The following is a 57,249-nucleotide window of genomic DNA, read 5'->3' as shown; positions in this document are numbered from 1 at the left end:
ACGCGCCCGGCGGCGTCTCCTTCCGCGCAGAGCCAGCCCGCCGCCAACGACCCGGCGCCGGCGGCCGCGCAAAAGACCGGCTCCTGACGCTTTTCCGGCCCGCCGCTCCCCCCTACCAAATTCGGTAGGGGGGAAGTCATCTCCCTGCTGACAGCAGCCCCGCTCTGCGGCGCGCGGGAAACACCTGTCCCACTCCATCGCCCTGGACCGTTCACCTTTTCGCTTGATCACATAAATGCAAACAATAATAATTCGCATTACTTTTTAACGAATAATGACAGATTCGTTTTTCACGCGGCGGCGTACAGGAGTACCAGACCGCGTTGGTTCAGGATGATCTTATGAACGTGGCTATTTCCCGAAAACGCCCGAGGCTGCTGTACGCCCTCGTGGTCGCCCTACCCTTCACCGCGCAAGCCGAAGAGACGGTGGTGGTCACTGCCAGCCCGCCGGCGTCTGCCAGCGCGCCGACTGAAGGCTACAGCGCCAGCACTTCGCTCGGGGCGACGAAAACTGACCAGCCGTTAATCACCACCGCCCAGTCGGTGTCGGTGGTCACCCGCCAGCAGATGGCGGACCAGGGGGCGAATACCATCAGCCAGGCGCTGGAATATACCCCGGGGGTTTACTCCAGCTTCGGCGGCGGCGCGACCCGGTTCGACGCCATCTCCCTGCGCGGCTACCACGGCGGCGACGTCGATAACCTGTTCCTTGACGGCATGCGCCTGATGAGCGACGGCGGCAGCCATAACGTTGTGCAAATCGACCCATGGTTTATCGAACGCGTGGATGTGATCCGCGGCCCCTCCTCCGCGCTCTACGGGCAGAGCGTGCCGGGCGGCGTGGTCAACCTGACCTTCAAACGCCCGCAGTTCAGCCAGCAGGGCCACGTCCGTCTGACCGGCGGTACGCAAAATACCAAAGGCGCAGCCTTCGATTACACCGACGCCATCAACGAGCAGTGGGCATGGCGGCTGATCGGGATGACCCGCAGCAGCGACACGCAGTATGACCATACCCGCGAAGAGCGCTACGCGATTTCGCCTTCCCTGCTGTGGCAGCCGGACAGCGACACCTCGCTGCTGCTGCGCGCCTATCTGCAAAAAGATCCTTCCGGCGGCTACCACGGCTCTTTGCCGCTGGATGGCACCCGCTACGCCCACAATGGCCGTAAGCTCTCCCCCAGCACCAACGAGGGCGATCCGGGAGATGGCTATCAGCGGCGCCAGCAGATCTACAGCTATGAGTTTGACCACCAGTTCACCGATGTCTGGTCGGTCTATTCCGCCGGGAGCTACACCCATACCAACGTCTCCCTCGATCAGGTCTACCAGGTCGGCTGGATAGATGACAGCGACATGCTGGCCCGCGGCTACAGTGGTTCGCGCGGTTCGCTGGACGGCTGGTCAACCGATAACCGCCTGCGCGCCGATTTCAATACTGGCGACCTGGCGCATACCCTGATCCTCGGCGCCGAATATCATCGCTTCCGTAACGACCTGTGGACCGGCGCCGGCGGGGCGGCGCCGCTAAACCCGTTTAGCGGCTATACCGCGCAGACCGGCCATACCGTTACCTACAGCGATAACAATAATCGCCGCTACTACCAGACCGGGCTGTACCTGCAGGATGAGATGGCCTGGAACCGCTGGCATGTGGATGTTTCCGCGCGCTACGACCGCATCGTTTCCCGGCAGGTCAGTGATACCTTAGGCACCTCAAACCGCCGTTCAGACGACCATATCAGCGGCCGCGCCTCGCTGTTGTACGCCCTGGACAACGGCCTTTCCCCCTACCTGAGCTACAGCCAGGCGATTACCCCGGCGATGCTGCCGGGCGCGGACGGCAAACCATTGAAGCCGACCACCGCCGAGCAGGTTGAAGCCGGCCTGAAGTTCCAGCCGCCGGGCAGCCGCGACCTCTATAGCATTGCGATTTACGACCTGACGCAAAAGGATGTCGCCACCCGCGACCCGAACATCGCCACCGCCACCTATATTCCGGCGGGTAAGGTCCATTCCCAGGGCGTTGAGCTGGAAGCGCACCACCAGATCACCCCGCAGCTGAGTACTATCGCCTCGTATACCTGGAATCGTCTGCGCTTTCAGGACACCAAAGACGGGACCGACAACAACACGCCGCAGCTGACCCCGGATCAAATGGCCTCCTTCTGGGCTCGCTATCAGTTCCCGGCGGGGATCTCCCTTGGCGCTGGCGTCCGCTACATCGGTAAACAGTGGGCAGATGATGCGAATACCGAACGGCTACCGTCGGTCACGCTGATGGATGCCATGATACGGGCCGACCTCGGCGTCTGGTCGCCGGGGCTGAAAGGCGCTTATGTGCAGGTTAACGCCAACAATATCGGCGATCGCGAGTATATTTCCGGCTGCTATGGCACCGGCAACTGCTACTGGGGGGCAGAGCGCAGCGTTATGGCCACCGTCGGTTACGACTTTTAACTGACCGCAGCAATATCAGCCTCCGGCCATGACGGCGGAGGCTTTCGTGAAGACTTTCCGTCTCGCTTTTATTGCTGATATTAAATTAAAGATGCCGCCCATTATTTCACTTGCCCCCCTCGAATGAGAAAGCTTACTATGCTGGCGCAAACCGGTTATAGCGCTCACAAGGAATAAAAGTGAACCCAGTCATTAGCTATATCGTTGATTTACATCCGTTATCATTTATGGGTTATCATGTATTATTCACCACTGTTATATATATTCTGGTGAATATTATTATTGCGAAGACCCGCCCGACTGAAAATACCACCGCCGTTCCGGCGCCCTATTCTATCTCCCCTTCTTTTTTAGCCTGGCTACGTAATAGCGCCACCAGCGTCATTCAGCTGGCCATGTTCCGGCTGTTAAGAAAAAACTATGTTACTCTCATCCATTCTGCGGAAAATATTCAGCTCTGTGCCAATCAGCAGTATGCAGAATGCAAAATGACCTGTGTGGAAAAAATACTGTTTGACCATTTCGCGACGCCAAAATCCAGTCACCAGGATCTCCCGCTTTCTCTGCATGTTGCTGAACGGAACCACTGGACCACCGATCCCCAGTGCAACGGGCTGCGGCTAAGTCCGACACAGCAAACGTGGAATATGATACTGGTGGTCGCGCCATCACTGGTGTTAATTGCCGCGCTCGCCTGGAAAACACTTTTTGATAATCAGGCGATGATTCACTCCAGCGTAATGAGCTGGCTGGCGATGTTTATGGTATCCGGCCTGTGGTGGCTGTGGCTGTTATGCATCACCTTAAACGCCACCCGGCTCGACCGGGAGGGGATCGCTATTAATATCCTTCACCACTATATTGATACCCTGAAAGAGACGCTTATTGCTGACGCCGATATCCTGACCGATGAAAACGCCGATTATTGCGTGGCGATTGGTTCAACCACCCTGCTTCCCGAAAGATTTGGTGAATATGTAAAAGTCATCAAACTTATTCAGTATCCCTTTTGTCTGCAACGGCTGGATTAACGAGGGGAGAGTATGTGGAATTTTCTGATGCATCTGCATCCACTGCTGTTTCTCGCCGGATTTATGTTTATCGTCCCGGGTATCTTTATTGCTATCGGAACGACGATCGTCCTGACACGGACAGCAGCTCAGCCCCAACCGCACGCGACGGAGGTCAGTCCATGGCTGCTGGCCTGGCTGACCGGAGAAGGGACCTGGGTGATCCAGCTGGCGATGTTCAGCTTACTCAGTAAAAAGTATCTGTGGATCCCGGAGGCCGGGCAGGTTTTGGCCAACGGACGCTATGCAAACGAGGAAATGAACGTCATTGAAAGACTCCTGTTTGACCATTTTGAGGAGCGAAAGCCGTGTCATGAAGATCTGCCCTGCAGCCTGAGTATTGCCAGACGTAACCTCTGGCAGGAACAGATAGCGAGCGCGAGCTTAGCCTTAAGTCCGCTGCGCCGCGGGTGTAATATGCTGGCCATCGGCATCCCTTCGATCGCCCTCGGCGTTATCGTTGTCAGTAAGACCTTTATCTGGCTCGACTTCACCGCTTACAGCATCTTCAGTTGTCTGCTCATGCCCGCGGGTTGTGTGCTATGGGGCGGGTTATGGATAGAGGCCATTAGCAAAACCATACGTCTCGATATTTGCGGCATCTCACACCATGACGCCCATGCCTGCATCGATGCGTTAAGAGAAGCGTTAGCGCTGAAAGGCGATCAGGGGGATGACGCGACAGCCATGCTCTGCGTGGCGGTAAACGGCCCAGGATCCCTTCCCGAGCGCTATCGCGACTATACCACGCTAATTGCGCCGATAAGCGATATCACCTCGCTGCGCACAGAGGATTAGGCGAGTGGGAAGCGCTCACCCCGCCAGGCCTGCGGGGTGAGCATAGGCCTACATGGCGTCCAGCGCTTTCTGTAGTTTCCAGATATAGCGCGGCGCCTGCGGCGCCGGGTGTTTTTTCACCACATGCTCGAAGAACTCATCGGCGTCGAGATCGTTAATCTCATCGATGGCGTCCTGGCGGTCCGACGAGAAGGTGCGCAGCAGCGCGCCGGCGCCGTTGGCATAGGAGACCACCACCGCGTAGCGCATCACCTGCGGGTCTTTGATCCCCGCCAGCGGACCGTTCTCCAGAATGCTCAGATAGGCGGCCCCCATCGAGATATTACGTTCCGGGTTTTTCAGCTCGCTGACCGACGGTTCGCCGCGCCAGCCCATCCGCCGATAGACATCGCGTCCGGAGGTCGACGGCTTGAGCTGCATCAGTCCGACGGCGCCGGATTTACTCACCACCACAGGATTACCGCCCGACTCAATGGCGATGATCGCCGTGATCAACTGCGGGTCTACACCCCAGGCGGCGCCAGCTTTTTCACTGATCGGCATCCACTGCATCGCCCGCTTCACCGGGACTTCAGGGTTCCACGGCGGATTGGTGTAATCATGTTTCGAACTACAACCGGCCAGAAAAACGACTAAAATAAGCAACCATCTCAATTTCACACATCTATCCTTATCTACCCAAACGCCATCATGCTGCAGATCGACGGCAGCGGTACGTCCCCCGCCTGCCGACAACCTGAAGGATGACGGGTGCGGACTGAAGTTAGCCACCTGGAGATGACAATCGCCATTCCAGGCGGCATCATAACCCTTTCATTCATAGCAAGGAATTATCATGTCTCAGTTTTATCTGGTCGCGCCATCGGGTTATTGCATCAACCAGCAGGCGGCAGCCCGCGGCGTCGAGCGTCTGCAGCAGGCCGGACACGAGGTGGCCCACCAGCAGGTCATCCCCCGCCGACAGCAGCGTTTCGCCGGGACTGAACATGAACGCCTGTCCGATATTAACCAGCTTGCCCAGCTGCCCGGGCGCAACCGTATCGTCCTCGCGGTGCGCGGCGGCTACGGCGCCAGCCGTCTGCTGCCGCATATCGACTGGCAGGCGCTGGTTGCCCGCCAGCAGCGCGATCCACTGCTGATTTGCGGCCATAGCGATTTCACCGCCATCCAGTCGGGCCTGCTGGCTGCGGGCAACGTTATCACCTTCAGCGGGCCAATGCTTGCCGGCAACTTCGGCGCGGAGACCCTCGATCCGTTTACCGAACACCATTTCTGGCAGGCGCTGCACCAGCCGGAATTCACCCTCGAATGGCCGGGTGAAGGGCCGAACTGCCGGGTGGAAGGCACCCTGTGGGGCGGAAATCTGGCGATGTTGACCTCGCTTATCGGCACGCCGTGGCTGCCGGCGATCCGCGACGGTATCCTGGTGGTGGAGGATATCAACGAGCACCCGTTCCGCGTCGAGCGCATGCTGCTTCAGCTGTTGCACAGCGGTGTGCTGGCGGCGCAGAAAGCAGTGATCTTCGGCAGCTTCACCGGCAGCGCGCCAAACGACTATGACGCGGGATACGATTTGCCGCAGGTCTTTGATTACCTGCGCCAGCAGCTCTCCCTGCCGCTGATTAGCGGACTGGAGTTTGGCCACGAGCCGCGCACGGTGACCCTGCCGCTGGGCGCCCACGCGCGGCTGGCGAATCAGGCGGCAGCCACCACCCTGACGATCGGCGGTCACCCGGTACTGGAAGAATAAATTTCCCGGACGCATAGGCGGATCCCCTGCGAATTGTTAAAATAGTGTCACTTTTAGCCATTTTTTCACGCCAGTCAGGGAGTACGTGAACATTGGACGCCGCTGCGGTCATTAGTCTGTTTATTCTGGGTTCTGTTTTAGTAACCTGCAGTATCTTATTGAGCTCCTTTTCTTCGCGCCTTGGCATCCCGATTCTGGTCATCTTTCTGGCCATCGGGATGCTGGCAGGCATTGACGGCATCGGTGGCATCCCTTTCGACAACTACCCCTTCGCCTATATGGTGAGTAACCTGGCGCTGGCGGTCATCCTGCTCGACGGCGGGATGCGCACCCAGGCCAGCTCCTTTCGCGTCGCACTGTGGCCCGCGCTGTCGCTGGCGACGGTCGGGGTACTGATCACCTCGGCGCTGACCGGGATGATGGCGGCCTGGCTGTTCAAGCTGGATCTGATCGAAGGCCTGCTGATCGGCGCCATTGTCGGCTCCACCGACGCCGCGGCGGTCTTCTCGCTGCTCGGCGGCAAGGGGCTCAACGAGCGCGTTGGCTCAACGCTGGAGATCGAGTCAGGCAGTAACGACCCGATGGCGGTCTTCCTGACCATCACCCTTATCGAAATGATCCAGCAGCACCAGACCGGCCTCAGCTGGATGTTTGCGGTGCATATCATTCAGCAGTTCGGCCTTGGGATCGCCATCGGCCTCGGCGGCGGCTACCTGCTGCTGCAAATGATTAACCGCATCGTGCTGCCCGCCGGGCTCTATCCACTGCTGGCGCTGAGCGGCGGGATCATGATTTTTGCCGTCACCACCACCCTCGACGGCAGCGGTATCCTCGCCGTCTATCTGTGCGGTTTTCTGCTGGGCAACCGGCCGATCCGCAACCGACACGGCATCCTGCAGAACTTTGACGGCCTGGCGTGGCTGGCGCAGATCGCCATGTTCCTGGTGCTGGGCCTGCTGGTGACGCCATCCGACCTGCTGCCGATCGCCATCCCGGCGCTGCTGTTGTCGATGTGGATGATATTCATTGCCCGGCCGCTGTCGGTGTTTGCCGGTCTGCTGCCGTTTCGCGGCTTTAACCTGCGCGAGCGGGTGTTTATCAGCTGGGTCGGCCTGCGCGGCGCGGTGCCCATTATCCTCGCGGTATTCCCGATGATGGCCGGGCTGGACAACGCCCGTCTGTTCTTCAATGTCGCCTTCTTCGTGGTGCTGGTGTCGCTGCTGCTGCAGGGCACTTCGCTGTCGTGGGCGGCGAAAAAAGCCAAAGTGGTGGTGCCGCCGATCAGCTGGCCCATCTCCCGCGTTGGGCTGGATATACACCCGGAAAACCCGTGGGAGCAGTTTGTCTATCAGCTGGGAGCCGATAAATGGTGCATCGGCGCGGCGCTGCGCGATCTGCATATGCCGCCGGAGACGCGGATTGCCGCGCTGTTTCGCAACAATGCCCTGCTGCACCCCACCGGCAGCACCCGCCTGCGGGAAGGCGATATCCTGTGCGTCATCGGCCGGGAGCATGACCTGCCGGCGCTGGGTAAAATGTTCAGCCAGTCGCCGCCGGTGGCGCTCGACCAGCGCTTTTTCGGCGACTTTATTCTTGATGCCGAGGCCCGCTTCGCCGATGTGGCGCAAATCTACGGTCTCGACGGCGGAGAGGAGTTCCGCGAGCATCAGCAGTCGCTCGGGGAAGTGGTGCAACAGTTACTGGGCGCCGCGCCGGTGGTGGGCGATCAGGTGGAGTTCGCCGGGATGGTGTGGACGGTGGCGGAGAAAGAGAACGATCACGTGCTGAAGGTCGGGGTGCGGGTCGCGGAAGACGAGGCGGAGTGATCCGCCCCGGAATACGTTACAGGGTCACAACCGGCACCCGCGGTGCCAGGGCGCACATCAGCTCATAGCCGACGGTGCCGCTGCTGGCCGCCACGTCGTCGATTTTAATCTCTTTGCCCCACAGCTCAACCGGCGCGCCGATCCCGGCCTGCGGACAGGGCGTTAAATCGACCGCCAGCATATCCATCGACACACGTCCCACGGTGGTGGTGCGTACGCCGTCCACCAGCACCGGCGTGCCGCTCGGCGCCACCCGCGGATAGCCATCGGCATAGCCGCAGGCAACGATACCAATCCGCTGCTCCTGGGTGGTGCGGTACAGGCCGCCATAGCCAATCGCCTCGCCGGCGCGCAGATTCTGCACGCCGATGATTTCGCTGCGCAGCGTCATCACCGGCTTCAGCCCGGTGTTCGCGATGTCCTGCCACTGCCCGGAAGGCGACGCGCCATACAGCACGATGCCCGGACGCACCCAGTCAAAATGCGCTTCCGGATGCCAGAGGGTCGCCGCCGAGTTGGCCAGCGAGCGCGGGCACTCCAGCCCCTCCGCCGCCTGTTCGATACGGCGCATCGGCTCGACAATGCCCTGCGGGTTCTCCGCCTCCGCGAAGTGCGACATCAGCGTCATCTCGCCGACGTTACTTATCGCCCGCAGCTGCTGCCAGACGGTGTGCACCCGCTCAGGCATAAAGCCCAGCCGGTTCATGCCGCTGTTCACCTTGAGATAGATATCCAGCGGCGCGCGCAGCTTCGCCTGCTGCAGAGCCTTAATTTGCCAGTTGCTGTGGACGCTGGTGGTTAAACGATATTGATCCAGCACCGCCAGCTCATCGGCATGGAAGAAACCCTCCAGCAGCAGGATCGGGCCTTTCCAGCCCTGCTCGCGCAGCAGGATCGCCTCTTCCAGATTGAGCAAGGCGAAACCATCCGCCGCGCTTAACGCACTCCATACCCGCGCCACGCCATGGCCATAGGCATTGGCTTTGACCACTGCCCACAGGCGCGACCCGGGGGCCGCGCGACGCACTATCTGTAAATTCTGCCGCAAGGCCAGCAGGTCGATGCTGGCCACTACCGGACGGGTCATGCAAGCTCCTTAGTTGTGTGCGCCGTGCAGGTGCTGCGGGCGCGCCGGGGTAAAACCGGGGCGGTAACGGGCAACCGCCAGATCGTCGTAAGGGATCGCCGGCGTGCGCCCGGAGATCAGATCGCTGATAAGCTGCCCGGAACCGCAGGCCATGGTCCAGCCGAGGGTGCCGTGGCCGGTGTTGAGCCACAGGTTTTTAAACGCCGTGCGCCCAACTACCGGGGTGCCGTCCGGCGTCATCGGCCGCAGGCCGGTCCAGAACGTCGCCTGCTCCACGTGGCCGCCGCGCGGGAACAGGTCGCGCACCACCATCTCCAGGGTTTCGCGACGCGGCTGCAGCAGCGCTTTGTTAAAACCGACGATCTCGGCCATACCGCCGACGCGAATGCGCTGATCGAAGCGGGTAATGGCGATTTTGTAAGTCTCATCAAGGATAGTTGAAACTGGCGCACCGTCCTCCTGAGCGATCGGAATGGTCAATGAGTAGCCTTTCAGCGGGTAGACGGGAATATCCACCAGCCCCTTGAGCATCGCGGTTGAGTAGGAGCCAAAAGCCATCACATAGGCGTCGCCCTTGATAATCTCATCGCCGCATTTCACCCCGGCGATGCGATCGCCCTCCTGCAGCAGGGCGTCCACTGCGGTGTTGAAGCGGAAGGTCACGCCGGCCTGTTCCGCCATCGCCGCCAGCCGGGTGGTAAACAGCTGGCAGTCGCCGGTTTCATCATTGGGCAGGCGCAGGCCGCCGGTCAGTTTGTGGCTGACTTCCGCCAGCGCCGGCTCCACTCCCGCCAGCCGCTTCGCTTCCAGCAGCTGATACGGCACGCCGGCATCTTCCAGCACCGCGATATCGCGGGTGGCGTTTTCATACTGTTTGGCGGTCCGGAACAGCTGCAGCGTCCCGCCCTGACGGCCTTCATACTGAATGCCGGTGGTGTCACGCAGCGCCTTCAGGCAGTCGCGGCTGTACTCCGCCAGGCGCACCATCCGGCCTTTATTCTCCATATAGTGGCGGGTGTCGCAGTTGCGCAGCATCTGCCACATCCACTTCAGCTGGAACGAGGTGCCGTCAAGGCCGATCGCCAGCGGCGCATGGCGCTGAAACATCCATTTGATCGCCTTCAGCGGCACCCCCGGCGCCGCCCAGGGCGCCGCATAGCCGGGGGAGATCTGCCCGGCGTTGGCCGCGCTGGTCTCCTCTGCCGGACCGGGCTGACGGTCGATGACCGTCACTTCATGACCCGCCTGACTCAAATACCACGCGCTGGCTACCCCAACCACCCCACTTCCCAGTATGACGACACGCATAGCGACTCCGTAACAGTTAAAGAACAATCATCTAATTACAAATTGATAACTCAGTTGAAAATATTATTCAACATACGCTTTATTTATGGTGACTTAACTCACAGCAAACCGCACCAGCCCTGCGCTGCGAGATTTACGATCTCATGCTGCGCTTTATTTTTACCCAGCATTAAATTCTGTAAATAAGCAAAAAATACGGCTTTGAGATGGGGAAATCGCGAAGAAAAGAGATTGGCAGATAACACAGTTTGCTGTGCCGTGTTCTATGCTTGTTTAGAGGTTTTCCGTTCAGAGAAAACCAACAACAACGAGGGCGCGCTAATGGCTACGATTGACTCCATGAACAGGGACACCACCCGTTTAAGCGATGGACCCGACTGGACGTTCGAGTTACTGGAGACCTACCTGGCCGAAGTGGACCGGGTCGCCAAGCTCTATCGTCTTGACACCTACCCGCACCAGATCGAAGTCATTACTTCCGAGCAGATGATGGACGCCTACTCCAGCGTCGGCATGCCCATCAACTATCCGCACTGGTCGTTCGGCAAAAAATTTATTGAGACCGAACAGGCCTACAAGCACGGCCAACAGGGTCTGGCGTATGAGATAGTCATCAACTCCAACCCCTGTATCGCCTACCTGATGGAAGAAAATACCATCACCATGCAGGCGCTGGTGATGGCCCATGCCTGCTACGGGCATAACTCGTTCTTTAAAAATAACTATCTGTTTCGCAGCTGGACCGACGCCAGCTCGATCATCGACTACCTGATCTTCGCCCGCAAATACATTACCGAGTGCGAAGAGCGCTATGGCGTCGACGAAGTGGAGAAACTGCTCGACTCCTGCCACGCGCTGATGAACTACGGCGTCGACCGCTATAAACGTCCGCAAAAAATCTCCTTGCAGGAGGAGAAAGCGCGGCAGAAAAGCCGGGAAGAGTATCTGCAAAGCCAGGTGAATATGCTGTGGCGCACCCTGCCGAAGCGCGAGGAAGAAAAAGCGATTGAGTCCGCCCGTCGCTACCCTTCCGAACCGCAGGAGAACCTGCTGTACTTTATGGAGAAGAACGCCCCGCTGCTCGAATCGTGGCAGCGCGAGATCCTGCGCATCGTGCGTAAAGTCAGCCAGTATTTCTACCCGCAGAAACAGACCCAGGTGATGAACGAGGGGTGGGCCACCTTCTGGCACTACACCATCCTCAACCATCTCTATGATGAAGGGAAAGTGACGGAGCGCTTTATGCTGGAGTTTCTCCATAGTCACACTAACGTGGTGTTCCAGCCGCCGTACAACAGTCCGTGGTATAGCGGTATTAACCCCTACGCGCTGGGCTTCGCCATGTTCCAGGACATCAAGCGCATCTGTCAGTCGCCCACCGAAGAGGACAAGTACTGGTTCCCGGATATCGCCGGTTCTGACTGGCTGGAAACATTGCATTTCGCGATGCGTGATTTCAAGGACGAGAGCTTTATCAGCCAGTTCCTGTCGCCGAAGATCATGCGCGATTTCCGCTTCTTTACCGTGCTCGACGACGATCACAACAATTATCTCGAGATCTCGGCGATCCACAACGAAGAGGGCTATCGCGAGATCCGCAACAAGCTCTCGGCGCAGTATAACCTCAGCAATCTTGAGCCGAACATCCAGGTATGGAACGTTGACCTGCGCGGCGACCGCTCGCTGACCTTGCGCTATGTGCCACACAACCGCGTCCCGCTGGACAAAGGCCGGCGCGAAGTGCTGAAACATGTGCATCGTCTGTGGGGATTCGATGTGCTGCTGGAGCAGCAGAACGCCGACGGCAGCATTGAGCTGCTGGACCGCTGCCCGGCGCGCCCGAACGCGCTATAACATTGCGGGACGATGAAAACGACGAAGGGGGCCACTGGCCCCCTTATTGTGTTTATCGATCGCCAATATCCGGCTTAACGCATATTCATGGCTAAATCGCCGGGCAGCGATTTCTGCATCCGGTGCCAGATCTCCCCGCTGTCATGACCGTAGCGACGGACCAGCTCATACACCTGATCGTGCAGACCGCCTTCGCACACCTTCGCCAGCTGATGATAAAAGCCCAGCGCCAGGCTGCGCGCTTCCGGGCTGGAGAAATAGTGGCGGCCGATGCGGGTATACAGCCCCTTCATGCCGTTGAGGATCAGGCCGTAAATCGGGTTGCCGGAGGCGAACGCCAGACCGCGGAAAATGTTGTAATCGAGGTCGGCAAAGGCGTCGGCGTGATCTTCCACTTCCCGGGCGCTGTCCAGTACCGCCAGCGCTTTATCCGGATGCTGACGAAATGCGGTGCGGATAAAAATCGTGGAAATGTTGGTGCGCACAGAGAGCAGATTATCAATCAGCTGCGGCACGCTGTCGTGATCGAGGCGCGCCAGGGTTTCGAGGATATTCAGCCCGGAGGTTTCCCAGAAGTTGTTCACTTTGGTGGGTTTACCATGCTGAATGGTCAGCCAGCCGTCACGGGCCAGGCGCTGCAGCACTTCGCGCAGGGTGGTGCGGGTGACACCGATCAGCTCAGAAAGCTCGCGTTCAGCGGGGAGAATCGATCCAGGAGGGAAGCGGTTATTCCAGATACTCTCAATGATGTACTCTTCCGCGAAACCCGCAGGGCTCTGCGCCTTAATGACCATAGTAAGATTTCCATTACACAGCGTTACAATTGTACTCATCATACCAGAGCCGTTATAGGGCAGATAGCATGGCAAGTGAATTAAAAAGGGATCGCCGTTTCATTTTCCGCTTTTACTTTTGCTTTGCGCTTTTCCTTATCCCCACTCGCCGCTACGCGAAGAAAGTTGCTTCTCATTTTACTCAACTGGTACTCTTGCCAATAGTTACGCACAAAATCATGCACTAATTGACCGGGAAGGATTCTGTCGTGGAAATTTCTTATGGCCGAGCGCTGTGGCGCAATTTTCTTGGCCAGTCGCCGGACTGGTATAAGCTGGCATTAATCATTTTCTTAATCATAAACCCGCTGGTGTTTGCCGTGGCGCCCTTTGTCGCCGGCTGGCTGCTGGTGGTTGAGTTTATTTTTACCCTGGCCATGGCGCTGAAGTGCTACCCGCTGCTGCCGGGCGGCCTGCTGGCGCTGGAAGCGGTGCTGATCGGTATGACCAGCCCGGACCACGTGCGGGCGGAGATCGCCAACAACCTGGAAGTTCTGCTCCTGCTGATGTTCATGGTGGCGGGCATCTACTTTATGAAACAGCTGCTGCTGTTCGTGTTTACGCGCCTGCTGCTGGGGATCCGCAGTAAAATGCTGCTGTCGCTGGCCTTCTGCCTGGCGGCGGCCTTCCTCTCAGCCTTTCTCGATGCGCTGACGGTAGTCGCGGTGGTGATTAGCGTCGCCGTCGGTTTCTACGGCATCTATCACCGCGTCGCCTCGGCTCGCCCTGATGATAACGATCTGCTGGATGATAGCCATATCGACCAGCACTACCGGGAAGTGCTGGAGCAGTTCCGCGGCTTTCTGCGCAGCCTGATGATGCACGCCGGCGTCGGGACCGCGCTCGGCGGGGTCATGACCATGGTCGGCGAGCCGCAAAACCTGATTATCGCCAAAGCCGCAGGCTGGCATTTTGGCGAGTTCTTTATACGTATGTCGCCCGTGACTCTGCCGGTGCTGGTCTGCGGCCTCCTCACCTGTTTGCTGGTCGAAAAGTATCATCTGTTCGGCTATGGCGAACCGCTGCCGCCGGCGGTGCGGAAAGTGCTGCAGGACTTTGACCATCGCAGCCGCGCGCAGCGTAGCCGTCAGGAGCGTCTGCGACTGGTCGCTCAGGCGGTAATTGGCGTCTGGCTGATCCTCGCCCTCGCCTTTCATCTGGCCGAAGTTGGGCTGATTGGCCTGTCGGTAATCATCCTCGCCACCACTTTTAGCGGGGTGACCGATGAGCACGCCATTGGCAAGGCGTTCACCGAGGCGTTGCCCTTTACCGCGCTGCTGACGGTTTTCTTCTCCATTGTGGCGGTTATCATCGACCAGCAGCTGTTCACCCCGGTCATTGAGTTTGTGCTGCAGGCCTCGCCGCACGCGCAGCTGTCGCTGTTTTATCTGTTCAACGGCCTGCTGTCGTCCATTTCGGATAACGTTTTTGTCGGCACAGTCTATATTAACGAAGCGAAAGCGGCCCTCGAACACGGCGCTATCAGCCTGCCGCAGTTTGAGATGCTGGCGGTGGCAATCAATACCGGCACCAACCTGCCGTCAGTGGCCACCCCAAATGGTCAGGCGGCATTCCTGTTCCTGCTGACCTCCGCGCTGGCGCCGCTTATCCGACTCTCCTATGGCCGCATGGTGTGGATGGCCCTGCCCTACACCATCGTCCTGACGCTGGTCGGCCTGCTGTGCGTCGAGTTCACCTTGATGCCGGTCACCAACTGGCTGCTGGCGCACGGCTGGGTGACCACGCCCGTGCTGCCCTGACCCGATCCTGGCCCGGATCCATCCGGGCCATTCAATAATCCGTTACGTAATATTTTCCACCGCGCCTCTGGCGTCGGTTCGGTTTTCGTTTACACTGCCATGATTTAGCATCTTCCAGGGAAATGATTATGTTGCAATATTTAAACCAGTGCTCAAGGGGACGCGGTGCCTGGCTCCTGATGGCGTTAACCGCTTTCATTCTCGAACTCGTCGCGTTGTGGTTCCAGCACGTGATGCTGCTGCAGCCGTGTGTGCTGTGCATTTACGAACGCTGTGCCCTGTTCGGTATCATGGGCGCGGGACTGGTGGGCGCCATCGCCCCCAAAACGCCGCTGCGCTATGTCGCCATGGTAATCTGGCTGTACAGCGCAATACGCGGACTGCAGCTGGCGTGGGAACATACAATGATCCAGCTGCACCCGTCACCGTTCCAGACCTGCGATTTCGCCGCCCGCTTCCCAAGCTGGCTGCCGCTGGATAAATGGCTACCTCAGGTCTTCGTTGCCACCGGCGACTGTTCGGTGCGTCAGTGGCAGTTCCTGTCACTGGAGATGCCGCAATGGCTGGTCGGGATTTTCGCTGCTTATCTGGTGGTCGCTATCCTGGTGGTTATTGCCCAGCCTTTCAAAGCGAAAAAACGCGATCTGTTTGGCCGCTAAGCCGCGGCGAGTACCGCCCACAATGAAACGCCCTGCGGGGCGTTTTTTTATGCCTGCGACGGTGTGCTGAATCGTTTCTAGAGAGAGGTTGACGCCGCACCCTTAAAGGTGCATATTAAATACATCTTATACAGCCCCACAGGAGCTCACGATGTCATCTTTACTGATTCCCGCTGACTGGAAAGTTAAACGCTCCACACCGTTCTTTACTAAAGAGAACGTCCCTGCCGCTCTGCTGAGCCATCACAATACCGCGGCCGGCGTCTTCGGCCAGCTGTGCGTCATGGAAGGTACGGTGACCTATTATGGTTTTGCCGATGAACAGGCGACGGAGCCGGAGAAAAAAGTCGTGATTCACGCCGGGCAGTTTGCCACCAGCCCGCCGCAGTACTGGCATCGCGTGGAACTGAGCGATGACGCCCGCTTCAATATTCACTTCTGGGTGGCTGAAGAAACCGACGGTGAAAACGGGCTATTCCACGCCAGGAAAGCGTGATCCAGCGCTTACTGCGCCCTGTCAGGTAGGTTGAGGATATGGTCCTGCCAGTCGACAACAGTGGACTCGGGGACCGCAATGTGGCGAACGGAGATGCGTTCGCCATGCATTGCGGCTTTTGAGCCGGTCAACAACGGATGCCAGACTGGCAGCGGCTTACCTTCCGCCAGCAGGCGATAGGCGCACGTCGGCGGCAGCCATTCGAAGGTCGGCAGGTTTTCGCGGGTAAGCTTGATGCAGTCCGGCTCATACTCGAAGCGGCGTTCGTAGTTACGGCACTGACAGGTTTTGATATTGAGCTGACGGCAGGCGACGTTGGTGAAGTAGATCTCATCGGTATCTTCATCCATCAGCTTATGCAGGCAGCACTGGCCGCAGCCGTCACACAGCGATTCCCACTCCGCATCGGTCATTTCATCCAGTGTTTTTTGTTGCCAGAAAGGTTGTTCGCTCATCGGAGTGTCCGTCGTTGCCAGTTAAGGGTGCACCTTATAACCAGTCTGGCACGCCGATGCAAGTTTTGCCGCCCCAAAAGGCGGCAAGCAGCGCTTACAGCACGCGGGTAGTGAGCGACAGGCCGTTGAAGCCAACTTCCAGTTCGTCACCGCTGTGCAGCGGCCCCACCCCTTCCGGGGTGCCGGTGAGGATCACGTCCCCGGCTTTGAGGGTGAAGAAGCGCGACATATAGGCGATCAGCGGCACAATCTTATGGATCATGTCGGCGGTGGTTCCCTGCTGGCGCACCTCACCGTTAATTTTCAGGCTCAGTGGAGTATTCTGCGGGTCACCGTGGAACTCGGCGGCCGGGATAAAGCCGGAAATTGGACAGGCATTATCGAAACCTTTGGCTTTCTCCCACGGTTGTCCGGCTTTTTTCATTTTAGCCTGCAGGTCGCGCAGAGTGAGATCCAGCGCAACGCCATAGCCGGCAATCCCCTTCTGCACATGCTCTTCCGTTGCCTGACGCAGCGTACTGCCGATCAGCACCGCCAGCTCGACTTCGTGATGCACGGAGCCCATCCCTTCGGGAAGCACCAACGGCTGACGGAGATCGCACAGCGCGGTCTCAGGTTTAATAAACAGCACCGGCTCTTCCGGCGTCGCACTGCCCATTTCCTTGATGTGCTTCGCGTAATTACTGCCGACGCAAACCACTTTACTCACTGGATAATCCAGGAGCGCTCCCTGCCAGTTATGATGTTGGTACATTATTTTCCCTCGGTGGGTTAATCGGATTGTTTCCCCTGTTCCGCCAGGTGTTTCTTTAGTAGATTTTCAGATGGCGGGGGAAGTTGCAGGTAATAACCCTGCTCACTCAACGCCTGTTTCACTTTATCCAGGTCGGCGTTAACCAGCTTTTTACGTCCATCCAGCGGCAGCAGCATCGCCATCTGCGGCGTGCCAAAGCTGCGCATTAACTCGTCAGGAACGCGTGAGAAATCGTCCTTTTTTTCGAGGTATAAATAGGTTTGTTCACGTTTAGTACTTCGATAGATCACACAAAACATAGTTTTACTCGGAATTAGACCTGTGGTCACTTGCCTCAATATATGAGTGACTATAACATGCCTTTTAGTCTTCGGAATATCACCGCACTTCGGCGGTCGATAAACAGCAAATTGAGTAAGGCCAGGATGTCAAATACGCCAATCGAACTTAAAGGCAGTAGCTTCACGTTATCTGTCGTTCATTTGCACGATGCAAATCCCGAGGTTATTCGTCAGGCGTTAGAAGACAAAATCGCCCAGGCTCCCGCCTTTCTGCGTCATGCCCCGGTCGTGGTGAATATCGCCAGCATCGAGGAGAAGGTCGAGTGGCGCGCCGTCAACGAGGCTATCGCCGCGACCGGTTTACGCATTATGGGCGTCAGCGGATGCAAAATTCCGCGCCTGAAAACCGAAATCGACCGCGCCGGGATCCCGTTATTAACCGAAGGGAAAGAAAAAGCGCCTCGTCCGGCACCGTCCGAACCCGCCCCTCCGCCGCCAGTTGCTAGTCAGATCACAAAAACGCGTTTGATTGATCAGCCGGTACGTTCCGGTCAGCGCATTTATGCGCCACACTGTGATCTTATTGTTACAAATCATGTGAGTGCCGGTGCGGAACTTATCGCTGACGGAAATATCCATGTATATGGCATGATGCGAGGACGTGCGCTGGCTGGCGCCGGTGGCGACAGAGACGCCCAGATATTTTGTACCCACCTTGCGGCGGAGCTGGTTTCCATCGCCGGGGAATATTGGCTGAGCGATAACATCCCGGCCGAATTTTATGGCAAAGCGGCACGCCTGCGTTTAGGTGAAAGCGCTTTGGCAATTCAACCGTTAAATTAATCCCTTTTTAACAAGGAATTTCTATGGCACGCATTATTGTTGTGACTTCGGGTAAAGGGGGCGTTGGCAAGACCACCTCCAGCGCGGCCATCGCTACAGGTTTGGCCCAGAAGGGAAAGAAAACCGTCGTTATCGACTTCGACATCGGCCTGCGTAACCTCGACCTGATTATGGGCTGTGAACGTCGCGTCGTTTATGATTTCGTCAACGTCATCCAGGGTGATGCCACGTTAAACCAGGCGCTGATCAAAGATAAGCGCACGGAAAATCTCTACATTCTCCCGGCTTCCCAGACCCGGGATAAAGACGCCCTGACCCGCGAAGGCGTCGACAAAGTTCTCGAAGAACTGAAGAAAATGGAGTTCGACTTCATCGTTTGCGATTCCCCGGCAGGCATTGAAACCGGTGCGCTGATGGCGCTCTATTTTGCGGATGAAGCCATCATCACCACCAACCCGGAAGTCTCCTCCGTACGTGACTCTGACCGCATCCTCGGCATTCTCGCATCGAAATCCCGCCGCGCGGAAAATGGCGAAGAGCCGATCAAAGAGCACCTGCTGCTGACCCGTTACAATCCAGGCCGCGTCAATAAAGGCGATATGCTGAGCATGGAAGACGTGCTGGAAATTCTACGCATCAACCTGGTGGGCGTGATCCCGGAAGACCAGTCAGTTCTGCGCGCATCCAACCAGGGTGAGCCCGTGATTCTGGATGCCGCGTCGGACGCAGGCAAAGCCTATGCCGATACCGTTGAACGTCTGCTCGGAGAAGAACGCCCTTTCCGCTTCATTGAAGAAGAGAAGAAAGGATTCCTCAAACGCCTGTTCGGAGGATAAATTATGGCTTTACTCGACTTTTTTCTCTCGCGAAAAAAGAACACGGCTAATATTGCGAAAGAACGCCTGCAAATCATCGTCGCCGAGCGCCGCCGCGGAGACGCGGAACCGCATTACCTGCCGCAGTTGCGCAAAGATATCCTGGAAGTGATTTGTAAATACGTGCAGATCGACCCGGAGATGGTGAGCGTGCAGCTGGAGCAGCGGGATGGTGATATTTCCATTCTTGAGCTGAACGTGACCCTACCCGAAACGGAAGAGTCGAAACCCTGACCCTGTTGTTCCGCCCGAAAAAAAACCGGCAACGCCACGCGCCGCCGGTTTTTTATTGCCTGGAGCAGGCCGTCCGCTAACGTGGATAGTCGTTTAATAACGACGTCAGCCGCTCGGCCATCAGTTCCCCGCGCCAGCCGGAAATCAGCTCCGGCTCAGCGGCCTGGGTTTTCAGCTGCCAGTGCCAGTTCAGCAGCTGGTTGATCTGCCGACGCGAGGCCAGCAGTTCCGCGCTCACGCCCTTGTCGGCGCTCACTTCCTGCACCAGCGCTTTGATATCTTTAAAGGCTTTGCGGTAGCCCGGCATATCAATGAGGTTTTGCAGCGGGGCCGGCAGGGCCGATTCCGGCAGCGCCTGGGCTTTCTCGACCAGACTAATCAGCGTTTTGCCATGGAAGCGAATTTCGCTACCGGACAACCCGAGGCTGTCGAGCTCGCCGAGGCTAGTGGGCATATAACGCGCCACGCTCCACAGATGCTCTTCCCGCACCACAAAGTTCACCGCCAAATCGCGCTCACGCGCTTTACGCAGGCGCCACTCCGCCAGCAGCTGCAGGCATCCCAGCTGGCGGGTACGCAGCTGCCAGGCGTTGCCGATATCACGCCAGGCCTCGGCCGGTTCGACCACTTCCTGACGACGCTGCTGCATCAGACGGCACTCATCGAGCGCCGCCGACAGCCAACCCGCGCGATCGGTTTCCGCCATTAACTGGCTGGCGATCGGCAGCAGGTACCAGACGTCGGCCGCGGCATATTCGCACTGACGCTCGGTCAGCGGGCGCGCCAGCCAGTCGGTGCGGGATTCACTTTTATCCAGCGCTACCCCGGAATACTCTTCCACCATCGAAGCAAAGCCCCAGGACATCGGGCGGCCACAGAACGCCGCCAGGATCTGGGTATCGATCAGCGGCTGCGGCATCAGGTTGAACGCATTAAGGAAGACTTCTAAATCTTCACTGCCGGCATGGAGGTATTTGGTCACCTGCGGGTTGAGGAGAAGGTCGCGCATCGGCGCCCAGTCGCTAATCGTCAAGGGATCGATCAGAGAGACCTGGTTGCCGTCGAACAGCTGCAGCAGGCCCAGCTGCGGATAATAGGTGCGGGTGCGGACAAATTCTGTATCCAGAGCGACGGCGGAGGCCGTGCTTGCCGCTTCGCAGACAGCGCGCAGGCCATCGTCGGTGGTGATCATCTGATAGTTCAAAGCATACTCTCTTAACCTGCGCCCATAAAAAACGCCGGCGTAGCCGGCGTCAGGCGACTCATTCGTTACTTAGCCTTTATTGTCCACTTTAGCGCGCGCTTCGTCACGCAGTTCTCGCCGCAAAATTTTCCCGACGTTGGATTTCGGCAGTTCGTCACGAAATTCCACCAGCTTCGGCACTTTGTAGCCAGTGAGATGGCGGCGGCAGAACGTAATCAGCGCTTCTTCCGTTAACGCGGCATCTTTCTTGACCACGAAAATCTTCACCGCTTCACCGCTGCTGCCGGACGGCACGCCGATGGCCGCCACTTCCAGCACCCCGCTGTGCTGCATGACGACATCTTCGATTTCATTCGGATAGACGTTAAAGCCCGACACCAGGATCATGTCTTTTTTGCGGTCTACGATGCGCAGGAATCCCTCGTCATCCATCACCGCGATATCCCCGGTGTGCAGCCAACCGTCTTTGATAATTTCATCCGTCGCGTCAGGCCGCTGCCAGTAGCCCAGCATCACCTGCGGCCCCTTGATACAGAGCTCGCCCGGCTGCCCCGGCGCCACGTCGTTATCATCATCATCCACCAGTTTCGCTTCGGTGGAGGGCACCGGCAGACCAATGCTGCCGCTGTGGTAGTCAATATCGTGCGGGTTGACGCTGACCAGCGGCGAACACTCGGTCAGGCCGTAGCCCTCCAGCAGATATTGTCCGGTCAGTTTCACCCAGCGCTCGGCCACCGCCTGCTGCACCGGCATCCCGCCGCCGGCGGACAGGTGCAGAGAAGAGAAGTCCAGCTGCTGGAACTCTTTGTTGTTCAGCAAAGCGTTGAACAGGGTATTGACCCCGGTCATGGCGGTAAACGGATATTTCGCCAGCTCCTTCACCAGCCCGGGAATGTCGCGCGGATTAGTGATCAGCAGATTCTGCCCGCCCAGTTCGATAAACAGCAGGCAGTTCATGGTCAGGGCAAAAATGTGATACAGCGGCAGCGCAGTCACCACGAACTCTTTACCGCGATGCAACAGCGGACCGTAGGTGGCATTAACCTGCTCGAGGTTTGCCAGCATGTTGCGGTGGGTTAGCATCGCCCCTTTGGCCACGCCGGTGGTGCCACCGGTGTACTGCAGAAACGCCAGATCTTCCGCAACAATCTCCGGCTTAACGTACTGCATGCGGTAGCCATGCTGCAGCGCGCTGCGAAATGAGATGGCATCCGGAAGATGGTATTTAGGCACCAGGCGCTTGATGTACTTGACCACAAAGTTCACCAGCGTGCCTTTGGCGGTGGAGAGCTGGTCGCCCATGCGCGTCAGGATCACATGCTGGACCTGCGTTTTCGCCACCACTTTTTCCAGAGTATGGGCAAAGTTAGAAACGATAACGATCGCCGCCGCGCCGCTGTCGTTGAGCTGATGCTCCAGTTCACGCGGGGTATACAAGGGGTTGACGTTGACCACGATCATCCCGGCGCGCAGGATGCCAAACAGGGCCACCGGATACTGCAGCAGGTTAGGCATCATCAGGGCCACGCGATCGCCCTTCTGCAGCCCTAACCCCTCCTGAAGGTAAGCGGCGAAGGCCCGGCTGCGCTCCTCCAGCTTACGGTAGGTCATCACTTCACCCATATTGATAAACGCCGGTTGGTCAGCGTAGCGGGTGGTGGCATGTTCAAACAATTCAACCAGGGATTGATAGCGGTCAGGATTTATCTCCGCAGGAACATCCGCGGGATAACGGTTTAGCCAAACCTTTTTCACTGCATCACCTCTGAAATAGTTATTCGTCGTCATCACAGCCCCTGGAAAATACATTTTGTTAACATTATATTAACTCAGCGTACCAGTTTATTAATTAGGCGATGAGCAGGTTGCGAAGCGCGTCACTATTTTTTTTCTTATTCAACTGAAAACAAAGAAACAGCGGACAAGCCGCTGTTTCTTTCAACTTACAAAAACAACAAAATCATTCGGTTACAACGTTTCTCACCTCAGCAGGACCGGGGTTGTACCAGCCCCAGCCGCCATAGCCGTAACCCCAGGGGCGCGGACCCAGCATCCACGGATCGATAGGCTGCGGGGGCATTACCACCTGCTGCACCACGTTCCAACGCTTATAGCCGGTGGCGTTCATCAACATGAATTTATACGACGTTGCGCCAACTTTACCGTCTACCACGCCGGCAATCGGCCCGACGACGGTCACCAGTTGACCGCGGAAGTCCACCGGATCGAGGAAGCCATTAACATCAGCATAGATCCGCCCCCGCGATGGTTCGCCCAGTACAGGCCGCGCACCACTGTCCAGCGGCACGGTGGCGATCTCTAAACGGGTTTTCCCCTGCTGGTTCTGCACATTGACCACCTTGCCGCCAAAGCGCGCTTCCTGGCCAACGTACAGCTGCGGGGCGTTCATCACCCGCACTAAATCCTGCTGCGGCGTAGGGCTGGTGCCTTTGATGGCATCCGGCACCGATACGCAGCCGCTTAACGCAACGGCAACCGCCGCGGCCAGCAGCCAGCGAACGCCCTGTTTTTGACCCGCCATGATGCGACTCCTTTTCTCAGTCTTCTTGTTACTGAGATTCACTCGCGGCCCGGAAGTTTCTTCCACGCCACCTCGTTTCGCAAATAAACCGGCTCCGCTTTCTCCACGGCCACGGTTTTCCCCGCCGCCAGCAGGTAACAGGCTAACGGCAGCATATCTTCTGCCGCCGGCAGTTCAATTTCACCGCTGCTTAAGGTCAGTCCGCTTTCTTTCGCCAGATCCGGCCACGCCTGCCAGCCGGTGCCGACGGTGGCCCATTCGCCGGAAAGCTGCGCCAGCCGTTCGGCCACCGCGTCCGGTTTAAGTACCGCTTCGGTCTCTTCACCGTGCCAGACGCCCTGCTCGTCGCGCTGGTACTCAGCCCAGTAGACTTCGCCCATTCGCGCGTCAATCGCCGCCAGCACGCGGGTGGCGCCGGTTTTGCGCCAGGCGCCCTGCGCCATGGTGGCCAGGGTGGAAACGCCGATCATTGGCAGTTCGGCGCCGAGCGCCAGCCCCTGGGCGATACCAATGCCGATACGCACGCCGGTAAAGCTGCCCGGACCGCGGCCAAAGGCCAGCGCGTCAAGCTCGGTCAGCATGGTGCCGCTTTCAGTCAGGACCTCCTGCACCAGCGGCAGGATACGTTGGGTATGTTCGCGGGGACAAATTTCGAAATGAGCACTAAGGGTGCCATCATTCCACAGCGCCGCGGAGCAGGCCTCTGTGGCGGTATCGATAGCCAAAATTCGCATGGGTGGTCACGCTCTCGTTACATAGTTCAGGCCTTCAGGCAGCCTGTTTCCCGGCATACGGTCAACCCGCCGCCATGCCGCCCGAAGTCTATTGGGAACCGCTAATTAACAAAATGGCGCGCAGCTTAACACATTTTAGTGCGGATTACCTTGCCGGCGGTACGGCGAGAAAGCGCACCGCCCGGCGGATATCGCGGGTTCGCGGCGCCGGCGGCAGGCTCGCCAGGAACACCGCCCCGTAAGGGCGCATCACCAGCCGGTTGTCGCAGATCACCAGCACCCCACGGTCGTCAATATCTCGGATCAGGCGCCCCACCCCCTGTTTAAGGGTGATCACCGCGTCCGGGAGCTGCACTTCATCGAAGGGGTCCCCGCCGCGCAGACGGCAATCTTCCATCCGCGCTTTCAGCAGCGGATCGTCCGGCGAGGTAAAGGGTAGCTTATCGATAATCACCAGTGACAGCGCGTCGCCGCGCACGTCGACTCCCTCCCAGAAGCTGCTGGTGGCCACCAGCAGCGCATTTCCAGCGCTGACGAACTGCTGCAGCAGCTGGCCTTTGCTGGTCTCCCCCTGCAGCAGCACGGGTAGCGTCATGGTAGCGCGGAACTGCTCCGCCAGATCGCGCATCATGGCATGCGAGGTACACAGCATAAAGCAGCGACCGTCGTTGGCCTCGATCAACGGCTTGAGCATCGCCGCCAGATGCCGCGCCGCGCCGGGCTGATTCGGCAGCGGTAGGTTGCGCGGCACGCAGAGCAGCGCCTGATGCTGATAATCAAAGGGACTCGGCAGCAGCAGGGTCTGTGCCTCGTCGATCCCCAGCCGGGCAGTGAAGTGATGCAGGTCGTCGTTGACCGACAGCGTCGCCGAGGTAAAGATCCAGCTCCCCGATTTCTGCGCCATGACCTCTTTAAACTTCTCGGCCACGGTTAACGGCGTCAGCGCGAGGGTGAAGTGGCGCGAGGTACACTCATACCAGTAGCTGTAACCCGGCTGATTAATCTCTTTCAGCCGCTTTAAGCGCCCTCGGTAGAGGGTCGCGCGCTCAAAGGCGGCATCGAGCAGCGCCGAGCGCCCGAGGGAGAGTTTGGCGACGTCGTAACACAGTTCAAGAGCGTCATCGAGCAGCAGCAGCGCGCGCTGAATGTTGGTGTCCGCCAGCAGTTCGCGCAGGTTGCCACGATAGCCGGGATCGCCCAGCTGCAGGCGGAAATCCTGGGCGCTTTGCGCCAGGCGGTCGGCACATTTTTGCAGCTGCTGGGTATCCTTGAGTTCAGTGCGATAGGCAATGGTGATGTCTTTCGCCAGGTCCAGCAGCTGGCGGCTGGAGAGCGACTGGCCAAAGTACTGGCTGGCAATATCCGGCAGCTGATGGGCTTCATCGAAGATCATCACTTCCGCCTCGGGGATCAGCTCGGCAAAGCCGCTCTCTTTGACCACCATATCGGCCAGGAACAGGTGATGGTTGACCACCACCACGTCGGCGTCCATCGCTTTTTTACGCGCCTTCACCACGAAGCAGTCTTTATACAGCGGGCAGTCGCTACCGAGACAGTTATCGTTGGTGCTGGTGACCAGCGGCCAGGCCTGGGAATCTTCCGCCACGCTGGCGCAGGTGCTAATGTCGCCATCCTGGGTTTGGTTCGACCAGGAGCGCAGGAGGATCACGTCGCTGAGGGTTTGCACCGGCAGATCGCCGCCCGCCAGCGCCTGCTGCTCAAGACGTTCGAGGCACAGGTAGTTAGAGCGCCCTTTGAGCAGCGCCAGTTTACCGGTAAACTTAAGCGCTTTGGCGACGGTGGGCAGATCGCGGCTATAGAGCTGGTCCTGCAGCGCTTTCGACCCGGTGGAGATAATCACCTTTTTTTTCGCCCGCAGCGCAGGTGCCAGATAGGCATAGGTTTTACCGGTTCCGGTCCCCGCTTCCACCACCAGCGGCCGGGAGGCCTCAATCGCTTCGCTGACCGCCACCGCCATCTGGCGCTGCGGTTCGCGCGGTTTAAATCCCGGTATGGCTTTGGCTAGCTGGCCGTCTGCTGCAAAATCGTCGATCACATTGCCCCCTGGTTATTTGGACAGTGATTATGTCAGGGAGCACGGCGTTTCGCCAGTCCGGGTAGTGACGCGCGCGGCACATTATGGCAGTCTTGCCGCAGCCGAATGGAACCCTCAAGAGGAATGAGAAATGACAATTACGCGTATTGATGCTGAAGCCCGCTGGTCAGACGTGGTGATCCACAACCAGACCCTGTACTACACCGGCGTGCCGGCAAATCTCGAAGCCGACGCCTTCGAGCAGACCGCTAATACCCTCGCGCAGATTGACGCGGTACTGGAGAAACAGGGTAGCGACAAGTCGCGTATTCTTGACGCCACCATCTTCCTCGCCGACAAAAATGACTTTGCGGCGATGAATAAGGCCTGGGACGCCTGGGTAGTGGCCGGTCACGCCCCGGTGCGCTGCACGGTAGAAGCCGCGCTGATGAAACCGCAGTATAAAGTCGAGATCAAAATTATCGCCGCGGTGTAATTACTCGTCTTCGTCTTCATCTTCAAAGCGCGCGACGATCTGCTCGCCGGTATGCGTTGCGCGCAGCTCTTCCGCCACCAGGGCAATCGCCTGGCCGCTGCTCATCCCCTGGGCCATTAGCTCATGGATACGTTCGACCGCTTTTTGCTGTTGCTCGTGGCTCAGCGAAGGTAAACCTGCAAACATCTTTTACTCCTGCTACATTGTGGGGCGTAATTATTTCACGCCGTCCCCGCCTACGCCAGAGGGACGGCAACGTTCAGGATAGAGAAAGATGTTGTCCCCCGCGATTATTACCCTGCCCTGGCGCCCGGATGCGGCCGAACACTATTTTACGCCGTTAAGCGCCACGCCCTGGGCGATGCTGCTGCATTCCGGCTTTGCCGATCATCCGCATAACCGCTTTGATATCCTGGTGGCGGCCCCGCGCGCCACGCTGCTGACGCGCGGTGAACAGACCTGGGTCGATGACGGCGAAACCGTTTGTATCTCTGCGGAAGATCCGCTGCAACTGCTGCAACAGCAGTTGGATCGCTGTCAGTTAACGCCGCCGGCCGATGAAAACCTGCCGTTTCTCGGCGGCGCGCTGGGGCTATTCGGCTACGACCTGGGCCGCCGCTTTGAGCGTCTCCCTTCGCACGCGCAGGCTGATATCGCCCTGCCGGAGATGGCGGTAGGCATTTATGACTGGGCGCTGATCGTCGACCACCAGCGTCAGCAAATTTCACTGCTCAGCTATGACGACCCGCAGCAGCGCCTGCAGTGGCTGGAATCACAAACACGCCAGCCGGCTCAAACTTTCTCCCTGACCTCCAGTTGGCAGTCAAATATGAACCGCCAGCAGTACGGCGAGAAATTTCGCCAGGTACAGGCCTATCTGCAAAGCGGCGACTGCTATCAGGTCAACCTCGCTCAGCGCTTTCAGGCCAACTACGTCGGTGATGAATGGCAGGCTTTCCGCCAGCTAAACGCCGCCAACCGCGCCCCCTTTAGCGCCTTTATCCGCCTTGAGGAAGGCGCGATTTTAAGCCTGTCGCCGGAGCGCTTCATTCAGCTGCGCCAGGGCGAGATCCAGACACGCCCGATAAAAGGCACCCTGCCACGGCTCGATTCGCCGCTGGAAGATGCGCAGCAGGCTGAGAAGCTGGCAAATTCGCCGAAAGATCGCGCCGAGAATGTAATGATTGTCGATCTGATGCGCAACGACATCGGCCGCGTCGCCGTCCCGGGCAGCGTGCGAGTCCCCGAGCTGTTCGTGGTCGAGCCGTTCCCTGCGGTCCATCATCTGGTCAGTACCATCACCGCCCGCTTACCGGCAACGCTGCACGCCAGCGACCTGATGCGCGCCGCCTTTCCCGGCGGGTCGATCACCGGCGCCCCAAAGGTGCGGGCAATGGAGATTATCGATGAGCTGGAGCCCCAGCGACGCAACGCCTGGTGCGGAAGCATCGGCTACCTGAGCTATTGCGGCAATATGGATACCAGCATCACCATTCGCACCCTGACGGCCTGGCAGGGGCAGCTGTACTGCTCCGCCGGCGGCGGAATTGTGGCGGATAGCGATGAAGCGGCGGAATATCAGGAAACTTTTGATAAAGTTAATCGTATCCTGCACCAACTGGAGAATTAAACCATGGCGGACCGCGCCCTCAATCTGGATGACTTTCTGTCCCGTTTTCAGCTGTTGCGCCCGCAGCCTTCGCGCCATGCGCTTAATCAACGGCAGGCAGCGGTGCTGGTGCCGATCGTGCGTCGGCCGCAGCCCGGCCTGCTGCTGACCCAGCGTTCGCCGCTGCTGCGCAAGCACGCCGGCCAGGTCGCCTTTCCCGGCGGCGCGGTAGATAACACGGACGCGACGCTTATCGCAGCTGCCCTGCGCGAAGCCCAGGAAGAAGTTGCGATCCCGCCGGATGCAGTCGAGGTGATTGGCGTCCTGCCGCCGGTAGACAGCGTCACCGGTTTTCAGGTGACGCCGGTGGTGGGCATTATTCCCCCGGATCTGCACTACCACGCCAGCCAGGACGAAGTCGCCGCAGTATTTGAAATGCCGCTGGCCGAAGCCCTGCGCCTGGGGCGCTACCATCCGCTGGATATTCACCGCCGCGGCAATGACCACCGCGTCTGGCTCTCCTGGTACCAGCATTATTTTGTCTGGGGAATGACCGCCGGGATCATTCGCGAGCTGGCGCTGCAGATAGGCGCGCGACCTTAGCTATACTGATTATGAGAGGGCGCTCTCACTATTAGTAAAATCGCGGTTATCCATTAGTTTAATTCATGTGAATAGTTGAACTGACAGGGCGCTTCCCTCTTACACTATGCGCAGTTATTACATCGTTACCGCACCCGCGGTAACCCTGTCAGGAGTATTATCGTGATTAGTCTATTCGACATGTTCAAGGTGGGGATTGGTCCCTCATCTTCCCACACTGTTGGCCCGATGAAGGCCGGTAAACAGTTCGTCGATGACCTGGTCGAAAAAGGATTGCTTAATGCAGTGACCCGCGTGGCGGTTGACGTCTACGGTTCGCTGTCATTAACCGGCAAAGGCCACCATACGGACATCGCCATTATCATGGGACTGGCGGGCAATCAGCCCGATACGGTCGATATTGACGGCATCCCGGCATTTATCCGCGACGTCGAGGCGCGCGGTCGGCTGCTGCTGGCCAACGGGCAGCACGAAGTCGATTTCCCGGCCGATGACGGCATGCGTTTTCGCAGCGACAACCTGCCGCTGCACGAAAACGGCATGACCATTCATGCCTGGGCCGGCGAGAAAGAGATCTACTGCAAGACCTATTACTCAATTGGCGGCGGCTTTATCGTTGACGAAGAGCACTTCGGCAAAGAAGACGCCAACGAATTGCAGGTGCCCTACCCGTTTAAATCGGCGCAGGAAATGCTGGCCTACTGCAAAGAGACCGGCCTGTCGCTCTCCGGGATGGTGATGCAGAACGAACTGGCGCTGCACAGCAAAAAAGAGATCGAGGATTATTTCGCTAACGTCTGGCAAACCATGCGCGCCTGTATCGACCGCGGCATGAATACCGAAGGCGTGCTGCCTGGCCCGCTGCGCGTGCCGCGTCGCGCCTCGGCCCTGCGTCGCCTGCTGGTGGCCAGCGATAAGCTCTCCAGCGATCCGATGAACGTCGTTGACTGGGTCAACATGTTCGCGCTGGCGGTCAATGAAGAGAACGCTGCCGGCGGTCGCGTGGTGACCGCGCCGACCAACGGCGCCTGCGGCATCGTTCCGGCGGTACTCGCCTATTACGATCATTTTATCGAATCTGTCAGCCCGGAAATTTATATCCGCTACTTTATGGCCTGCGGAGCGATCGGTGCGCTGTATAAGATGAATGCGTCCATTTCCGGAGCCGAAGTCGGCTGTCAGGGCGAAGTCGGCGTCGCCTGCTCGATGGCGGCGGCGGGCCTGGCCGAACTGCTCGGCGCCAGCCCGGAACAGGTTTGCGTGGCGGCGGAGATCGGCATGGAACATAATCTCGGTCTGACCTGCGACCCGGTCGCCGGCCAGGTGCAGGTGCCATGCATTGAACGTAACGCCATCGCCTCCGTCAAGGCAATCAACGCCGCGCGAATGGCGATGCGCCGTACCAGCGAACCGCGCGTCTCGCTCGACAAAGTGATCGAGACCATGTACGAAACCGGTAAAGACATGAACGCCAAGTACCGCGAAACCTCCCGCGGCGGCCTGGCGATTAAAGTTCAGTGTGACTAAACTGTTCGTCCCCCCCTGCGCCCGCAAAGCGCGCAGGGGGATAACCCTGGTGACTGAAATCTCCCTGATGCGCCTTCAACGGCGCATTTTCTTTTTTCTATACCTGGCGATATTCTGCCACTACAATTGCTCTATTAAATAAGCCACGCTTAACCACTCGTCCTGTCGACAGGGTGTCGCACATGCAGACTGCACAAAAAGTCATTACGGCCTATCGTCGCAAACGCATTATTGTCTGCCTGTTGGTAGCGCTGATAACCCTCGGCGCTACCTTAGCCATTCGATTTATTTCACAGCGTAGCGTAAATGAAGATGCTATTCGTACCGCCGCCAGCCAGCGGGTTACGGCGCTGGATAATATTCTGCGCCCGCTAAGCGTGGAGCGGGAGACGCTGTTGTCGCTGGTCGATAAACCCTGCATGGATATTCATCTGACGCTGCGCAAAATGGCAGCCTCGCTACAAACTGTTCGTTCCATCGCCCTGGTGTCGTCGGGCACGATCTACTGTTCAAGTATCTTTGGCCAGCGGCAGGCGAATTTACACCAGCTGCAGCCCGCGCTGCCGGCGCATCATCCTCTGCTGCTCTTTTCAACGGACAATTCGCTGCTTAAAGGCACACCGGTGCTAATTCAGTGGTATCCAGCCTCGGAGAGCGGCCTGGATGGTGTGATGTTGATGTTCAATATCGAGCTGCTGGGAACCTTAATTCTTAATGAAAAATCGGCCCTGATCAGCGACGTCAGCCTGCAGGTTGGCGACCGTTATTTTAGCAGCAGCCATGGGCTTCTTGATAAAGCGCATGCTCCGCAGGGAACGGTGATTTATCGCCAGCGCTCGACGGAGTTTCCTTTTACCGTCAACATCAACGGCCCCGGCGCCACGGCCATCGCTCTTGAAGAGCTGCCCGGTGAGCTGCCGCTGGCGCTGATCTTCAGCCTGTTAATGACCGGTATCGCCTGGCTGGCCACCGCGGGCAGAATGAGTTTCTCGCGGGAAATAAGCCTTGGCATTTCGGCCAGGGAGTTTGCCCTCTGGTGCCAGCCGCTGCAGGATGCGCGCAGCGGACGCTGCTGCGGGGTTGAGATCCTGCTGCGCTGGAACAACCCCCGCCGCGGCGAGATTTCGCCCGAGGTATTTATTCCCATCGCCGAAGGGGACAATCTGATTATTCCCCTCACCCGCTATGTGATCGCCGAAACCGCCCGCCGCCTGGACGCCTTCCCCAGCGAGCCGCATTTTCATATCGCGATTAATGTCGCTGCCCGTCACTTTGCACACGGTTTGCTGCTGCATGACCTGCACAATTACTGGTTTAGCGTCAATCCGGTACAACAGCTGGTGGTTGAACTCACCGAACGTGATGTCCTGCAGGATGGCGACCAGCACATGGCCGAACATTTGCATTTAAAAGGGGTCCAGCTGGCGATAGATGATTTTGGCACCGGTAACAGCTCGCTCTCGTGGCTGGAAAAACTGCGGCCGGACGTGCTGAAGATCGACCGCTCGTTTACCAGTTCCGTCGGGATAGACAGCGTCAATGCCACGGTGACGGATATTATTATAGCCCTCGCCGACCGTCTGAATATCGTTACCGTGGCCGAAGGGGTGGAGACGCTGGAGCAGGAAAGCTATCTCCGGGGCCACGGCGTCGATGTGCTGCAGGGATTTTATTATGCCCGGCCGATGCCGATAGAGGCGTTTCCGGCGTGGCTGGCAGACAGAGAGGGGCAGAAAAGCGAGGGGGGAGAATAGCTCGCCGGCCACAGGGGCCGACGAGCAGGGCAATTACTCTTCTTCGTCGCTCAGCGGACGGGTGACCACCGCGCGGACCAGGTCGACCCGGTAATCATTCGCTTCCACCACGGTAAACTGCAGCGGCGGTAGCGACACGGTGTCGCCAATGCGCGGGATATGGCCATTGACGGCGATCACCAACCCGGCCACCGTGGCAATATCCTCATCTTCATTGACCAGCGCATCCAGTCCAAGCGCCTGCTGCAGCGCATGCAAGTCGGTCGAGCCTTTGATCAGCCAGCCATCGCCGTCAATGACGATCTCCGGCGTCTCATCGGCATCCGGGAATTCACCGGCGATGGCTTCCAGGACGTCCAGCGGCGTCACCAGCCCCTGTACCATGCCAAACTCGTTGGTCACGATGACAAAGCTGCCGCGCGCGCGGCGCAGAACGCCGAGCAGATTGATCGGGTCCAGCGTTTCCGGGACGACAATCGCCGGGGAGGCAGAGGCCAGCGCCGCAACGTTTTCTCCCGCCTCAAGGGCCACCAGCAACTCTTTCGCCCGCACGATACCGATGATTTCATCCAGCTCTCCGCGGCAGACCGGGAACAGACTGTGCGGCGACGACAGCAGCTGACGACGAATTTCGTCATCACTCTGTTCGGCGTCGACCCAGCTGATTTCACCGCGCGGGGTCATAATACCGCGCAGGGAGCGCTGGGCCAGCGTCAGCACGCCGTTAATCATGTAACGTTCTTCTTCGGCAAACGCCCCTTCCGGCACCGGTATGGCTGCCGGGCTGTCGGCGTCATGGCTGACGGAGGTCTGTTTCCGGCCGCCCATCAGGCGCAGGATCGCATCCGCGGTACGGGCACGCAGCGGCAGCGTCGACTGATGTCGGACAAAGTTGCGTCGCGCCACCTGGTTAAAGAACTCGATGATGATCGAGAAACCGATCGCCGCGTACAGATACCCTTTCGGAATATGGAAGCCAAACCCTTCCGCCACTAGGCTCAGGCCGATCATCAACAGGAAGCTCAGACAGAGCACCACCACCGTCGGGTGCTGGTTGACAAAGCGCGTCAATGGCTTCGACGCCAGCAGCATCATGATCATGGCGATCACCACCGCCGCCATCATCACCGGCAGATGGTTAACCATCCCGACCGCCGTGATCACCGCATCCAGAGAGAAGACGGCGTCCAGCACCACGATCTGCAGCACCACCACCCAGAAACTGGCATACCCTTTACCGTGACCGCTATCGTGCTGGCGGTTTTCCAGCCGCTCATGCAGTTCAGTCGTCGCCTTAAACAGCAAGAAGATCCCGCCGAGCAGCATGATAAGGTCGCGCCCGGAAAAGGAGAAATCAGCGATAGTAATCAGCGGCTTCGTCAGGGTCACCATCCAGGAGATCACCGACAGCAGCCCCAGGCGCATCACCAGCGCCAGCGAAAGGCCGATCAGTCGCGCTTTATCGCGCTGCTTCGGCGGCAGTTTGTCCGCCAGGATGGCAATAAACACCAGGTTGTCGATACCGAGCACAATCTCCAGAACGATAAGCGTCAACAGGCCAGCCCAGATTGAGGGATCCATTAACAATTCCATGTACGACTCCGGTTAGCGGCAAGCTGAGTCATCGCCATGTCATGCATGGGCGCGACAATAGGTGCTGAGAGAAAAGCGTGATGCGTGGAGGTGGCAACCAGGTGCCAGAAAGTGAAAAGACGTCGATGACGGTCCATACTGCGGGCTATGCCCTATACTCCTGAGTAATTAAACGGAAGTTAAACATAGCAAAATATAGATCGAAATTGGAAAAAATTTACCTGAATTTGCAATAACTAAGGCTATTTTTTGCGCTGCAAAATTATTACCAGGCGATGCCTGATTAACGGATCTTCATCACATTAATTATTTTTTCACTGTCTAAAATAATTCGCGGTAGTAACTATTTTCTATCTTACACCCTAACTGAATCGATTTTGTCCTCAAGAGTGATTCAGGATGTATCAAAGCAGATGATGCATTCACGATAATAAAGGAGGTAGCAAGTGACGATTGCTATTGTAATAGGCACACATGGTTGGGCTGCAGAACAGCTGCTGAAAACAGCAGAGATGCTGTTGGGCGAGCAGGAAAACGTTGGCTGGATCGATTTCGTTCCGGGTGAAAACGCCGAAACGCTGATCGAGAAATACAATGCCCAGTTGGCAAAACTGGATACCAGTAAAGGCGTGCTATTTCTCGTCGATACATGGGGAGGCAGCCCGTTCAACGCTGCGAGCCGCATTGTCGTCGATAAAGAGCATTACGAAGTCATCGCCGGGGTTAACATCCCAATGCTGGTGGAAACCTTCATGGCCCGTGATGACGATCCTTCCTTCGATGAACTGGTCGCCTTAGCGGTAGAAACCGGCAGCGAAGGTGTGAAGGCGCTGAAGGCCAAACCGGTGGAGAAAGCGGCTCCCGCGCCCGCTGCGGCTGCCGCACCAAAAGCCGCCGTTCCAGCTAAACCGATGGGCCCGAACGACTACATGGTCATTGGCCTCGCGCGTATTGACGACCGTCTGATCCATGGTCAGGTCGCCACCCGCTGGACCAAAGAAACCAACGTTACCCGCATCATCGTCGTCAGCGACGAAGTCGCCGCGGATACCGTGCGCAAAACCCTGCTGACCCAGGTTGCGCCGCCGGGCGTCACCGCCCACGTGGTCGACGTCGCCAAAATGATCCGCGTCTACAACAACCCGAAGTACGCCGGTCAGCGCGTCATGCTGCTGTTTACTAACCCGACCGACGTTGAGCGTATCGTCGAGGGCGGCGTGAAAATCACCAGCGTCAACATCGGCGGTATGGCGTTCCGCCAGGGGAAAACCCAGGTTAACAACGCGATTTCCGTCGATGCCAAAGATATTGAGGCGTTTAAAAAGCTGAACGCACGCGGTATCGAGCTGGAGGCACGTAAAGTGTCCACCGACCCGAAACTGAAAATGATGGATCTGATCGCCAAGGTTGATAAATAACCTGCCGGTCGCGCCCCAGTTTTCACTTTAAGACTTAATCAACAGGAGAAGTACAATGGAGATTACCCTTCTTCAGATTGTGCTGGTGTTCATCGTCGCGTGTATTGCGGGTATGGAGTCGGTACTTGATGAATTTCAGTTCCACCGACCTCTGGTCGCCTGTACGCTGATTGGCGCCGTTCTCGGCGATATGAAAACCGGTATTATCATCGGCGGTACGCTGGAAATGATCGCTTTGGGCTGGATGAACATCGGTGCGGCGGTCGCCCCTGATGCCGCGCTGGCGTCCATTATTTCCACCGTTCTGGTTATTGCCGGCCATCAGAGCATCGGTGCCGGTATCGCGCTGGCTATCCCGCTGGCCGCAGCCGGCCAGGTACTGACCATCATCGTTCGTACCATCACCGTTGCCTTCCAGCACGCGGCGGATAAAGCGGCAGAGAATGGCAACCTGACCGCCCTGTCGTGGCTGCACGTCTCGTCCCTGTTCCTGCAGGCGATGCGTATCGCTATCCCGGCCGTCATCGTGGCGATCTCCGTCGGTACCAGCGAAGTCCAGGGCCTGCTGAACGCGATCCCTGAAGTAGTCACCAGCGGTCTGAACATCGCCGGCGGCATGATCGTGGTTGTCGGTTATGCGATGGTTATCAACATGATGCGCGCAGGCTACCTGATGCCGTTCTTCTACCTCGGCTTCGTCACCGCCGCTTTCACCAACTTCAACCTGGTTGCGCTGGGTGTGATTGGTGCGGTTATGGCTGTCCTCTACATCCAGCTGAGCCCGAAATATAACCGCGTCGCGGGTGCCCCGGCTCAGGCGGCTGGCAACAACGATCTCGATAACGAACTGGACTAACAGGTGAGCGAAATGGTTGATATGACTAAAAATACCACCGAGAAAAAACTCACTCAGAGTGATATTCGTGGCGTGTTCATTCGTTCTAACCTGTTCCAGGGTTCATGGAACTTCGAACGTATGCAGGCGCTGGGCTTCTGCTTCTCCATGGTTCCGGCTATTCGCCGTCTGTACCCTGAGAACAACGATGCGCGTAAGCAGGCGATTAAACGTCACCTTGAGTTCTTCAACACCCACCCTTACGTTGCCGCTCCGGTACTGGGCGTCACGCTGGCGATGGAAGAGCAGCGCGCCAATGGCGCAGAAATTGACGATGGCGCCATCAACGGTATCAAAGTCGGCTTGATGGGGCCGCTGGCCGGCGTCGGCGACCCGATCTTCTGGGGTACCGTACGTCCCGTGTTCGCCGCTTTAGGCGCCGGGATCGCAATGAGCGGTAGCCTGCTCGGTCCTCTGCTGTTCTTTATCCTGTTCAACGCCGTGCGCCTGCTGACCCGTTACTACGGCGTCGCCTACGGTTACCGCAAAGGCGTCGACATCGTTAAAGATATGGGCGGCGGCTTCCTGCAGAAACTGACTGAGGGGGCATCTATCCTCGGCCTGTTTGTCATGGGGGCACTGGTTAACAAGTGGACGCACGTGAACATTCCGATGGTGGTGTCAAAAATCACCGGCTCTGATGGACAGGTTCACGTCACCACCGTGCAGACTATCCTCGACCAGCTGATGCCGGGCCTGGTGCCGCTGCTGCTGACCTTCGCCTGTATGTGGCTGCTGCGTAAGAAAGTTAACCCGCTGTGGATCATCGTTGGCTTCTTCGTCATCGGTATCGCCGGTTACGCGGTCGGCCTGCTGGGTCTGTAATTTTCGAGCTGTACGCCGGGGGCTTGCCCCCGGCTTTTTTTTATCAGGAGAAACGCAAAGCAATGACATTCACGGACCTGGTAATCATCCTGTTTATCCTTGCGCTACTGGCCTACGCCGTGTACGACCAGTTTATCATGCCGCGGCGGAACGGCCCGGTACTGCTGGCGGTCCCCCTGCTTCGCCGCAGCCGCGTTGACGGCATCATCTTTGTCGGCCTCATTGCCATTCTGATCTATAACAACATCACCCAGCACGGCACGGTCATCACCACCTGGCTATTATCTGCCCTGGCGCTGATGGGTTTCTATTTATTCTGGATCCGCACGCCGAAAATCATTTTTAAGCCGCGTGGATTTTTCTTCGCCAACGTGTGGATAGAATATCAGCGGATTAAAGAGATGAATTTATCTGAAGATGGCGTGCTGGTGATGCAATTAGAGCAACGGCGGCTACTTATACGCGTACGAAATATCGACGATCTGGAGAAGATTTACAAACTTCTCGTTTCAACTCAGTAAGTTAAGAATATAGCCAGCGCTATATTTTTCCAGTTTTCATGTGGGAAATTATATAGCCCTGGCTATATTTCCCCATCCATCGTCATTCATTTTATTAACTATTAATTTACTTATAAATTTAAATGAAAATCGTTATCATTTGGTTGGTAAAATAGCCATCTTCTGTTATTGTTTTATATTCTAAAAATATGTTAAGGTTGCGCCCGTCGTTGGGGAGTAGCCAATTTCCTGTCTGTCGGGGAATGTGCGTGTCAACATACTCGTTGCAAAACGTGGCACGTACGGGTTGAAGTGATTCAATCAGGCGAGACCATAGATACATCACTGCTGTACGTATTGCTCAGCCATTGAGCGGCTCCGCGTATATTTACTGGGGGCAGCGATGTGTCATATGGATTATCCCCGGTCAGGACACGCACATGAATTTATCCGCTACCATTCTTCTTGCTTTCGGCATGTCCATGGACGCCTTCGCGGCTTCTATCGGCAAAGGCGCCACCCTGCATAAACCCAAATTCTCAGAAGCTGTGCGCACCGGGCTGATTTTTGGCGTCATTGAAACCCTGACGCCGCTGGTCGGTTGGGGGCTCGGCATGCTGGCCAGCCAGTTTGTCCTTGAGTGGAACCACTGGATTGCCTTTATTTTGCTGGTGTTTCTCGGTGGGCGAATGATCGTCGAAGGTTTTCGTGGCGACAGCGACGAGGCGTGCGAGGCCCCCCGCCGACATGGCTTCTGGTTGCTGGTCACCACTGCCTTTGCCACCAGCCTCGACGCCATGGCTGTCGGCGTCGGTCTGGCCTTCCTGCAGGTCAGCATTGTGACCACCGCCCTGGCGATCGGCTGCGCGACGTTTCTTATGTCAACGCTGGGGATCATGGTCGGCCGTTTTATTGGCCCGCTGTTGGGTAAACGGGCCGAAATCCTCGGCGGTATCGTGTTGATTGGTATCGGTAGCGAAATCCTCTGGAGCCATTTCGCCGGTTAACCTTTACGCTTCGCGCTGCCAGCAACGGATCATAAAATCGGTCTGGCAGCCAAAGGTCGCCTGCTGACGCAGCGCGGCATGCACCTCAGGCCTGGCGCGCCAGGCAAAAGGCGTCATCTGCAGCAGCGCCTGCGCTTCGCTTCCCGTCAGGGTCATCGGATAGGCCAGCTGCTCTTGTGCCTCCAGGCGGAACCCCGGCATCGCTTCCGTCTTCAGCTCATGCAGGCGAACTTCATCGTAAATCAACCCTTTCAGCTCCAGTAAGTGGCGGGGACCCGGCGTGGCGGTGATCACCCATCCGCCTGGCCGCACCACCCGCGCCAGCTCTTCAGCGTTACAGGGCGCGTAAATACGCACTACCGCATCGAAACTGGCATCGGAAAACGGCAGCCGCTGGCTGGAGGCTACGCAAAAATTAACCTGCGGGTAGCGTTTTGCCGCCGCGCGGATCGCCGGCTTCGACACATCCAGCCCCCAGCTGCGGCCAGCGATGGTGGCAAACGCATGGGTGTAATACCCCTCTCCGCAGCCGATATCCAGCAAGTCCGCCGGGGCGTAGCGCCGCAGCCGTTCGGCGATCGCGTCACGGAGGGGCTGGTAATGCCCGGCGTCAAGAAACGCCCGACGGGCCTGCATCATCCCGGCGCTGTCGCCAGGATCGCGCGACCGTTTGAACTGCACCGGGAGCAGATTAACGTACCCCTCTTTCGCCAGGTCGAACTGGTGCCGCTGCGGGCAGGAATAGTGACGGTCGCTAAGGCTGAGCGGCGCGTGGCAAAGGGGACAACTGTATGACATGACGGCTCCGGTGTCGCTGAAAGGGCGAAAGTGTAGCGCTATTCGCCCCTGCAGACCACTGTTACAGCGCCGGCGCCAGTGGGTGACTGTCATGCATCACGATCAGATTCTCCGCCCCCTGCGGCATGCCGTCCGGCATGACGTTCTCCAGGCGCAGGACATCGCCCATAATCTGGCTGAACACTGGGGCGGAAACGGCCCCGCCGTAGTAGGAACCATTGCTCGGATCGTTCATCACCACCACCAGCGCGAACTGTGGGCGACTGGCGGGCGCCACACCGGCGGTATAGGCCACATATTTATCGATATATTTGCCGTCCGGGCCGATTTTCTTCGCCGTCCCGGTTTTAACCGCTACCCGATAGTCACGCACCGCCGCTTTGGTCCCTCCCCCGCCCGGAAGCGCCACGCTTTCCATCATGTGTTCTACGCTGTGAACAATGTTTTCCGGCATCACGCGCGTGCCAATCACCGGCGGGTCGATACGCGTAATCGACAATGGTCGTTCAATACCGAAGCCGCCGATAGTTGCATAAACATGCGCCAGCTGGAGCGGCGTGACCATCAAACCATAGCCGAAGGCGAAGGTGGCACGATCCAGTTGTCCCCAGTAGCGGCGCTGTGGCATCAGCCCGGCGCTTTCACCCGTTAACCCCAGCCCGGTCGACTCACCGAAGCCTAAAGCCTTGTAGGTATCGATCAGATGTTGTACCGGCATGGCGAGCGAGAGATGCGACACACCGGTATCGCTGGACTTCTGCAGGATCCCGGTCAGGGTCAGCTCCGGATAATAGCCGACGTCGCGGATGCGGTGGCCGTCGAGGACAAAGGGATGCGTGTCCACCACACTGTCCGGCTGGACGATGCCTTGCTGTAGCGCGGTCATGATCACCAGCGGTTTGACGGTCGAGCCGGGTTCAAAGGTATCGCTGATAGCGCGGTTACGGAAATCATCCAGCGTTGCCGTATCGCGATTGTTCGGATTGAAGTCCGGATAGTTGGCCATCGCCAGAATCTCGCCGGTGTCGATTTTGATCAACACCGCCGCCCCGGACTCCGCTTTATTCCAGCGAACAGCGTTATCCAGCGCATCTTCGGTAACCGTCTGCAGTCGCTCATCGATACTCAACTGCAGATTATGCGCCGGGACCGGCGGCACTTCGGTAATGTTCTCAATGACATTGCCATGTTTATCTTTACGCACCAGACGTCGCCCGGGTTTACCGGTCAGCTGGGCGTTAAAGCTTTTCTCCACCCCTTCAATCCCCTGATTATCGACGTTAGTAAAACCCAGCAGATTGGCAGCCACATGGCCAGCTGGATAGAAACGTCGCGATTCATCGCGGAGATAGACGCCCGGCAGATGCAGTTTATCAATCCACTCGGCCTGCTCGGGATTGATCTGGCGCGCCAGATAGAGAAAACGGGCGTGCGGATGACTCTGTACCCGCTGGGCCAACTCCCCGAGATTCAGATGCAGCGCCTCGGCCAGCGCCTGCCAGCGAGGCCCATAGCCCACACCGCCCTTTTCCATGGTGGTCTGCGGGTCAATCCAGATAGCGCTGACCGGAACGCTCACCGCCAGCGGCCGCCCCTCGCGATCGCTGATCATGCCCCGCTCAACTGCAATCGGCTCTTCGCGCAGCGATCGCATATCTTCTTGTTTCACAAGGTTATCGGGTGAGATTATCTGTAGCCAGCCCACGCGAGCCAACAGCAGCCCCAGACAACCGAGAATAGCCACACACAGTAACCCGAAGCGAATCGGGGTAAAGTTGGCTGCGGACTTCGTTTTTTTGTTTAGCACCATAGCTCCGGCATTTTTTTGCAACCAACTGATTTAACAGAAAATTAGCAAAACAGACTGCTACACAATGCTAATAAAGTTGAGTATTTGCAACAAGGCGCGACGAGAGGGGTAAAAATGACATGCTTTGCAATAAAAACGCAAAAGCCCCGCGCAAGCGAGGCTTTTATACAAGAAGAGTGGTCTTGTATCAGATAGCAGTTACGTTAACTGCAGCCGGACCTTTCTGGCCGTCCTGAATTTCGAACTCAACGTTCTGGCCTTCAGCCAGAGTTTTGAAGCCGTTACCCTGGATAGCGGAGAAGTGTACGAACACATCTTTGCTGCCATCAGCCGGAGTAATGAAACCAAAACCTTTAGACTCGTTGAACCACTTAACTTGACCTTTAATCTTTGCCATTTGCAAAATTCCTTAGACTGTTTTCTTCGCCTGCTGGCGTTTACATAGATAAAACTGACACATAACTGCATGAGGCACTAATTTAAGGTTCGGCAGAGAAGCGGTATTCAACGACAACGTGTTTACTCAGGACTTCTTTACTGAAAATGCCACACATAAACAGAACTGTACCTCGTTTAACCCGAAACGTGTTATCACACACTACGTAAATAATGGCAAGCCATTTTTAAACGTGTCTCGATCGTTCGCACAAATTATAAGGTAATCATTTGATCGCCTGCACATTTATGCGTCTTTGCCGCCCCTGGCAAGGCGCTACAGCCTTCGCTAATATCGCCTGGACACTGCCTCATTACTGCAACTTTTTTACCATAGCTCAACAACTTCGCTTCGTCCAGGTATGTCCGTATACGAACTGCCATACTGCCACCACCACAAGCGCAATGGTGAATATCGATGCGCATAATTCGTTATAACCGCAGACGAAAAATCGCTAAAGCCGCGTTAGTGTAGTGATAATAAAATCTGTTAGTTGCTGTACTAAAAATAGTGCTAATTCTGCACCTTAATAATGAAAAAATGATGACAGTGTCACGAACCCGACAATAAACGTGACGGAGTTGACTTTATTTACAGCATGTAAAAAGGAAATAATGCGCGGGGAAAGGAATAATGGAATAAGAATAAGATATTACTGCCAGCTATCATGCAGGTGCGCATCTTATGATGCACACCTGTCGAGCCTCTTAGCGCTCTGCGACCAGGCGGATAAAGTCATCGTCCGCTTTTGCCTTACCGGCGACGGTCGGCTCAGCCACGTCCTCTTTTTCCGGCGCATTAGCTTCGCAAAGGCGACGCAACAGCGCATTCTGCCGCTTTTGCTGATCCAGCAGCGCCTGCAGCAGCTCTATCTGCTCATTCGCCCGCGAACTGGCGCGGTTGACGAAGAACCATAACAACAGACCGACAAGGAGCAGCGCTACGGATACGGCCAGCGATGCCAGATTTAAAATCCCAGGATTTAGTAACTCACTCATTTCACCACCTCAAAGAGAAGGCGTTCATTCTACCACCCACGCCGCAGAAGGAAATCAGTCGTCAGAAAAATGTCTTACCACGGGATAAATTTATTGATAGTGCAAATACCGCTGAAAAACTGTACATCCTGGTCGCACATTACGTTAAGCATCTGAGTCCACAGCAACAGGCAGCCTGCTATGATGACTATCAGTAAAACCCACCGTAATTTTTTCACTCCACTCTCCGCATCAGTACTTTATGTCGCCAGGATAACACGGCCTTCTTAAACCGCGGCTAACTGTATTACGAAAGGCAAGTTTAGGAATCATCGACTTGTTTCAAAACGTGTTCATGTCACAATCACGGCAAGGATCATACAAATAACGAGGCATCAATGCGATTAATCATTCGTACTATTGTCGTGGTGGCTATCTTATGGATTGGCGTATTATTAAGCGGCTATGGCGTATTATTCCACAGTGAAGAAAACGTGGGTGGGTTGGGACTGAAGTGCCAATATCTCACCGCGCGCGGTGTGAGCACCGCACTTTATGTTCATTCCAATAGCGGCGTAATTGGTGTCAGCAGCTGTCCTCTGCTGCGTAAAAGCGCAACCGTGGTTGATAACGGCTAAGACGGCGCCCGGCGACCACGATGTAGCATCGCGGTCGCCACAGGCTTAAGCTATCGCGTCAGAACGGGTAGTCGTTATATCCCATTTGTTCAGAAATCTTGCGCGCCGCCTGGTGCAACATCGCCACATATTCATGCAGACGTTCTTCTGAAAAACGTAGCGTCGGGAAAGAGATACTCAGCCCCGCGATGACCACGCCGAAACGGTCGAATACCGGCACACCAATGCAGCGCAACCCCTCTTCCTGCTCTTCGTTATCTTCGCCGTACCCCTGCTCCCGAACGCCATCCAGTACCTTCAGCAGCTCCTGCGTGCTGGTGATCGTCCGCTCGGTGCTGCGCTTATACTCCACGCCCTCGAGGATCTGCTCCACTTCGCTGCGATCGCGCCAGGCCAGCAGCACTTTGCCGATCGCGGTGCTGTACAGCGGGTTACGGCGGCCAATACGCGAATACATCCGCAGGTTGTACATCGAGTCAATCTTGTGAATGTAGACGATACTGTCTTCATCCAGCGCGCCGAGGTGGATAGTCTCTTTCGTCAGTCGCGAGAGTTCGCGCATCTGAATATCCGCGCTGCGCACCAGGTCGACGTTCTGCAGCGCGCGTGCGCCAAGCTCGAACAGCTTGAGGGTGAGGGAGTATTTCTCAGACTCCCCTTCCTGTGCTACATAGCCCAGTGATTTCATGGTCTGTAAAAAGCGATAAACGGTGCTTTTTGACATCATGACGCGCTGGGACAGTTCGGTAATGCCAATTTCACGCTCTTCACCCAGCGCCTGCAGGATACCAAAAACCTTCAATACTGAAGAGACAGAATCTGGCTGTTTATCCAAATCTGCACCTGCCATTTATCACCTCGTCGTAACTGTTTTATAAAATTTAGAACCGGTTTTTATTATAAATTCGCCGCCCCTGGGCCGCAATCATTCTTCTGCCACTTCGTTACAAATCTGCGACATGCTGCGGATTAATCAATGCTAAACTCATCATTCAAAAAACCGTTTCATTTAAGACTCATATTCACCATGGATAAAAACTCTTCCGATGGCGTGCCGCTGCCGCAACGCTATGGCGCCATTCTGACCATCGTGCTTGGGCTGACCATGGCCGTGCTCGACGGCGCAATCGCCAACGTCGCGCTCCCGACCATCGCCAGCGATCTCAACGCCTCACCGGCGGCGTCAATCTGGATCGTCAACGCCTACCAAATCGCCATTGTCATCGCCCTGCTGCCGCTCTCCTTTCTCGGCGACATGGTCGGCTATCGTCGCATCTATAAGATAGGCCTGGTGGTGTTTATCTTTACCTCGCTGGCCTGCGCCCTGTCGCGCAGCCTCGAAATGCTGACCTTCGCCCGCGTCGCTCAGGGGCTGGGCGGCGCCGCGCTGATGAGCGTGAACACCGCGCTGATCCGCCTGATCTATCCGCAGCGCTTTCTTGGTCGCGGCATGGGCATTAACTCCTTTGTGGTCGCTGTTTCTTCGGCGGCTGGCCCGACTATCGCCGCGGCGATCCTCTCCCTTGCCTCATGGCAATGGCTGTTTTTAATTAACGTCCCGCTCGGGATCGTCGCTTTTGTCCTGGCGATGCGCTTTCTGCCGCCCAACAGCGCCCGCAGCAAAATCATGCGCTTCGATCTGCCGAGCGCCATCATGAACGCCCTCACCTTCGGGCTGCTGATCACCGCCCTGAGCGGTTTCGCCCAGGGGCAGTCCACGCAGCTGGTGCTGGCGGAGGTGGCGGCCATGCTGGTGGTGGGCTTTTTCTTCGTTCGCCGCCAGCTCAAAATGCCCGTCCCGCTGCTGCCGGTCGACCTGCTGCGCATCCCGCTGTTCTCCCTTTCTATCTGTACCTCCATCTGCTCCTTCTGCGCGCAGATGCTGGCGATGGTCTCCTTGCCCTTTTTCCTGCAGTCGATGATGGGACGCAGCGAAGTGGAGACCGGTCTGCTGCTGACGCCGTGGCCGCTGGCGACCATGGTAATGGCGCCGCTGGCTTGCTATTTGATTGAGAAGTGCCACGCGGGGCTGCTGGGGGCCATCGGTCTATTGATTATGGCCTGCGGTCTGTTCGGCCTGGCGCTGCTGCCGTCGGCGCCTTCCGATCTGGATATCATCTGGCGCATGGCACTGTGCGGCGCCGGCTTCGGGCTGTTTCAGTCGCCAAACAACCATACCATCGTTGCCTCGGCTCCGAGCCATCGTAGCGGCGGCGCCAGCGGTATGCTGGGCACCGCTCGCCTGCTCGGCCAGAGCACCGGCGCGGCGCTGGTCGCGCTGCTGTTCAACCTGCTCGGCAACAGCGGTACCCACACCGCCCTGCTGCTGGCCGGTATCCTGGCTACCGTTGCCGCACTGATTAGCGGTCTGCGCGTGACCCAGCCGCGCGCCGCCTGACGGGCAGCAAAAAAAATCCGCAGCGTGCGGGCTGCGGATTTTTGTTTTCAGCGTCAGATGACGAATTACTTCAGATATTCACCGCTACGCAGGGCTTCAATACGCTTATCCAGCGGCGGGTGAGTCATAAACAGCTCGCTCATGGATTTCGCTTTACCGTTGATGCAGAACGCCATCATGCTGCTGGCTTCCTGCGGCTCATAGCTGGTTTTCAGACGCTGCAGGGCAGCAATCATCTTTTCGCGGCCCACCAGACGCGCCGAGCCGGCATCGGCATGGAACTCACGGTAACGCGAGAACCACATGGTGATAATGCTCGCCAGAATACCGAACACCAGCTCCAGCACCGTGGCAACGGCGAAGTAGATCAGCGGGTTACCATTGCTGCTCTCCCCTTCATCTTCCCGGTTGCCGCCGAGGAAACCGGCCGCAATCTGCGCGATTACCCGCGAAATAAAGATAACGAAGGTGTTCACTACCCCCTGAATCAGCGTCATGGTCACCATGTCGCCATTGGCAATATGGCTGATCTCATGGGCAATTACCGCTTCCGCTTCATCACGGCTCATGTTTTGTAACAGCCCGGTGCTGACGGCGACCAGCGAGGCGTCGCGACGCGCGCCGGTGGCGAAGGCATTGATATCCGGCGCGTGATAAATAGCCACCTGCGGCATGGCAATACCCGCCTGCTGCGCCTGTTGTGCAACGGTGTTCATCAGCCAGCGTTCCGTTTCGTTGCGCGGCTGCTCGATCACTTCCCCACCCACAGACTTCAGCGCCATCCACTTCGACATCATCAGCGAAACGATAGAACCACCGAAGCCGAACAGCAGGGCCATAATCAGAAGACCGGTCATGCTGCTGGACTGGATCCCCGTGAGGCTTAACACCAGCCCGAACACAACCATCACTGCCAGGTTCGTCAGCAGGAAAAGCGCGATTCGCATCATAATTTTCTTTTTACCTCAATTTAACAAAACGCACTATGCGATTACCCACATCGTATGGGTCAGGCTGCAATTTTCAACCATCAACCCCCGCTAAGTCACGATAAAAACACAACTTTACATTTTGTAGCATCTTGCTGACAGCGGCTGATCAGGTTGACATTTTGTTAGCTGAGCTGAATGGCGATGACAAAGCGCGCAAAAAAAACGGGCACCTTCTGAGGTGCCCGTTAGTGACTTATTTACTGGCCGGCGGTTCCACTGCCGGGCGCGCTTTTTCAAGATGCGCCAGGTCGACCGCGATGTGGACCGTTTCATCAAGATACGGGTCCGGTTCCTGATAATCCTTCGGCAGATCGTCCAGTTTTTTCAATGGCGGCTTGCCTTCGCGTTTCAGGCGATCGTTAATCCGCGCCAGACGAATCGCATCATCCTCTTCGTTCTCTTTCTCACGCTGGGCGTAGTTCAGAGAGACGATGTTACGCTTGTCTTTCATCGCGTTATAACGGGCAATATCCTTCATGATGTACTGGAACTCCGGATCCTGTGCAATGCGCTCGTCGTGGCGCTTGAGCAGCTCCGGTCCAAACGGGGTCAGATCCCCGGACTTCACATAGGTGGCCGCATTGATACTGTCCCACGGCAGAGCGTTGTCTTCATACTGCTCGCCGGTTTCGCGATCTTCATTCCCGGTGGGCATCATGATATCCGGCGTCACGCCTTTGCGCTGGGTACTGCCGCCGTTAATCCGGTAGAACTTCTGGATGGTGTACTGGACAGAGCCTAACGCCGGCCAGTCCGGACGCAGCATCTGATCGTAGATACGATTCAACGAGCGATACTGCTGTACAGTCCCTTTACCAAAGGTCGGTTCGCCAACGATCAGCGCGCGGCCATAATCCTGCATCGCCGCGGCGAAGATTTCAGACGCCGAGGCGCTAAAGCGGTCAACCAGCACCACCAGCGGCCCTTTGTAATAGACCACGCCATCGTTATCGCTGTCTTCGCGCACCTTGCCATTGTTATCCCGCACCTGCACCACCGGGCCGGACGGAATAAACAGCCCCGAGAGCGATACCGCCTCGGTCAGCGCCCCGCCGCCGTTGCTGCGCAGGTCAATGACGATGCTGCTGACGTTCTGTTTTTCCAGCTTCTGCAGCTGTACTTTCACGTCATCGGTCAGGCCAACGTAAAAGCCCGGAATATCCAGCACGCCGACTTTTTCTTTACCGACGGTTTTCACCGACATCTTCACCGCGCGATCTTCCAGACGGATGCGTTCGCGGGTCAGGGTGACGATACGCGTCTTGGCCCCTTTACCGGCTGGCAGGATCTCAAGGCGCACTTTGCTGCCCTTCGGCCCTTTAATCAGCGCGACAACGTCATCCAGACGCCAGCCGATAACATCGACCATCGGCTTCCCGGTCTGGCCAACGCCAACGATGCGATCGCCGACGCTGATGGCTTTGCTCTTCGCGGCCGGACCGCCCGCCACCAGCGAATTAATGACGGTGTAGTCATCATCCATCTGCAGCACGGCGCCGATCCCCTCAAGAGAGAGGCTCATCTCGGTATTGAACTGCTCGGTATTGCGCGGCGACAGGTAGTTGGTGTGCGGGTCGATTTCGCGAGCGAAGGCGGTCATCGCCAGCGAGAAGACATCTTCACTGTTGGTTTGCGCCAGACGACGGATCGCAAACTTATAGCGACGGGTTAACGTGTCGCGGATCTCTTTATCGTCTTTACCCGCCAGCTTCAGACTTAGCTGGTCAAACTTAACCTTAGCGTCCCACAGCTTATTCAGCTCGGCCTCGTCTTTTGGCCACGGCGCTTTGGAACGGTCAAGATTGAAATTGTCGTTGCCGGTAAAGTCCATCGGACGTTCCAGCACCTTCAGCGCATACTGATAGCGTTCGAAGCGGCGCTGCTGCCCCAGGTTGTAGAGGTCGTAGAAGACGTCCAGTTTCCCGGTGCGCAGTTCGTCGCCGATTTGGTCTTTTTTGGCCGCAAACTTCGCTACATCGCTGGCCAGCAGCACATTGTGGCTGTAATCCAGCAGGTTCAGATAACGGTCAAAAATCTTTGCCGAGAAGGCATTGTCGAGATCGAACTGACGGTAATGAGAGCGGGTAAAGCGCGATGTCACGCGCTCGCTTACCGTCGCGTGCTGCGGCTCTTCTTTCAGCACGGGGATTTGATCTGCGCGGGTTATGTCATCAACGGCAAAAGCATGGCCTGCTAGTGTCAGCAGGCCCGCAAGCGCGGTGATTTTAAAAAATGTGTTCATGCCTGGCCCGGCCTCCGTTTCAGAACACCAGGTGTTCTGCGCGTACAATCATTGACATACCAGAAGTCAGCTGTACACGAACGCCATCTTTGGTGATTTCCAGAACGGTGGCGTCCATTGCGTTATTGCCTGCTTTCACCTTCAGCGCCTGGCCGACGGTCAGAACGGAAACATCCGATACCGGAGTATGACGCTCTTCACGTGGGGCTTTGGCCGCAACAGGACGCGGTTTACGCTGTTCAGCACCTTCTTTACGACGCGGCTGCTGAGGACGCGGTTTACGCTCGCGGCGAACCCCTTCATCCTGCTGGCCTGCGGCCGCGGCGGCTTCGCGTTTTTTCGCCTGCTGGGCAGCGCGCTGCACCTGAACGCGAGCTTTCGCTTCTTCCAGTTGCTGACGCGCATGGGCAATGTGCTGTTCTTCCAGTTCGCCGCATGGGTTGCCGTCGAGATCGACGCGGATTGCGCCGGCTTTTACACCGTACAGATAGCGCCAGCTGGACGTGTAGAGACGTAATGCAGCGCGAAGCTGGGTTTTGCTGAGATTCATCTCACCACCCACTCGCTCAACGAGATCCTGAAAAATTCCGATTTTCAGGGGGCGCGCTTCACCTTCAGCGCTAAAGCACTGCGGGAAACGTTCGGCCAGAAAGGCGATAACTTCTTTACTGCTATTCAACTTAGGTTGATTTTCCATGAAATTTCCTGATTACAACGGACGTAGCCAACAAGCCGCAGGCATGAACAGGCGACATTATAATGACGTCCTCGCTAAATGCTACGTTATCCGTTGATTATCCCACGACACGGGTAAAGATTTTTTGATAATCAGTGGCTGCGATAAGTTTTTCCAGTTGCCCGACCAGCGTGCGCAACCCCTGCTCATCTTCAGCAGTGAAGCGGTTGTACACCGGACTGTCGATATCCAGCACGCCGATAATCTGGTCGTTCACCCGCAGAGGGAAGACAATTTCCGAATTACTGGCGGCATCGCAGGCAATGTGGCCGTCAAAGGCGTGGACATCCTCGACGCGCTGGACCTGGCCTTGCGCCACCGCCGCGCCGCACACGCCGCGCCCGACCGGGATCCGCACACAGGCCAGTTTGCCCTGGAACGGCCCCAGCACCAGGGTATCGCCTTCCAGAAGATAAAAACCGGCCCAGTTGACCTCTGTCAGCCGCTCAAACAACAGCGCGCTGGTATTGGCGATCATCGCCAGAAAACTGGTTTCACCTGCCATTAATGCCTGGAAATCGCGGTTCAGATCCGCGTAAAATTCTGTTTTGCTCATTATATCTTCACTTGGTTGTCTTACTGCCTGATACGTACAGCCTACTAAAATAAGCATTAAATGCGCTTGGGCTCAAGATGAATTCATTCATAGGTTAAGATAGTTAGATACATTCATTCCTGTACGTAATAAATGCCGATAAAAACAACTACCCTGAAACCTGCGAATAAGATGGTTGTGCATGCTGTCAGCACACCCCTTCCCTATACGCATTACCAACGCTGTGCCCAGTGTGACATGCTCTTTCGCCTCCCGGTGCTCAAACGCAACCAAAGCGCCTGGTGCCCACGCTGTCACGCAAAGGTGCGAGATGGCCGCGACTGGTCGCTCACACGTCTGGGCAGCATGGCACTCGCAATGCTGTTGTTAATGCCTTTTGCCTGGTCCGAACCTCTGCTGCGCCTGCACCTGCTGGGGATGCGCATCGATGCCAACGTCCTGCAGGGGATCTGGCAGATGACCGCGCAGGGCGACCCCATTACCGCCGCGATGGTGCTGTTTTGCGCCGTGGTCGCGCCGGTGCTGCTGGTGGTCTCCATCTGCTATCTGTGGCTGGGCAACGTGCTGGGAATGAACCTGCGCCCGGTGCTATTGATGCTCGGCAAGCTCAAAGAGTGGGTGATGCTGGATATCTATCTGGTGGGCATCGGCGTCGCCTCGATCAAAGTGCAGGATTACGCTTTTCTACAGCCGGGCATCGGTCTGGTGGCGTTTATCTCCCTGACACTGTTGAGCATCCTGACGCTTATCCATATGAACGTCGAAGAGCTGTGGGAGCGTTTCTACCCGGAACGCCCGGCGACCCGCGCCGATAATAATCTCCAGGTATGTACCGGCTGCCACTACACCGGCTACCGCGACGCGCGTGGCCGCTGCCGACGCTGCCACACGTCGCTGCATCATCGCCGGCCGCAGAGCCTGCAGCGCAGCTGGGCGGCGCTGATTGCCTCGTTGATTTTCCTCTTACCGGCCAACCTGCTGCCCATCTCCATCATCTACGTCAACGGCGCGCGTCAGGACGACACCATCCTTTCCGGGATTATCTCCCTGGCCAGCAGCAATGTCGCTATTGCCGGCGTGGTGTTCATCGCCAGTATTTTAGTACCATTCACCAAAGTTATAGTGTTATTTACCCTGCTGGTCAGCATACAATTCAAGTGCGAGCAGGGCCTGCGCACCCGCATCCTGCTGCTGCGGTTGATCACCTGGATTGGCCGTTGGTCGATGCTGGATCTGTTTGTTATTTCACTCACCATGTCGCTAATAAATCGCGATCAGCTCCTCGCCTTCACCATGGGGCCGGCGGCGGTTTACTTCGGCGGCGCGGTAATTTTAACTATTCTTGCAGTTGAATGGCTGGACAGCCGCTTACTTTGGGACGCACATGAGTCAGGAAACGCCCGCTTCGCAGACTGAAGCCAGAATAAAAACCAAACGCCGTATCTCGCCATTCTGGCTGCTGCCGGTCATCGCGCTGCTGATTGCCGCCTGGCTTATCTGGACCAGCTTTGACGATCGCGGATCGACGATTACTATCGATTTTCAGTCCGCTAACGGCATCGTGCCGGGGCGGACGCCGATCCGCTATCAGGGGGTGGAAGTCGGCACGGTGCAGGATATCAGTCTCAGCAAAGACCTGAGTAAGATTGAGGTTTCCGCCAGCATCAAGCGCGATATGAAAGATGCGCTGCGCAAAGAGACCCAGTTCTGGCTGGTCACGCCGAAAGCCTCACTGGCTGGCGTATCGGGCCTCGATGCGCTGGTGGGCGGGAACTACATTGGCATGATGCCGGGAAAAGGTGAGCCCGAAGATCACTTTGTCGCCCTCGACACCCAGCCCAAATACCGCATCAACAACGGCGAGCTGATGATCCATCTGCAGGCGCCGGATCTTGGCTCCCTGAACAGTGGCTCGCTGGTCTACTTCCGCAAGATCCCGGTCGGGCGGGTGTATGACTACACCCTGAATGCCAATAACCAGGGAGTGACCATTGATGTGCTGATCGAGCGCCGGTTTACCAACCTGGTGAAAAAAGGCAGCCGCTTCTGGAACGTCTCCGGCGTCAAGGCCGACGTCGGCCTGAGCGGGGCCAAAGTGCAGCTGGAGAACCTGTCCGCGCTGGTGAATGGCGCTATCGCCTTTGACTCCCCCGCCGACTCGCAGGTCGCCTCGCAAAATGATGACTATCACCTGTACGAAGACCTGGCGCACAGCCAGCGTGGCGTGGTGGTCACGTTGGATCTGCCTGACGGCGATGGCCTGAAAGCGGGCTCGACGCCGCTGATGTATCAGGGGCTGGAAGTCGGTCAGTTGAGCAAACTGAATCTTAATCCCGGCGGCAAAGTTACCGGCGAGATGACCGTCGACCCGAGCGTGGTGACGCTGCTGCGGGAGAACACGTTGATTCAGATGAAGAAGCCGAAGCTCTCCCTCGACAACCCCAGCGTCAGCGCCCTGCTCACCGGTAATACCTTTGAGCTGGTGCCCGGCGAAGGCGAACCGCGCAATCATTTCTCGGTGATGCCGGCGGATAAAGCGCTGCTGGATGAGCCCAACGTCGCCACTGTCACGCTTTCGGCGCCGGAGAGCTACGGCATCGACGGCGGTCAGCCGCTGGTGCTGCACGGCGTAAAAGTCGGCCAGGTGCTGGAGCGCAAACTGACGGCTAAAGGGGTAACTTTCCAGGTGGCCATAGCCCCGGAGTACCGCGATCTCATCCGCGGCGACAGCAAGTTTGTGGTTAACAGTCGTCTGGATGTCAAAGTGGGGCTTGACGGTGTGCAGGTGCTGGGCGCCAGCGCCAGCGAGTGGGTGAATGGCGGGATACGCGTGATCCCGGGTGAAAAAGGCGAAATGCAGAGCAGTTATCCGCTGTACGCTAACCTCGAAAAGGCGCAGGAAAACAGCCTCAGCGAAGTGCCGACTACCACGTTAAGCCTGACTGCCGAAACGCTGCCTGACGTTCAGGCCGGTTCGGTGGTGCTGTATCGTAAATTCGCCGTCGGCGAGATCATCGCTGTCAAACCACGCAGGGATGCTTTCGATATCGATCTGCATATCAAGCCGGAGTACCGCTATCTGCTGACCAACAACAGCGTCTTCTGGGCGGAAGGCGGTGCGAAGGTCAAACTTGACGGCAATGGACTCACCGTGCAGGCCTCGCCGCTGGCCCGCGCCATTAAAGGGGCCATCAGTTTTGATAACCTCAACGGCAGCAGCGCCAACGCGCGGTTGAACAACAAACGTATCCTTTACGCCTCGGAAACGGCGGCGCGCGCGGTGGGCGGCCAGATCACCCTGCATGCGTTCGACGCCGGGAAAATGGCGACCGGGATGCCGATTCGTTACCTTGGCATTGATATCGGTCAGATCCAGTCGCTGGAGCTGATCACCGCCAAAAACGAGGTACAGGCGAAAGCGGTGCTCTATCCGGAATACGTCGGCACCTTCGCCCGTGCCGGGACCCGCTTCTCAGTGATCACGCCGCAAATCTCCGCTGCGGGCGTGGAGCACCTGGACACCCTGTTCCAGTCCTATATTAACGTGGAACCCGGTCGCGGCCCGGCGCGACGGGACTTTGAGATCCAGGATACGACGATCAGCGACTCGCGCTATATCGACGGTCTGAACATCGTGGTGGAAGCCCCAGAAGCCGGGTCGCTCGGCATCGGTACGCCGGTGCTGTTCCGCGGGCTGGAAGTGGGGACCGTCACCGGCCTGTCGCTGGGCTCGATGTCCGACCGGGTGATGGTGAAATTGCGTATCAGCAAGCGTTACCAGTATCTGGTGCGCAATAACTCGGTATTCTGGCTGGCCTCGGGTTACAGCCTCGATTTCGGTCTGATTGGCGGGGTAGTGAAAACCGGCACCTTCAATCAGTTTATCCGCGGGGGGATCGCCTTTGCCACACCGCCGGGGACGCCGCTGGCGCCGAAAGCCCAGGATGGCAAGCACTTCCTGCTGCAGGAGAGCGAGCCGAAAGAGTGGCGGGAATGGGGCACCGCCCTGCCGCAGTAGCCCTCCCCCCTTCTCCCGCCGCGGAAAACACCGGGGCGGGAAGATGACAAACCGCACGCCCCGGTGTCCCGCGCCGGGGCGTTTATGCTAAACTGCGCACCCTTTTTTTCTGTGGTGCGCTGCCTGTGGCTGAAAATACTGTCTATTTCCCTGAAGCGTTTCTCGCTCAAATGCGCGCGGCCATGCCTGCGCATCTCTCGTTCGACGACTTTATCGCCGCCTGCCAGCGCCCGCTACGCCGCAGTATTCGCGTCAATACGCTGAAAATCAGCGTCGACGATTTCCTCTCTCTGGTCGCCCCGTATGGCTGGCAGCTGACGCCGGTTCCCTGGTGCGCAGAAGGATTCTGGATCGAGCGGGACAACGACGATGCTCTGCCGCTGGGCAGCACCGCCGAACATCTCAGCGGGCTGTTCTATATTCAGGAAGCCAGCTCGATGCTACCGGTCGCCGCCCTGTTCGCTGATAACCGGCAGCCCGAACGGGTGATGGACGTTGCCGCCGCGCCGGGGTCGAAAACCACCCAGATTGCCGCCCGAATGGGTAACGCGGGCGGCATCCTGGCTAATGAGTTCTCTGCCAGCCGGGTAAAGGTGCTGCATGCCAACATCAGCCGCTGCGGCATCAGCAACGTCGCGCTGACCCACTTCGACGGCCGGGTTTTCGGCGCGGCCTTGCCCGAAACCTTCGACGCCATCCTGCTTGATGCTCCCTGCTCCGGCGAAGGCGTGGTACGTAAAGACGCTGACGCGCTGAAAAACTGGTCGCCGGAGAGCAACCTCGACATCGCCGCCACCCAGCGCGAGCTTATCGACAGCGCCTTCCATGCCCTGCGCCCTGGCGGGACGCTGGTGTATTCCACCTGCACCCTGAACCGCGAGGAAAATCAGTCGGTCATTCAGTGGCTGCTGTCCCGCTACCCACAGGCGGTGGAGATCCTGCCGCTGGGAGATCTGTTTTCCGGCGCGGCCGATGCTTTAACCGCAGAAGGATTTCTGCACGTGTTCCCACAGATCTACGATTGCGAAGGCTTCTTTGTTGCTCGCCTGCGCAAGACAGCGGCGATCGATCCGCTCCCGGCGCCAGGTTATAAGGTCGGTAAATTCCCGTTTGTACCACTGAAGGGACGGGAAGCCGCCGCGGCGACCGCCGCTGCCAGGACCGTTGGGCTGGAATGGGATGCAAGCCATACGCTGTGGCAGCGGGATAAAGAGCTGTGGCTGTTTCCGCAGTCCATGGAACCTCTGTTTGGCAAGGTGCGTTTTTCTCGCATCGGCGTGCGCCTGGCGGAGCTGCACAATAAAGGCTACCGCTGGCAGCATGAGGCGATTATCGCCTTTGCCGCCCCTCAGCACGCCTTCGAGCTGACGCTGGGGGAAGCGGAGGAGTGGTATCGCGGGCGCGATGTCTATCCGCAGACCCCGCCGCAGCAGGATGAAACCATTGTGACCTTCCAGGGCGTCCCGCTGGGCCTGGCCAAGCGGGTTGGTTCTCGTCTGAAGAACAGCTATCCGCGAGAGCTGGTGCGCGACGGAAAACTTTTTGCCGGCAAGGTGTGACGTCGCGCAGAAAATGCGCACTTTTTGACTGGCGGTTTTCGCCCCATTGACTACGCTGAAAAATGACGGCCGCAACTGGTCGTACCACAACTCAGCTGAAAAATGGGGTGAAGCGATGAGTAAAACCAATGTCCGCATCGGCGCGTTTGAGATAGACGATGCCGAACTGCACGGTGACCATCAGGGTGAGCGAACGTTAAGCATTCCCTGCAAATCCGATCCAGATTTATGTATGCAACTTGACGCCTGGGATGCCGATACCAGCGTTCCCGCCATTCTCAATGGCGAACATTCCGTCCTCTACCGTAAACATTACGACCGCCAGTCCGATGCCTGGGTCATGCGCCTAGCCTGACACCAATGAACCCGTCGCCTGAGACGGGTTATTTATTTCCCCGTCCCGCCGTCATCCCCTACACTAAATAGTATGTGAACCCGAGCATGAGGCCAGGATGTTTGCCTTAGTGTTGTTTATTTGCTATCTGGATGGCGGCTGCGAGGACATTGTGGTTGACGTCTACCGCGAGGAAACGCAGTGCATAGTGGCGATGGAAGATCAGCGGATCCGTCACGGCGGCTGCTACCCGATCGAAGATTTTATTGACGGCTTCTGGCAGCCCGCCAGCGAATATAGCGATTTTTAGCCTGCCGACTGCAGCGCCACCAGCGTCAGCGCCCCACCAAACACGGCGCCCGTGTCAATATAGTGTTGGTTATCGTGGTCATAACGCGCCTGAAGCGGCGTATGACCAAACCAGAAATGGTCAGCCCCGGCGATTGCGCCATGACGCCCCGCCAGATGTTCGCTCAGGCGGTGGCGGCTCCATAATACCCGCTTGGGATCCACCGGCTGCTGCCAGTGATAGACCGGCGCCGGATAATCGGCATGAGCGATCACATGCCTCACGTTTGCGCACTCAACTTCAATAATCAACGGCAGCTGCTGACAACGCCACAGCAGCCGGTCAACGTCGGCCCGCTGCTGTGCATGGCTTCGAGCGTACCAGTCGCCGCCGTTCATCTGCCAGAGCGCCATATCCCCGCTCTCCAGTGCCTCCAGCGCCATTTGTTCATGATTTCCCCGCACGGCCCTGAACCAACGACAGCGCACCAGGGCGAGACACTCCGCGCTCTGTGGCCCACGATCGATCAGATCGCCCACCGAGATCAGCAGGTCGGCCCAGGGGTCAAAGCGCAGCTGACGCAGGCGGCCCATCAGCAGCGCAAAGCAGCCGTGCAGATCGCCCATTAGCCAGATATTACGCCAGTCACTGCCATTAATACGTTGATACATATCATTACCTCTCTGCGGTAATTATAGGTAATTCCAGCTCAGGTCCGCCGATTTTTTATTTTCACTTCAATCGATTTTAAACAAACGGCAAATATAGTCGGTCAGGTGATTAAGCTTGCCAGAGGCTCGTTTTAAAATAGGAGGAAATAACAACGAGGTGTTTATCGTGACAGACAATAGCCTGCATTCATCCAGCGTGCTTGCGCCGCGCTCGCATCTTATTGCCGATCTGGTGATGGGCAGATTAACACCTGCACCTATCTGGCGGCAGAAAAATTATCGCTTAAAGTTCTTGCTACGTACCGTATTATTTTATAGCCCGACCAGAGCGATGCTGGAGGCACTTAGCGCCCGGGACGATTTTAATCAGCTGCTGGCTGCGCAGGCAACGCTGCCGGGGAAAGTACACCGTCAGTATCTGACCCGCGATCTCAACGCCTGGCAACGGGCAATGGCGGTGATAAGTCATTATCGCTACATCGACACGCTGCAGGAGTCGCTACTGGCGCATGCCATGACCGCGGTCAATGAGGTCTCGCTGCTAACGCTGGATGGCAAAGATGACAGCCAGTTCACCCTCTCCGCCTCCTCGGCGGGGAAAGCGGAGCGAGAGGGAGAAACCACGCTGTGGTTACGCGACAGCAACCACACCCTGTTAGCCAGTGCCACCTTCAGTGTAACCTGGGATGGCGAAGCCTGGCAATTAAT

56 protein-coding genes and 2 pseudogenes (1 of these 58 only partly in view) are annotated in these 57,249 nt (G+C 57.4%); 31 read left to right on the top strand and 27 right to left on the bottom strand.

Going from position 1 to position 57,249, the window contains the following annotated elements; translation table 11 throughout:
* From ACKLKD_RS10930 to ACKLKD_RS10915, 4 genes are all read left to right on the top strand, one after another.
* On the top strand, positions 1–87 hold the final stretch of the coding sequence (locus ACKLKD_RS10930) for an alpha,alpha-trehalase (protein ID WP_080896675.1). Its footprint begins 1,647 nt before the window's first position; only the last 87 of its 1,734 coding nucleotides appear in the window; its start codon lies beyond the left edge, outside the window; its stop codon occupies positions 85–87.
* 254 nt (positions 88–341) lie between these two features.
* Positions 342–2,462: a TonB-dependent siderophore receptor gene (locus ACKLKD_RS10925; RefSeq protein WP_080896674.1), complete on the top strand. Its 2,121-nt coding sequence runs from the start codon at positions 342–344 to the stop codon at positions 2,460–2,462.
* 179 nt (positions 2,463–2,641) lie between these two features.
* On the top strand, positions 2,642–3,493 hold the full coding sequence (locus ACKLKD_RS10920) for a hypothetical protein (protein ID WP_080896673.1): 852 nt from the start codon (positions 2,642–2,644) through the stop codon (positions 3,491–3,493).
* A 12-nt stretch (positions 3,494–3,505) separates the two neighbouring features.
* A complete protein-coding gene (locus ACKLKD_RS10915; RefSeq protein ID WP_025711040.1) occupies positions 3,506–4,330 on the top strand; it encodes a hypothetical protein in 825 nt (274 codons plus the stop codon).
* 48 nt (positions 4,331–4,378) lie between these two features.
* Here the strand turns inward: ACKLKD_RS10915 and emtA are convergent, their stop codons facing one another.
* Positions 4,379–4,990, bottom strand: a complete 612-nt coding sequence (emtA, locus tag ACKLKD_RS10910) for a membrane-bound lytic murein transglycosylase EmtA (RefSeq protein ID WP_025711041.1) — start codon at positions 4,988–4,990, stop codon at positions 4,379–4,381.
* 175 nt (positions 4,991–5,165) lie between these two features.
* Between emtA and ldcA the strand changes: the two genes are divergently transcribed.
* Together ldcA and ACKLKD_RS10900 are read left to right on the top strand one after the other, a co-directional pair.
* Positions 5,166–6,080 (top strand): muramoyltetrapeptide carboxypeptidase, encoded by a 915-nt coding sequence (gene ldcA / locus ACKLKD_RS10905; protein WP_025711042.1) that lies wholly within the window; start codon positions 5,166–5,168, stop codon positions 6,078–6,080.
* A 92-nt stretch (positions 6,081–6,172) separates the two neighbouring features.
* Complete coding sequence (locus ACKLKD_RS10900; RefSeq protein WP_080896672.1) at positions 6,173–7,906, top strand: potassium/proton antiporter; 1,734 nt, start codon at positions 6,173–6,175, stop codon at positions 7,904–7,906.
* Between the two features lie 16 nt (positions 7,907–7,922).
* On the opposite strand, the gene dadX is transcribed toward ACKLKD_RS10900, so the two are convergent.
* From dadX to ACKLKD_RS10885, 3 genes are all read right to left on the bottom strand, one after another.
* On the bottom strand, positions 7,923–8,993 hold the full coding sequence (gene dadX, locus ACKLKD_RS10895) for a catabolic alanine racemase DadX (RefSeq protein WP_025711044.1): 1,071 nt from the start codon (positions 8,991–8,993) through the stop codon (positions 7,923–7,925).
* A gap of 9 nt (positions 8,994–9,002) precedes the next feature.
* The gene (locus tag ACKLKD_RS10890) at positions 9,003–10,301 is read right to left on the bottom strand and encodes a D-amino acid dehydrogenase (RefSeq protein WP_025711045.1); all 1,299 of its coding nucleotides are present in this window, start codon (positions 10,299–10,301) and stop codon (positions 9,003–9,005) included.
* Between the two features lie 98 nt (positions 10,302–10,399).
* Positions 10,400–10,546: a hypothetical protein gene (locus ACKLKD_RS10885; RefSeq protein WP_042929052.1), complete on the bottom strand. Its 147-nt coding sequence runs from the start codon at positions 10,544–10,546 to the stop codon at positions 10,400–10,402.
* A gap of 76 nt (positions 10,547–10,622) precedes the next feature.
* Between ACKLKD_RS10885 and ACKLKD_RS10880 the strand changes: the two genes are divergently transcribed.
* Positions 10,623–12,155, top strand: a complete 1,533-nt coding sequence (locus ACKLKD_RS10880) for a SpoVR family protein (protein ID WP_004203310.1) — start codon at positions 10,623–10,625, stop codon at positions 12,153–12,155.
* Positions 12,156–12,229: 74 nt separating this feature from the next.
* On the opposite strand, the gene fadR is transcribed toward ACKLKD_RS10880, so the two are convergent.
* Entirely contained in the window at positions 12,230–12,949 is a 720-nt protein-coding gene (gene fadR, locus ACKLKD_RS10875) for a fatty acid metabolism transcriptional regulator FadR (RefSeq protein WP_012541278.1), read from the bottom strand.
* 248 nt (positions 12,950–13,197) lie between these two features.
* Here fadR and nhaB point away from each other — a divergent pair, with 248 nt between their 5' ends.
* From nhaB to ACKLKD_RS10860, 3 genes are all read left to right on the top strand, one after another.
* Positions 13,198–14,748 carry a sodium/proton antiporter NhaB gene (gene nhaB / locus ACKLKD_RS10870; RefSeq protein WP_025711048.1) on the top strand — a complete coding sequence of 517 codons (1,551 nt, stop codon included), beginning with the start codon at positions 13,198–13,200 and terminating at the stop codon, positions 14,746–14,748.
* A 128-nt stretch (positions 14,749–14,876) separates the two neighbouring features.
* Entirely contained in the window at positions 14,877–15,407 is a 531-nt protein-coding gene (gene dsbB, locus ACKLKD_RS10865; protein ID WP_025711049.1) for a disulfide bond formation protein DsbB, read from the top strand.
* A 151-nt stretch (positions 15,408–15,558) separates the two neighbouring features.
* On the top strand, positions 15,559–15,903 hold the full coding sequence (locus ACKLKD_RS10860; protein ID WP_025711050.1) for a DUF1971 domain-containing protein: 345 nt from the start codon (positions 15,559–15,561) through the stop codon (positions 15,901–15,903).
* Positions 15,904–15,911: 8 nt separating this feature from the next.
* On the opposite strand, the gene ACKLKD_RS10855 is transcribed toward ACKLKD_RS10860, so the two are convergent.
* The 3 genes from ACKLKD_RS10855 to ACKLKD_RS10845 form a co-directional block, all read right to left on the bottom strand.
* Positions 15,912–16,358 (bottom strand): YcgN family cysteine cluster protein, encoded by a 447-nt coding sequence (locus tag ACKLKD_RS10855; RefSeq protein ID WP_025711051.1) that lies wholly within the window; start codon positions 16,356–16,358, stop codon positions 15,912–15,914.
* 94 nt (positions 16,359–16,452) lie between these two features.
* Positions 16,453–17,112, bottom strand: a complete 660-nt coding sequence (locus ACKLKD_RS10850) for a fumarylacetoacetate hydrolase family protein (RefSeq protein WP_025711052.1) — start codon at positions 17,110–17,112, stop codon at positions 16,453–16,455.
* Between the two features lie 17 nt (positions 17,113–17,129).
* Entirely contained in the window at positions 17,130–17,411 is a 282-nt protein-coding gene (locus ACKLKD_RS10845) for a YcgL domain-containing protein (RefSeq protein WP_025711053.1), read from the bottom strand.
* Between the two features lie 126 nt (positions 17,412–17,537).
* On the opposite strand from ACKLKD_RS10845, the gene minC reads away from it, so the two are divergent.
* The 3 genes from minC to minE are packed head-to-tail and all read left to right on the top strand — an operon-like array spanning position 17,538 to position 19,345.
* Positions 17,538–18,236: a septum site-determining protein MinC gene (minC, locus tag ACKLKD_RS10840; RefSeq protein WP_025711054.1), complete on the top strand. Its 699-nt coding sequence runs from the start codon at positions 17,538–17,540 to the stop codon at positions 18,234–18,236.
* A gap of 23 nt (positions 18,237–18,259) precedes the next feature.
* Entirely contained in the window at positions 18,260–19,072 is an 813-nt protein-coding gene (minD, locus tag ACKLKD_RS10835) for a septum site-determining protein MinD (protein WP_002910900.1), read from the top strand.
* A gap of 3 nt (positions 19,073–19,075) precedes the next feature.
* Positions 19,076–19,345: a cell division topological specificity factor MinE gene (gene minE / locus ACKLKD_RS10830; protein ID WP_004103270.1), complete on the top strand. Its 270-nt coding sequence runs from the start codon at positions 19,076–19,078 to the stop codon at positions 19,343–19,345.
* A 76-nt stretch (positions 19,346–19,421) separates the two neighbouring features.
* Here the strand turns inward: minE and rnd are convergent, their stop codons facing one another.
* The 5 genes from rnd to ACKLKD_RS10805 form a co-directional block, all read right to left on the bottom strand.
* Positions 19,422–20,537, bottom strand: coding sequence for a ribonuclease D (gene rnd / locus ACKLKD_RS10825; RefSeq protein WP_165931859.1), 1,116 nt, complete (start codon positions 20,535–20,537; stop codon positions 19,422–19,424).
* A gap of 81 nt (positions 20,538–20,618) precedes the next feature.
* Positions 20,619–22,304 (bottom strand): long-chain-fatty-acid--CoA ligase FadD, encoded by a 1,686-nt coding sequence (fadD, locus tag ACKLKD_RS10820; RefSeq protein WP_025711056.1) that lies wholly within the window; start codon positions 22,302–22,304, stop codon positions 20,619–20,621.
* A 205-nt stretch (positions 22,305–22,509) separates the two neighbouring features.
* A complete protein-coding gene (locus tag ACKLKD_RS10815; protein ID WP_025711057.1) occupies positions 22,510–23,091 on the bottom strand; it encodes a Slp family lipoprotein in 582 nt (193 codons plus the stop codon).
* Between the two features lie 38 nt (positions 23,092–23,129).
* Positions 23,130–23,825: a tRNA (adenosine(37)-N6)-threonylcarbamoyltransferase complex dimerization subunit type 1 TsaB gene (gene tsaB, locus ACKLKD_RS10810; protein WP_025711058.1), complete on the bottom strand. Its 696-nt coding sequence runs from the start codon at positions 23,823–23,825 to the stop codon at positions 23,130–23,132.
* 145 nt (positions 23,826–23,970) lie between these two features.
* A complete protein-coding gene (locus ACKLKD_RS10805; protein ID WP_025711059.1) occupies positions 23,971–25,881 on the bottom strand; it encodes an ATP-dependent DNA helicase in 1,911 nt (636 codons plus the stop codon).
* Positions 25,882–26,011: 130 nt separating this feature from the next.
* Between ACKLKD_RS10805 and ACKLKD_RS10800 the strand changes: the two genes are divergently transcribed.
* Positions 26,012–26,356 (top strand): RidA family protein, encoded by a 345-nt coding sequence (locus ACKLKD_RS10800; RefSeq protein ID WP_080896671.1) that lies wholly within the window; start codon positions 26,012–26,014, stop codon positions 26,354–26,356.
* Here ACKLKD_RS10800 and ACKLKD_RS10795 read toward each other — a convergent pair whose 3' ends face one another.
* Entirely contained in the window at positions 26,357–26,542 is a 186-nt protein-coding gene (locus ACKLKD_RS10795) for a YoaH family protein (protein ID WP_025711061.1), read from the bottom strand.
* Between the two features lie 88 nt (positions 26,543–26,630).
* On the opposite strand from ACKLKD_RS10795, the gene pabB reads away from it, so the two are divergent.
* The 4 genes from pabB (at position 26,631) to ACKLKD_RS10775 (ending at position 31,849) form a co-directional block, all read left to right on the top strand.
* Positions 26,631–27,986 (top strand): aminodeoxychorismate synthase component 1, encoded by a 1,356-nt coding sequence (pabB, locus tag ACKLKD_RS10790; protein WP_080896670.1) that lies wholly within the window; start codon positions 26,631–26,633, stop codon positions 27,984–27,986.
* A gap of 3 nt (positions 27,987–27,989) precedes the next feature.
* On the top strand, positions 27,990–28,568 hold the full coding sequence (locus ACKLKD_RS10785; RefSeq protein ID WP_025711063.1) for a CoA pyrophosphatase: 579 nt from the start codon (positions 27,990–27,992) through the stop codon (positions 28,566–28,568).
* Positions 28,569–28,730: 162 nt separating this feature from the next.
* Complete coding sequence (gene sdaA, locus ACKLKD_RS10780; protein WP_025711064.1) at positions 28,731–30,095, top strand: L-serine ammonia-lyase; 1,365 nt, start codon at positions 28,731–28,733, stop codon at positions 30,093–30,095.
* A 182-nt stretch (positions 30,096–30,277) separates the two neighbouring features.
* On the top strand, positions 30,278–31,849 hold the full coding sequence (locus tag ACKLKD_RS10775; protein ID WP_080896669.1) for an EAL domain-containing protein: 1,572 nt from the start codon (positions 30,278–30,280) through the stop codon (positions 31,847–31,849).
* A 33-nt stretch (positions 31,850–31,882) separates the two neighbouring features.
* Here the strand turns inward: ACKLKD_RS10775 and yoaE are convergent, their stop codons facing one another.
* Entirely contained in the window at positions 31,883–33,442 is a 1,560-nt protein-coding gene (yoaE, locus tag ACKLKD_RS10770) for a CNNM family cation transport protein YoaE (RefSeq protein WP_008804290.1), read from the bottom strand.
* Between the two features lie 446 nt (positions 33,443–33,888).
* Between yoaE and manX the strand changes: the two genes are divergently transcribed.
* The 5 genes from manX (at position 33,889) to mntP (ending at position 38,087) form a co-directional block, all read left to right on the top strand.
* Positions 33,889–34,860, top strand: a complete 972-nt coding sequence (gene manX, locus ACKLKD_RS10765; RefSeq protein WP_080896668.1) for a PTS mannose transporter subunit IIAB — start codon at positions 33,889–33,891, stop codon at positions 34,858–34,860.
* A 55-nt stretch (positions 34,861–34,915) separates the two neighbouring features.
* On the top strand, positions 34,916–35,716 hold the full coding sequence (locus ACKLKD_RS10760; protein WP_080896667.1) for a PTS mannose/fructose/sorbose transporter subunit IIC: 801 nt from the start codon (positions 34,916–34,918) through the stop codon (positions 35,714–35,716).
* A gap of 12 nt (positions 35,717–35,728) precedes the next feature.
* Entirely contained in the window at positions 35,729–36,580 is an 852-nt protein-coding gene (locus tag ACKLKD_RS10755; protein WP_004145526.1) for a PTS mannose transporter subunit IID, read from the top strand.
* A gap of 62 nt (positions 36,581–36,642) precedes the next feature.
* The gene (locus ACKLKD_RS10750; protein ID WP_025711066.1) at positions 36,643–37,101 is read left to right on the top strand and encodes a DUF986 family protein; all 459 of its coding nucleotides are present in this window, start codon (positions 36,643–36,645) and stop codon (positions 37,099–37,101) included.
* A gap of 419 nt (positions 37,102–37,520) precedes the next feature.
* Positions 37,521–38,087 carry a manganese efflux pump MntP gene (gene mntP / locus ACKLKD_RS10745; protein ID WP_025711067.1) on the top strand — a complete coding sequence of 189 codons (567 nt, stop codon included), beginning with the start codon at positions 37,521–37,523 and terminating at the stop codon, positions 38,085–38,087.
* Positions 38,088–38,090: 3 nt separating this feature from the next.
* On the opposite strand, the gene rlmA is transcribed toward mntP, so the two are convergent.
* From rlmA to mgrB, 6 genes and pseudogenes are all read right to left on the bottom strand, one after another.
* Complete coding sequence (rlmA, locus tag ACKLKD_RS10740) at positions 38,091–38,885, bottom strand: 23S rRNA (guanine(745)-N(1))-methyltransferase (RefSeq protein WP_080896666.1); 795 nt, start codon at positions 38,883–38,885, stop codon at positions 38,091–38,093.
* A 61-nt stretch (positions 38,886–38,946) separates the two neighbouring features.
* Complete coding sequence (gene ftsI, locus ACKLKD_RS10735) at positions 38,947–40,695, bottom strand: peptidoglycan glycosyltransferase FtsI (RefSeq protein ID WP_087804702.1); 1,749 nt, start codon at positions 40,693–40,695, stop codon at positions 38,947–38,949.
* 187 nt (positions 40,696–40,882) lie between these two features.
* Positions 40,883–41,092, bottom strand: coding sequence for a transcription antiterminator/RNA stability regulator CspE (cspE, locus tag ACKLKD_RS10730; RefSeq protein WP_001062678.1), 210 nt, complete (start codon positions 41,090–41,092; stop codon positions 40,883–40,885).
* Positions 41,093–41,177: 85 nt separating this feature from the next.
* Positions 41,178–41,249: pseudogene (locus tag ACKLKD_RS10725) on the bottom strand (DUF2627 domain-containing protein); the annotation flags it as partial.
* A 589-nt stretch (positions 41,250–41,838) separates the two neighbouring features.
* Positions 41,839–42,129 (bottom strand): YebO family protein, encoded by a 291-nt coding sequence (locus tag ACKLKD_RS10720; RefSeq protein ID WP_025711072.1) that lies wholly within the window; start codon positions 42,127–42,129, stop codon positions 41,839–41,841.
* A gap of 74 nt (positions 42,130–42,203) precedes the next feature.
* Positions 42,204–42,347 carry a PhoP/PhoQ regulator MgrB gene (gene mgrB, locus ACKLKD_RS10715; RefSeq protein ID WP_002911375.1) on the bottom strand — a complete coding sequence of 48 codons (144 nt, stop codon included), beginning with the start codon at positions 42,345–42,347 and terminating at the stop codon, positions 42,204–42,206.
* Positions 42,348–42,506: 159 nt separating this feature from the next.
* Here mgrB and ACKLKD_RS10710 point away from each other — a divergent pair, with 159 nt between their 5' ends.
* Positions 42,507–42,746 (top strand): YobH family protein, encoded by a 240-nt coding sequence (locus ACKLKD_RS10710; protein WP_023290223.1) that lies wholly within the window; start codon positions 42,507–42,509, stop codon positions 42,744–42,746.
* Between the two features lie 58 nt (positions 42,747–42,804).
* Here the strand turns inward: ACKLKD_RS10710 and kdgR are convergent, their stop codons facing one another.
* Complete coding sequence (gene kdgR / locus ACKLKD_RS10705) at positions 42,805–43,596, bottom strand: DNA-binding transcriptional regulator KdgR (protein ID WP_025711073.1); 792 nt, start codon at positions 43,594–43,596, stop codon at positions 42,805–42,807.
* A 177-nt stretch (positions 43,597–43,773) separates the two neighbouring features.
* Here kdgR and ACKLKD_RS10700 point away from each other — a divergent pair, with 177 nt between their 5' ends.
* Entirely contained in the window at positions 43,774–45,144 is a 1,371-nt protein-coding gene (locus tag ACKLKD_RS10700; RefSeq protein WP_087804700.1) for an MFS transporter, read from the top strand.
* A gap of 65 nt (positions 45,145–45,209) precedes the next feature.
* Here ACKLKD_RS10700 and htpX read toward each other — a convergent pair whose 3' ends face one another.
* From htpX to ACKLKD_RS10680, 4 genes and pseudogenes are all read right to left on the bottom strand, one after another.
* A complete protein-coding gene (htpX, locus tag ACKLKD_RS10695) occupies positions 45,210–46,094 on the bottom strand; it encodes a protease HtpX (protein ID WP_004203371.1) in 885 nt (294 codons plus the stop codon).
* A gap of 235 nt (positions 46,095–46,329) precedes the next feature.
* On the bottom strand, positions 46,330–48,378 hold the full coding sequence (gene prc / locus ACKLKD_RS10690; RefSeq protein ID WP_080896664.1) for a carboxy terminal-processing peptidase: 2,049 nt from the start codon (positions 48,376–48,378) through the stop codon (positions 46,330–46,332).
* Positions 48,379–48,397: 19 nt separating this feature from the next.
* Positions 48,398–49,075: an RNA chaperone ProQ gene (gene proQ / locus ACKLKD_RS10685; protein ID WP_025711075.1), complete on the bottom strand. Its 678-nt coding sequence runs from the start codon at positions 49,073–49,075 to the stop codon at positions 48,398–48,400.
* An 81-nt stretch (positions 49,076–49,156) separates the two neighbouring features.
* Positions 49,157–49,670: pseudogene (locus ACKLKD_RS10680) on the bottom strand (GAF domain-containing protein).
* A gap of 132 nt (positions 49,671–49,802) precedes the next feature.
* On the opposite strand from ACKLKD_RS10680, the gene yebS reads away from it, so the two are divergent.
* From yebS to ACKLKD_RS10655, 5 genes are all read left to right on the top strand, one after another.
* Complete coding sequence (yebS, locus tag ACKLKD_RS10675; protein WP_025711077.1) at positions 49,803–51,086, top strand: membrane integrity lipid transport subunit YebS; 1,284 nt, start codon at positions 49,803–49,805, stop codon at positions 51,084–51,086.
* Positions 51,055–53,688, top strand: a complete 2,634-nt coding sequence (locus tag ACKLKD_RS10670; protein ID WP_025711078.1) for a PqiB family protein — start codon at positions 51,055–51,057, stop codon at positions 53,686–53,688. The genes yebS and ACKLKD_RS10670 overlap by 32 nt, the downstream gene beginning before the upstream one ends.
* Before the next feature lie 125 nt (positions 53,689–53,813).
* Positions 53,814–55,247 carry a 16S rRNA (cytosine(1407)-C(5))-methyltransferase RsmF gene (gene rsmF / locus ACKLKD_RS10665; RefSeq protein ID WP_025711079.1) on the top strand — a complete coding sequence of 478 codons (1,434 nt, stop codon included), beginning with the start codon at positions 53,814–53,816 and terminating at the stop codon, positions 55,245–55,247.
* Between the two features lie 115 nt (positions 55,248–55,362).
* Complete coding sequence (locus ACKLKD_RS10660) at positions 55,363–55,602, top strand: YebV family protein (protein WP_025711080.1); 240 nt, start codon at positions 55,363–55,365, stop codon at positions 55,600–55,602.
* 97 nt (positions 55,603–55,699) lie between these two features.
* Positions 55,700–55,891, top strand: a complete 192-nt coding sequence (locus tag ACKLKD_RS10655; RefSeq protein ID WP_025711081.1) for a YebW family protein — start codon at positions 55,700–55,702, stop codon at positions 55,889–55,891.
* Here the strand turns inward: ACKLKD_RS10655 and pphA are convergent.
* The gene (gene pphA / locus ACKLKD_RS10650) at positions 55,888–56,541 is read right to left on the bottom strand and encodes a protein-serine/threonine phosphatase (protein ID WP_025711082.1); all 654 of its coding nucleotides are present in this window, start codon (positions 56,539–56,541) and stop codon (positions 55,888–55,890) included. The genes ACKLKD_RS10655 and pphA overlap by 4 nt on opposite strands.
* A 157-nt stretch (positions 56,542–56,698) precedes the next feature.
* On the opposite strand from pphA, the gene ACKLKD_RS10645 reads away from it, so the two are divergent.
* A partial coding sequence (locus tag ACKLKD_RS10645; protein WP_420061969.1) for a DUF535 family protein occupies positions 56,699–57,249 on the top strand: 551 nt, incomplete at its 3' end.

The organism is Klebsiella sp. 10982, from assembly GCF_048589245.1.
Classification (GTDB): domain Bacteria; phylum Pseudomonadota; class Gammaproteobacteria; order Enterobacterales; family Enterobacteriaceae; genus Klebsiella; species Klebsiella quasivariicola.
This window is presented reverse-complemented; position numbering and strand designations above follow the sequence as displayed.

Coding starts and splice junctions, on each gene's coding strand:
- ACKLKD_RS10925 (WP_080896674.1), top strand. CDS start 342: ATGAACGTGGCTATTTCCCGAAAACGCCCGAGGCTGCTGTACGCCCTC.
- ACKLKD_RS10915 (WP_025711040.1), top strand. CDS start 3,506: ATGTGGAATTTTCTGATGCATCTGCATCCACTGCTGTTTCTCGCCGGA.
- ldcA (WP_025711042.1), top strand. CDS start 5,166: ATGTCTCAGTTTTATCTGGTCGCGCCATCGGGTTATTGCATCAACCAG.
- dadX (WP_025711044.1), bottom strand. CDS start 8,993: ATGACCCGTCCGGTAGTGGCCAGCATCGACCTGCTGGCCTTGCGGCAG.
- ACKLKD_RS10890 (WP_025711045.1), bottom strand. CDS start 10,301: ATGCGTGTCGTCATACTGGGAAGTGGGGTGGTTGGGGTAGCCAGCGCG.
- ACKLKD_RS10880 (WP_004203310.1), top strand. CDS start 10,623: ATGGCTACGATTGACTCCATGAACAGGGACACCACCCGTTTAAGCGAT.
- fadR (WP_012541278.1), bottom strand. CDS start 12,949: ATGGTCATTAAGGCGCAGAGCCCTGCGGGTTTCGCGGAAGAGTACATC.
- dsbB (WP_025711049.1), top strand. CDS start 14,877: ATGTTGCAATATTTAAACCAGTGCTCAAGGGGACGCGGTGCCTGGCTC.
- ACKLKD_RS10860 (WP_025711050.1), top strand. CDS start 15,559: ATGTCATCTTTACTGATTCCCGCTGACTGGAAAGTTAAACGCTCCACA.
- ACKLKD_RS10855 (WP_025711051.1), bottom strand. CDS start 16,358: ATGAGCGAACAACCTTTCTGGCAACAAAAAACACTGGATGAAATGACC.
- ACKLKD_RS10850 (WP_025711052.1), bottom strand. CDS start 17,112: ATGTACCAACATCATAACTGGCAGGGAGCGCTCCTGGATTATCCAGTG.
- ACKLKD_RS10845 (WP_025711053.1), bottom strand. CDS start 17,411: ATGTTTTGTGTGATCTATCGAAGTACTAAACGTGAACAAACCTATTTA.
- minC (WP_025711054.1), top strand. CDS start 17,538: ATGTCAAATACGCCAATCGAACTTAAAGGCAGTAGCTTCACGTTATCT.
- minD (WP_002910900.1), top strand. CDS start 18,260: ATGGCACGCATTATTGTTGTGACTTCGGGTAAAGGGGGCGTTGGCAAG.
- minE (WP_004103270.1), top strand. CDS start 19,076: ATGGCTTTACTCGACTTTTTTCTCTCGCGAAAAAAGAACACGGCTAAT.
- rnd (WP_165931859.1), bottom strand. CDS start 20,537: ATGATCACCACCGACGATGGCCTGCGCGCTGTCTGCGAAGCGGCAAGC.
- ACKLKD_RS10815 (WP_025711057.1), bottom strand. CDS start 23,091: ATGGCGGGTCAAAAACAGGGCGTTCGCTGGCTGCTGGCCGCGGCGGTT.
- tsaB (WP_025711058.1), bottom strand. CDS start 23,825: ATGCGAATTTTGGCTATCGATACCGCCACAGAGGCCTGCTCCGCGGCG.
- ACKLKD_RS10800 (WP_080896671.1), top strand. CDS start 26,012: ATGACAATTACGCGTATTGATGCTGAAGCCCGCTGGTCAGACGTGGTG.
- ACKLKD_RS10795 (WP_025711061.1), bottom strand. CDS start 26,542: ATGTTTGCAGGTTTACCTTCGCTGAGCCACGAGCAACAGCAAAAAGCG.
- pabB (WP_080896670.1), top strand. CDS start 26,631: ATGTTGTCCCCCGCGATTATTACCCTGCCCTGGCGCCCGGATGCGGCC.
- ACKLKD_RS10785 (WP_025711063.1), top strand. CDS start 27,990: ATGGCGGACCGCGCCCTCAATCTGGATGACTTTCTGTCCCGTTTTCAG.
- ACKLKD_RS10775 (WP_080896669.1), top strand. CDS start 30,278: ATGCAGACTGCACAAAAAGTCATTACGGCCTATCGTCGCAAACGCATT.
- yoaE (WP_008804290.1), bottom strand. CDS start 33,442: ATGGAATTGTTAATGGATCCCTCAATCTGGGCTGGCCTGTTGACGCTT.
- ACKLKD_RS10760 (WP_080896667.1), top strand. CDS start 34,916: ATGGAGATTACCCTTCTTCAGATTGTGCTGGTGTTCATCGTCGCGTGT.
- ACKLKD_RS10755 (WP_004145526.1), top strand. CDS start 35,729: ATGGTTGATATGACTAAAAATACCACCGAGAAAAAACTCACTCAGAGT.
- ACKLKD_RS10750 (WP_025711066.1), top strand. CDS start 36,643: ATGACATTCACGGACCTGGTAATCATCCTGTTTATCCTTGCGCTACTG.
- mntP (WP_025711067.1), top strand. CDS start 37,521: ATGAATTTATCCGCTACCATTCTTCTTGCTTTCGGCATGTCCATGGAC.
- rlmA (WP_080896666.1), bottom strand. CDS start 38,885: ATGTCATACAGTTGTCCCCTTTGCCACGCGCCGCTCAGCCTTAGCGAC.
- ftsI (WP_087804702.1), bottom strand. CDS start 40,695: ATGGTGCTAAACAAAAAAACGAAGTCCGCAGCCAACTTTACCCCGATT.
- cspE (WP_001062678.1), bottom strand. CDS start 41,092: ATGGCAAAGATTAAAGGTCAAGTTAAGTGGTTCAACGAGTCTAAAGGT.
- ACKLKD_RS10720 (WP_025711072.1), bottom strand. CDS start 42,129: ATGAGTGAGTTACTAAATCCTGGGATTTTAAATCTGGCATCGCTGGCC.
- ACKLKD_RS10710 (WP_023290223.1), top strand. CDS start 42,507: ATGCGATTAATCATTCGTACTATTGTCGTGGTGGCTATCTTATGGATT.
- kdgR (WP_025711073.1), bottom strand. CDS start 43,596: ATGGCAGGTGCAGATTTGGATAAACAGCCAGATTCTGTCTCTTCAGTA.
- ACKLKD_RS10700 (WP_087804700.1), top strand. CDS start 43,774: ATGGATAAAAACTCTTCCGATGGCGTGCCGCTGCCGCAACGCTATGGC.
- htpX (WP_004203371.1), bottom strand. CDS start 46,094: ATGATGCGAATCGCGCTTTTCCTGCTGACGAACCTGGCAGTGATGGTT.
- prc (WP_080896664.1), bottom strand. CDS start 48,378: ATGAACACATTTTTTAAAATCACCGCGCTTGCGGGCCTGCTGACACTA.
- proQ (WP_025711075.1), bottom strand. CDS start 49,075: ATGGAAAATCAACCTAAGTTGAATAGCAGTAAAGAAGTTATCGCCTTT.
- yebS (WP_025711077.1), top strand. CDS start 49,803: ATGCCGATAAAAACAACTACCCTGAAACCTGCGAATAAGATGGTTGTG.
- ACKLKD_RS10670 (WP_025711078.1), top strand. CDS start 51,055: ATGAGTCAGGAAACGCCCGCTTCGCAGACTGAAGCCAGAATAAAAACC.
- ACKLKD_RS10660 (WP_025711080.1), top strand. CDS start 55,363: ATGAGTAAAACCAATGTCCGCATCGGCGCGTTTGAGATAGACGATGCC.
- ACKLKD_RS10655 (WP_025711081.1), top strand. CDS start 55,700: ATGTTTGCCTTAGTGTTGTTTATTTGCTATCTGGATGGCGGCTGCGAG.
- pphA (WP_025711082.1), bottom strand. CDS start 56,541: ATGTATCAACGTATTAATGGCAGTGACTGGCGTAATATCTGGCTAATG.